Origin of the sequence: Pontibacter saemangeumensis (assembly GCF_039541895.1) — a bacterium.
GTDB classification, from domain to species: domain Bacteria; phylum Bacteroidota; class Bacteroidia; order Cytophagales; family Hymenobacteraceae; genus Pontibacter; species Pontibacter saemangeumensis.
Genome location: NZ_BAABHC010000014.1, coordinates 460,278 through 516,802, shown reverse-complemented (window position 1 = coordinate 516,802; position 56,525 = coordinate 460,278). Strand labels below are relative to the sequence as shown.

Sequence of the window (56,525 nt, the reverse complement as noted above, 5' to 3'; positions counted from 1 at the left end):
GGCAGAGGGGCACGAAGTGGTGGCCATGGCACCCGAGGATGCGTACTCGGGGCGGCTCGTAGCGGCAGGGTGCAGGTTTGTAGCGGTGCGGATGGAGCAGGGGACCAACCCGTTCGAGGACCTGCAGCTCACCTGGCGCCTCTATCAGAAATATAAACAGGTGAAGCCGGACGTGGTGCTGCATTACACCATCAAGCCGAACATCTATGGGGCCGTGGCCGCCCACTGGGCCGGCATTCCCGCCATCAACAACGTGTCCGGCCTGGGCACCGTGTTCATCACCAGCGACTATATATCCAGGATCGCCCTGCGCCTGTATAAATTTGCTTTCCGGTACCCGGCGAAGGTGTTTTTCCAGAACCAGGACGACCGCAGGCTTTTCCTGCGCAACAACCTCGTGCGCACGGGCATCACGGAGGTGCTGCCGGGCTCCGGCATAAACCTGCAGGAGTTTGTGCCGGCAGCGGCGTACAAGCGGCACGAGCCGTTCGTGTTCCTGATGGTGGCGCGCGTGCTCTATGACAAAGGCGTGGCGGAGTTTGTGAAGGCCAGCAAACAGGTACAGGAGAAATGCCCCGGGGTAAAGTGCCAGTTGCTGGGGCAGGTGGACGAGCGGAGCCGATCCGGAGTGAAGCGGCGGCAACTGGAGGAGTGGCTGGCAACCGGTGTGATCGAGTATCTGGGCACCACCGATGAGGTGGCCGCCGTGGTGCGCAACGCCGACTGCGTGGTGCTGCCCTCTTACCGCGAAGGCACGCCCCGCACGCTGCTGGAGGCGGCGGCCATGGCCAAGCCCCTGATCGCGACCAACGTGCCGGGCTGCCGCGAGGTGGTGCAGCAAGGCGTTAACGGCTACCTTTGCCGCGTACGCAGCGCGGAGGATCTGGCGAATAAAATGACGCAGATGCTGCAGTTGCCGGACGAGGAGTTGGAGCGCATGGGGAAGGCCAGCCGTCAGTTGGCAGTCACTCGCTTCGACGACCGCATCGTAATCCGGAAGTACCTGCAGGCCATAAAGGAAGTAACCGGTTTGTAGGGAATTTGAAGACCGGGTTTTGAGTTACTGGACAGGAAAAAAACCTTGCTATTCAAAGCTCAGTCATTCAGAATGAAGAAGGCTTTCAACAAAGGCAAAGTTTTGCTAAGGGTATATATAAACAGCTTTTAAAGAATAAGTGAAATAAAATGGAACATAGAATTTTCCACATCGAGGGCCTGATAGAGTTTTTGCCGCGCGTTTTCAGGGATGAGCGGGGCTATTTTTTAGAAACCTTCAGCCTGAAGTGGTTCGAGCCGTTTGGCATGCAGCCAAACTTTGTGCAGGACAACCAGTCGGTGTCGAAGGAGGGCGTGCTGCGCGGGCTGCATTTCCAGAAGCCGCCGCACGCACAGGGCAAACTGGTGCGGGTAACCTCGGGCAAGGCATTGGACGTGGCCGTAGACCTGCGCAAAAACTCCCCGACCTTCGGGCAGCATGTATCCTGTGTGCTGGACGCCGAGAAGCACAACCTGTTTTATATACCCGAAGGCTTTGCCCACGGTTTTGTAGCCCTGGAGGACAACACGACCTTCCTCTACAAATGCACCGACTTTTACAACCAGCCTTCCGAAGGGGGCATTCTCTGGAACGACCCCGCGCTGGGCATCGACTGGGGCATCGCCGCGCCGCTGGTGTCGCCGAAAGATGAGGTGCTGCCGCTGCTGCGGAATTTTGTCTCTCCCTTTTAGGGGCAGGACGCATATATAAATCAGAGGCATATTAAAAAAACGCAGGGCCTGAGCATATATGCTCAGGCCCTGCGTTTTGAGGTTCTATGGGCAAAAGTATAATCCGCCTTTGCTGTGGCTTTAGACCGGCAAAAAAGTTGTTGGTGAGAACACCAACACCGGCTGCAACACCAACAACGGCTGCGAAACGGCAGCGAGGAGAAAACGCTAAAGATTGAAGCCGAAGAGCCTCGTTTATATATACCTGGGTAGGTCCTTCGGCTTCTGTTTTATGCTCATTCTCTTCGCAGCCTTTGTGACAAAGCCTCTGAGGCTACAGCACCTCCACGAGCGTTTCCAGGCCCATGCCGCGGGAGCCTTTCACGAGGACATAACTGTCGGTAACCGGGTGCTCCTGCAGCCATTGCTGTAGCTCCGCCTTTGTTTCGAAGTGCAGGAAGCTGCCTTTCGCCGCTGCGGCATAGCGCATGTCTTTGCCGCAGAGCAGCACTGTGTCGAACGGTTGCGCAGCTACCGCCTCCCCCAGCGCCCGGTGCTCGGCCTCGCTCTCAGCACCCATCTCAAACATATCCCCCAGAATCACGACTTTGCGCGGCGCTTTCATCGTGCCGAAGTTGCGCACGGCGGCGGCCATCGAAGTGGGGTTGGCGTTGTAGGCGTCCAGGATGATGGTGTTGGTGCCTTTCTGCAGTACCTGCGAGCGGTTGTTGACGGGGCTGTAGCCGGCGATGGCCTCATTGGCCTGCTGCAACGGCACGCCGAAATACTTGCCGATGCAGGCCGCCGCCGCCATGTTCTCGTAGTTGTAGCTGCCCACCAGCTGCGTCTGCACCACGTTGCCTTCCTCGTCTTTATATACCACGTAGGGCGATGCCTCCAGCAGTTCGCTGTGGTAGTAGTCGCCGGGGGCGGGGTATGTGATCTTGTCTTCGATGCGTCGGCTCATGCGCACCAGGTGCTCGTTCCCAGTGTTCAGGAATACGGTGCCGCCGGACTGAAGCAGGTGCACATACAGCTCGCTCTTGCCGCGCGCCACTCCCTCCAGGCTTCCGAAACCCTCAAGGTGCGCCTTGCCAATGTTGGTGATCAGGCCATGCGTGGGCAGGGCGATGCTGCAGAGCAATTCAATCTCACCTATATGGTTGGCGCCCATCTCAATGATGGCCATCTCATGTTCGGGTTTGATGCGCAGCAGCGTGAGCGGCACCCCGATGTGGTTGTTCAGGTTGCCCTGCGTGTAGAGCGTGTTAAACTTCCGGCTTAGCACCGCATGCACCAGCTCCTTGGAGGTGGTTTTGCCGTTAGAGCCCGTAATGCCGATCACCGGAATGCTCAACTGGCGGCGGTGGTGGCGTGCCAGCTCCTGCAGCGTCTGCAGGGTGTCCTCCACCACAAAAACGTTTTCCGCCGCCAGGGCAGGGTCATCCACCACGGCATATTTCGCTCCTTTCTCCAGGGCGGGCAGAGCGAACTTCGCTCCTTTGAAACTGGGGCCGTTCAGGGCGAAGAACAGGCTCTGGTCCTGCGCCGCCCGGGAGTCGGTGCTCACATGGCGGCACTCCAGGTACTTTTGATATATAAAGGCAATGCTGTTCTGCATGAAATCCGTATTTTTAGCGTTATTAATGCGTTCCGGGCTGCTGTCCCGTTCGTGGTAGCAACAGTCTTCCGCTGTGGCAATATACATTCAAAACCTTAAAAGCGATAGCACCCGCCAGCGCCGCTGCCGAAATAAAGCAGCGGGCAGACAGACGCCAACCGCCTCCTCCCCATGAAGAAGTACCTGATTCTTATATGCTTTACGCTTTGCTCTATGGCACTGGCCATAGCCCAGGAGCAGGAGCCGCTGCAGTTCCGCTTCCGGCACGATGTGCCTGTGGCTGTGTCGGGCAGGCAGCTCGCCACTCCCTGGAGCGGCGGCCTCAACACCCCGCAGTTCTCCACCATCGACCTGAACCGGGACGGGCAGGAGGATCTTTTTATTTTCGACAGGCAGCTGCGGAAGGCGTACACGTGGCTGGCCGTGCAAAAGAACGGGCAGTGGCATTGGCAGTACGCGCCTGCCTACGAGGTGTTTTTCCCGGCTGAGCTGGAGAACTGGGTGCTGCTGCGCGACTATAACTGCGATGGCCTGAAGGACATCTTTACCAGCAGTCCGCTTGGCCTGAAGGTCTATAAGCAGGAGACGGATATGGCGGGCCAGCTGAAATTCTCGCTGGCCGAAGAAGCGCTTTTCTACAAGGACAACAGGATAAACATGCAGATGCAGAGCGCTGACATCCCCGCTATTGCCGACGCAGACGGCGACGGTGACCTGGATATCCTGATTTCGGAGTTTTCCAGGGGGCTTACGCTGGAGCTTTACCGTAACCAGCAGGCAGAGCTGGGCCTGGCGTGCGGCACCCTGCGGTTCGAGCAGCAGACGAACTGGTGGGGCGGCATCACCGAGTGCGACGGCTGCGACAACTTTGTGTTCGGGGCCTTCTGCCGTGTGGCGGCGCCGCAGCACACAGGCCACGACGGCTCTGCGCTGTTGCTGTTGGATACGGACGCTGACGGCGACAAGGACCTGGTGATGAGCGGTGTACAGTGTGAGAACCTGGTGCTGATGGAAAACGAGGGCACTTCCGAAAACGCCGAGATGCGGGGCTTCTCGCCCGCTTTCCCGGCGGCGCAACCGGCCTCCTTTCCCATTTTCCCGGCGGCTTACTATGAGGACGTCACCTTCGATGGCATGCCAGATATGCTGGTGGCCCCGCAGGCAAGCCATCGCCTGACGGCTATTGACCTGGAGCATTCCACATGGCTGTACTGGAACGCGGGGGCAGTTGATCAGCCTGATTTCCAGTTTGTGCAGAACGATTTCCTGCAGGGGCAGACGGTGGATGTGGGCGAGGGGGCCTTTCCTGCTTTTGGCGACCTGGACGGCGACGGCGACCTTGACATGCTGATCGGCAATGCCGCCGCTGCCCGGGGCGGAACCCACAGTGCCGCGCTCCATCTGTATCGCAACACCGGCACTGCCTCGGCACCCGCCTTCGAGCTGGTGACAAATGATTACCTGGGCCTGCAGCAGAAACTGCTTTTCAACATGAAACCCGCTTTTGCCGATCTGAACGGAGACGGTGCCTCTGATTTGGTGCTCAGCTATAAAACGGCACAGGCTAACACCAGCCGCATCAGTTATATCCCGAACAAAGCCGCCAAAGGCCAGGCTGCGCAATATGATTTTGAGGAAGCGCGGTTGGTGCAGGCTATCCCGGAGAATGCCTCGCCTGCTTTTGTGGATGCAGACGCAGACGGCAGACTGGACCTGCTGCTGGGCAGGAGCGACGGAAGCCTCGTGTTTTTCCGTAATACAGGAAGCCAGGCCGCGCCTGCCTACACAGAAGAAAGCACCCCTCTCGACAGCCTTGGGCAGGATTTTACCCGCCGCTTCCTGCATCCAGCCACCGCAGACCTGGACGGCGACGGCGCCCCTGATTTGCTCACGACTGACGAGAGCGGCACGTTGCGCGTGTACCGTAACCTTACGGCCACCTTACAGGGTAACAATGATTTAACCGCTGAAACCGAGTTGCTGGAGAACGAGCTGCTGGAGGGGCTTCAGGCGACACGCTTCGGCAAGGGCCTGAGCATTACTGCGGCACCGCTGGGCGGAGAGAACACGCTGTACCTCCTCATCGGCACGCAGGGCGGCGGGTTATATATGCTGGAACAGGTAAGTGGCAACAGCGAAGCGCCGACCACGCCCGATGCTGGCCTGGCCCTGGAGGTGTACCCCAACCCCGCTGACAGAAGCGCCGCAGAGGGCGTGCAGGTAAAAGCCTCGGAGCCGGTTGCCTTGCAGGTATATGATGCCATCGGCAGACGGGTGTACCGCACCCCCGGCGGCTACAGCCGCAGCCATGCAGTGCCGCTACAGCACCTGCGGGCGGGCATGTATATCATCCGGGCCACTTCCGAAAGCGGGAAGCATGTCTCGTCAAAATTCGTGGTGAGGTGATGGAGGCATTTCTTTACCTGGACCTGACGGCTGCCGTTGCTTACCGGAAGGCGCTGCCGGAGCAGGTGCAGCAACAGCATCCGGCGGTGGCAGTGCTTGACATCGACGCAACCTCGGGTGAGTTGGTGCTGCACTACGCCCTGCGCCTGCTCCGCGAAAGCGAGAAGGCCGTGGTATATATAAAAGCCGATGCTGCCGTTACAGGCATCGGTGCCATACTGCCGCTTCTGGAGGAGCTTTTTCAAAGCCCGGGAAACAGCTTGATTTTACTGGAAGGCGAACACCCGCGCCTCCTGCGCATGCTGCAGGCGCGCCCGCAGGTACAGTTTGCACAAATAGAAGAGGAAAACGCGCTGGGAGAGGTGAGGCAGTTCCTATATAAAGAGGCTTAGCCATTGCAGCCCCCATTCCTGAATCAGGAGCCGCAGTTTAACCTGATATAAACAACTTCCGCTCTCACATTAAAACAGCTGAAACCCATCTGCATCTCTATGTGCCGGGAAAGCCTCCCTAAAATCAGACAGTTCGCGCTTGCTAAGTGTGAGGGTATGGATGCCTTCCGCCTGGCTGGTGTCAAGGAGGTGGTAGCCTTTGGGGTGGATGATTGCGGAGTCGCCGGAGTAAGGATGGTTGTTGCCGTCGGTGCCGACGCGGTTCACGCCAACCACATAACTTATATTCTCGATGGCGCGCGCCTGCAGCAGGGTGCGCCAGGCCAGGCTGCGGGCCTGCGGCCAGTTTGCTACATAGAGTAGCAGGTCGTACCTGCTGGCTACATTGCGGCTCCACACCGGGAAACGCAGGTCGTAGCACACCAGGGGGCATATGTTCCAGCTTTTCAGCTCCACCAGCAAGTGCTCTTTGCCAGCGGTGTAGGTGTGGTGCTCTTTCGCCATCCGGAAAAGGTGGCGCTTGTCGTATATGGCATAGCTGCCATCGGGGCGCACCCAATACAAGCGGTTAAAATACTGTTGCTGCTCCTTCACCATCACGCTGCCGGTTATCACCGCCTGGTGCTGCTGCGCTTCCCGCCGCATCCAGTCCAGCGTCGGTCCTGCTGCTTCCTCTGCCAGTGCGGCGGCCTCCATGCTAAAGCCGGTTGTGAACATCTCGGGCAGCACGACTAGGTCTGTCTGCGGCGCGGCGGCCGCCAGCTTCTCCGAAAACACGGCGCAGTTGGCTTCCCTGTCCTGCCAGTGCAGCGGTGTCTGAACGATGGTGACGCGTAAGTCCATTTTTGATTGTTGTTCGTTTTCGTTGATGGTTTCCTGAGATGAGCCCAGGCTAAATTGTCTGTACAGCTTATTCAGCAGAGATGCGTCTGCTGTGCCGCAGGCATGGTTATATATAATTCATAACCGAACCAGCTTTTCAGCAGCAGCCTGCAAGGTTTCCTCTCCTTTGGCAAAGCAGAAACGCAGGTACTTGTGGTCGGTCTTGTCGTGGTAGAAAGCAGACACGGGTATAGCGGCGACGCCCGTTTCCTTCGTCATGCGTTTTGCGAAGTCCAGATCATACTCGTCCGAGATATTATTGTACTTCGCCAGTTGAAAATACGTGCCTGCCGAGGGAATCAATTCAAACCTGGAGCCTTTCATCTGCTCCAGGAAGAAGTCGCGCTTGGCCTGGTAAAAATCCGGCAGCTGCAGGTAATGCGCCTCCTCTTCCAGGAAGTCGGCGAGGGCCATCTGGAGGGGCGTGGGCGTGCTGAAGGTGATGAACTGGTGCATCTTGCGCAGCTCGGCGGTAAGCGGGGCCGGCGCCACGGCATAGCCGATTTTCCAGCCGGTGGTATGGTATGTCTTTCCGAACGAGGAGATCACGATGCTGCGTTTGCGGAGTTGCGGGTGCTGCAGGGCGCTGTAGTGCTGCTGCCCGTCGAACACCATGTGCTCATATACCTCGTCGCTGATCACCAGGGTGTCGGTACCCTCCAGCAGGTTCGCCAGCATGTCCATATCCTGCTTCGTCATCACGGCGCCAGTCGGGTTGTGGGGCGTGTTGATGAGAATAAGGCGCGTGCGGGTAGAGATGCGGCGTTTCACCAGGTCCCAGTCCACACTAAAATCCGGCAGCGCCAACGGCACATACACCGGCACACCGCCGCACAACCGGATAACGGGCGCGTAGGAATCGTAGCAGGGCTCCAGCAGCAACACCTCATCCCCGGTTTTCACCACCGCGGTGATGGCAGCGTTCAGGGCCTCTGTTGCCCCGGACGTTACCGTCACCTCCGTATCCGCATCGGGCAGGTAGCCATACAGCTTTTCTGTTTTAAGGCTGATGTTCTCACGCAGCTTCGGCACACCGGCCATGGGCGCATACTGGTTAAAGCCCTGGAGCATATAGGCATGCACCAGCTCGATCAGGGGCGCAGGGCAGTTGAAGTCCGGGAAACCCTGGGACAGGTTAATCGCCTTGTGCGCGTTGGCCAAAGCCGACATTACCGTGAAAATGCTCGTGCCTATATCCGGCAGCTTGCTGGAGGGGTAGTTGATCATGAGGTGAATGGCTTGTTCAAAGCATACTAATTTGCAACGGGAATCTCTGTATTAGGTTTTTGACACCAGCTGCTGCACCAGGTGCTGCAGCGTCGGCACTGCATCCGCCTCGAACCACGGGTTGCGCCGGAGCCAGAACTGGTTACGGGGTGAGGGGTGCGGCAGGGGCATATACTGTGGTAGGTAGGCATGCCAGCTGGCGACTGTTTCGGTGAGCGTGGGCCTGGCAGCGCTCCCCAGAAAGTGGTCCTGCGCGTACTTCCCGACAAGCAGCGTGAGCTGTATATCCGGCAGCAGGCCCAGGAGTTGCCGGTGCCAGTGCTGGGCGCACTCCGGGCGCGGGGGCAGGTCGCCGCTTTTGCCTTTGCCCGGGTAGCAGAAGCCCATCGGCACGATGGCAATCTGCGAGGCATCGTAAAACGCGCCTGGCTCCAGTCCGAGCCACTGCCGCAGCCGCTTGCCGCTCTGGTCGTCCCAGGGAATGCCGCTGGCGTGCACTTTGGTGCCGGGCGCCTGCCCCACAATCAGCAGCCTGGCGGTGGCTCCGGCGTGCAGCACAGGGCGCGGGCCCAGCGGCAGGTGCTCTTCGCAGAGGCGGCAGGCCCTGACCTGCTGCAGTAAATCTTCTAAAACCGACATGGTGCGGCAAAGATACAAAGTATAGCGGTAACAGGACAGCGCCAGCGCTTTTCAGAAACTTCAGTGCTGAAATTTAGTAAAGAAGGGGGATGCTTCCGCATGTTGATATACCCCGGCTGCTGCAGGCGCTGTTGTGCATTCTCCTGCTTTGCCTGCCGCCCTCGCCGGCACAGGCACAGGAGCCGGCTATCTATAAAAATGCGGTCACCGCTAAACTGTTTGGGGTATCGGTGCACCTGAGGGAGAGCCCTTACCCGGAGATGTTCCCTAACCGCCTAGATGATAAAGGGTACATCACGTTTAACTATGGGGCCATTGTGGGGTATGACCGGTTCGTGGTGCGTGACGTGATCAGCGTGCGAGTAGAGCAGGGCCTGTATGCCGATTGTGCCGCCAAACTGGCGGGCTTTACCCATATAGGCTGGCGGGGCCTTATCTTTCGCAAGGGCAGGCATTCGCTTAACGGCGGCATTGGCCCCACGCTAGTGTACCGGCGCGACTGGAACGAGAATGACGCATACGTGGACGACGGATACTTTAAGCGCCACGGTGAATGGCAGTACAAGTTTTACTGGTACGCCGGCGAACTGGAGTATAACTACAGGCTGAAGGGAAGAACAGACCTGTCGGTGAACCTGGTGCCGGGAATTCCGGAGCTTGTCTCGTTCGGCATCGGGCTGCGGAAACGGTTCTAAGGAGCCTCCCAAAACAGCGAAAGCCGGAATTACCCGGCTTCTGTTGTATGATAGGAGAGACTGTACGCTATCGTTGGTTTCTGTTGTCCCTGTCCCTCTCCTCCCAATACCTTTCATGGTCAGGCAGGCCCCGCCTGCGGCGGCGCATGTCGTCCGGGTCCGGTATGGTTTCATTGTGCTGCCAGCGGTTTTCTGCCCGTTGGTTGTTTCTGTCGAAGTTCACGTCGCGCTGGCGCCACGAGATGTCGCTTTGCTGCTGCTCGTGGCGCGGATGCTGTTGCCGGCGCTCGTTCGGGAGCCACTCCTCCCGTTGCTGCTGAAAGTGCCCCTGCTGCTCAAAACGGTCGGAACCACGGGGTGGCCATTCGTTTTGGTGCAGGTTTAATGGAGGGGACGGCTCGCCCCAGCGGCTCTTAAAATCGTTGAAGTTCTGGTCACGCCTAAACTCCTCCGGATGCTGCTCCCGTCGGTGGCGCGGGTCCCGGTGGTGGGGGTGGCGTGGATCGTTTTCGTCGTGCTGCATAGTCAATATCTTTAGTGTGAATAAATTACGCTTTTGGCCTTTATAAAGGTGTACGGGGTGGTAATGAGTATGTTTGCCCGGGGGCTAAACCGAATTTACAAAAAAACAAAGCCAGCTACAAGAGCTGGCTTTGCCATTTGGTTGATAGAGCGGGGCTGTCGCCGGATTTGTCCGGTCAGTGCCTGCTTTAGCGGCGATAGCGGCCTGAGCGGTCGCGGTCGTTGTCGTCATGCCCTTTGTCGGACTCATCTGCCCAGCGGGGGCCGCCCTCGTACCCTCTGTCGAAGTTGCGGTCACGGTACGCATTGGAGCCGTAGCGCCTGTGTGTGTCGAGTCGGTCTTCGTTGGACTGGTAGCGGTTGCGGGGCTGGTAGTCCTTTTCGTCCGAGTGCCATATGTCATTCCAGGTATCCTTCACACGGTCCACAATGCCACGGTCGTCGTGTTGGCGGTTGTTGCGGCGATCGTTGTCATCGTCCGGGGTATACCGGTTTTCACGATACCAGTTGTGCGAGCCGCTGCCGTAGCGGAAGTCCGTGTCTTTGTAGCGGCTTTCGCCCCCCGGGCTGTCCCGCCAGGGGTCGCTATGATGCCTGCTCACATCGTCGTGGCTGCTCTCCAGCGGGCCGCCAGGGGTTTGGGGCCTGCGCATGCTGTGTCTTTCATCCTGCTGGTAATGGCCGCTGCCGTGGTTGCCGTGGTCTATAAAAGAGCGCTCGTTTCGGTACGTGCTGTCAGAGCGGCTGCCGTAGTGGTCGCTGAGGTGCGCGTTCCGCCCCTGGTTGTACGAGCTGTGGCTGCTGCCTCCCCTGCGGTAATCGCTTTCGTTGCGGTTAGGCCGCTCACGGTCCTGCGCGCCGCGGGGATTGGGGCCTGTATGGAAGAAGTTGCCTTCGTCCCACTTGCGGTCGTTGTCGCCGCGGTAGCCGTAGCGCTGGCCGCTGCTTTGGTGCTGTTGCCTGTCCTTGTTATATAACTCCCGGCCTATCTCGTGGTTTTCACCTTCGCTGCCGTTAGGGTTCATTGGTTTGTTTGCCATAGTTTTATCTCCTGTTAAAATATTCCTGATATAAAAGCCCTTTTAAAAGGCGGGCTCCTATATAGTTACGGTATTGCTGTGGCGATAGTTAGGAAGGGGGCGGCACGGCATAAAAAAGCGGCACCCTTCCTGGAGGGGTGCCGCTGCGAAAACGCCCTGAACGGGCGGCGTTAAAAGTACGTCTGTATGATTTCGCGCACGTCAGACTCCGTCAGGGGTTTGGAGTAGTGCCTGCGCACGTCCGGGAACTGCTTCAGCTTCTCAAGGTCGTAGAAGCTGGCCGAGGAGGTAAGCATGAGCATCACGGTGCCTTCTCTCTCCCTTTCCGCCACTTTCTGGTATTCCTCCAGAAACTCAAAGCCATCCATGCCGGACATTTTGATATCTACGAAGATCAGGTCGGGGCGCGGGTAATCAGGTGTGCCGGTAAAAGCCTTGTGCAGATACTTGATGGCCTCCTCACCGTCTGTCACCACACGAATGTCCGAGGCAATCTCCATGCGCGACAGCAGACGGTGATTCAGGTAATTCGTCGTCTCATCGTCGTCGATCAGGAGCACCGTATTTAGTTTTTTCATGGTTTCATCGTTTGCGTGCAGGTAAAACTAACTCTTTTTCGGCTTAAAGTACAGGTAAAAGGTAGTGCCTTCGTCCAGCGTGCTTTCAATGTTTATATAGCCGCCGTGGTTTGTCAGGAGCCTGTTTACGATATATAGCCCGAGGCCGGACCCGTTTACGTGGTTATGAAAACGTTTAAACATCTGGAACAGTTTGTTCTGGTGTTTGTTCAGGTCGATGCCCAGGCCATTGTCTTTTACCTCCAGCTCAATGTAGTCGCCTTTCAGCCGTGTACGGAGGCTGATCTCGGGCACCCGGTTAGCGGAGCGGTATTTAAGGGCGTTGCTGATGAGGTTGAAGAAAATGCTTTTCAGGCTGGCCTTGGTGAAGGGCAGCGCAGGCACCAGCGAAAAGTCCGTTACGATCCGGGCCTCCGTCTCCTGCAGCAGATCCTGCAGGCTGAGCTGCACATCCTCCGTCAGGGGCTTCAGGTCAACCATCTCCAGCTTGTGAGCCCGCACCCGCTGCACCTTCACCACGTCTGACAGGTCCTGGATGGTGTTGTGGATCTGCTGCAGCGACCTGTCGAACATTTCCATCATCTTCGGCGCCTCCGGATCCCGGAACACGGCGATGCGCATCAGCTCGGCAAATATTCCGGCCATGTTGACAATGGGTAGCTTCAGATCGTGGGAGGCGGCATACACAAAGCTGTCCAGGTCGTGGTTGATGCGCTCCAACTCCAGGTTTTTCTCTACCAGTTCTTCTTCGGCCCTCTTATGGTCTTCGATGTCGGTGCAGGTGCCGAACCACTTGATGATGGCGCCCTCGGCATCGCGCATAGGCAGCGCGCGCGCCAGGTGCCAGCGGTAGTTGTCGGTATAGATGTTGCGCAGCAGCACCTCCATATAGTAGGGCTCTCCGGCGGTGATGCTGTTGCGCCATGACTCGACAAAGGCCTGGCGCTGGTCCGGGTGGATAGCGGGCAGCCAGCCCATATCCTCGGTCTGTTGCACAGACATGCCACTGTAGTCGTACCAGCGCTGGTTTATATAGTCGGTGGCGCCGTTTGGCAGGGCGCTCCAGACGATCTGCGGGATAGACCCGGCCAGGAACTGGAATTTCTGGTTACTCTCCCGCAGCGCCAGCAGCATCTGCTTCTGGTCCTCAATGTCTGTTTGCGTGCCGATCCACCTTGAAATTTTCCCGACCTCATCATATATCGGTACAGCGCGCAGCAGAAACCAGCGGTAGGTTCCGTCTGCCGCTGATCTCCAGCGGCATTCCGACACGAAAGTGCTGCCGGAATCGATGGCCTTCTCCCACGTACTGAGCGTCTCTGCAGTGTCGTCAGGGTGCAGCAGGCGCAGGATATCCTCGCGGTGCAGCCCCTCGATCGGTATGCCGGTGTAGTCGTGCCAGCGTTGGTTGCCGTAGTCCAGGGTGCCGTCGGGCAGGGCGGTCCAGGTCATGAGGGGGAGCGACTCCAGCAGCGCCCGCGACCAGGCCAGGCTTGCCTGCAGCTGCTGTTCGTGCTGCCAGCGGGCCGTTATGTCGAGCATGGCGCCGACCATCCGCACGGGCGCTCCCGCATCGTCGCGCAGCACGTTGCCTTTGTCCTGCACGATCTTGTAGGACCCATCGGCGCATTGGAAGCGGTATTCGTCCTCCCAGTCTGATGCCCCGCTGTCGATGGCCTGGTGTATAGAGGCCCTGACGCGCTGGGCGTCCTCCGGGTGTATATGCTGTGTCCAGGACGCGATGGTCAGGTTTGCGCTGTTCGGGAAGCCGAAAAGCGCCTCATAGCCATCATTCCACCAGATGGTGTCGTTGCGCAGGTTCCAGTCCCAGATCACATCGCTGGTGGCCATGGCAATGCGCTGGAAGCGCTCGGTACTCTCCTTTCGCTCCTGCTCAGCCAGGACCTGCCCAGTCACATCGCGCACCTCGTGAATGATGTAAAGGATCTCCCCGTCTTCTCCGAAAACCGGGGAGCTGCTCAAGCGCCAGTAGCGCGTTTCGTAGTTACCGCGCTCGCTGATGACATCGTAGCGCTGCGCGGGCAGCAGGTGCGGTTCCCGGTGCGTGAGCACATGCCGCAGCGAGGCCTCTACCGTTGCCATGGACATCGTCTCCTGCGCATCGGGGTTTTCCGGAAACGCGTCGAAAACATAATGGCCTATCAGCTTTTCGCGGGAGGAGTGGGTCGCCTGCAGGTACGCGTCGCTGACGGACAGCACATGCAACGCAGGCGACAAGATGATATATAGACCCGGCAATACCTGGAAAAGGTGCTTAAAGTCGAGTTCGATAGGCCTTGCAGGCGCATTTTCCATAAAAAAGGTTTACCGGGCGGAGGTGTATCCGCATGGTGCTGAAAGTAAATATACCAGCATTGCGTTGGGGGATTACTGTAACCGGGCTAATTTGTGGCAGGGGCTGCGGTTTGCCGCCGTGCGGGCCTGGCAGCGATGCGCTACCGGTGCTGCAGCGCCTGGGCAAGCGCCTCTGCCTTTCTTTTCGCCTCCACCAACTCCGTCACCTCCACGGCGGATATCAGGATGCCCTCTACTTCGCCGTTGTTCAGCAGTGGCTGGTACTTAAAGTTGAAGTACGCTTCCTGCGGCTTTCCGTTCCGGAAACGGTCAACTTCTGCTTTAAATTCACTGATCTGCACGCTGTCGCCCTTCTGGTACACCTGGTCCAGGAGGTCCGGGAAGCCGAGGTGCTGCAGCTCGGGCCATATCTCGCGGGCGGTGCGGCCCAGGTAGTGCCGGTTGCCGTAAACTTCATACACGCCCGGCGTTATATAGCGGCAAACATGGTTGGGTCCGCTGAGGAGGCACAGGTGCGCCGGCGAGAGGCGCAGGATATTCTCCATCTGCGTGTCCTTTTGCTGCAAGGCCTGCAGCGCCTGCTTTTGCTCCTCTATGTCGGTGAGCGTGCCCATCCACATCGTTGCCCTGCCGTCGGGGCCGTGCATGGGCAGGCCGCGCTCCAGAAACCAGCGGTAACTGCCGTCGTGAGCGTGGCGGATGCGGTACTCCATCTCAAACATCTGCCCCGACTGAATGGCCTGGTGCCACACCGTCAGCACCTCGGCTGAGTCCTCGGGGTGCACCACACTGATCCAGCCATCGGTCTGGCCCTGCCGCATGCCGGTGTAGCTGTACCAGTTGTCGTTGAAGTACAGAGACCCGCCCTGGGCATCGGCTGTCCAGGCCATGTGCGGCAACACTTCCAGCAGGTGTCGGAACCGGCTGTTGCTTTCCTGCAGTTTCTGCTCTGCCAGCTTGCTGCGCGTCACATCAATGATAGAACCCACGGTGCGGATGGGGCGCTGCTCCTCATCATAGATGATATACCCCTGGTCCAGCACGTGGGCATAGGAGCCGTTGGCCTTCAGAAACCGGTATTCACCTGCCCATGTTTTCTCTCCTGATTCCTTGGCTTTCGCGATGCTGGCCCTCATGGCGGGGAAGTCTTCCGGGTGCACACGACTGTCCCAGGAATCACTGCCTGTGCCCATCTCCTCGGAGGTGTAGCCCAGCACTTCTTCCAGGCCGGTTCCCCAGTACAGGCGGTCCTGTGCCATGTCGTATTCCCAGGCAACCGCATGCGTGGCGCTGGTCAGCATGCTCAGCTGGGCCTGGTTGTAGCGGGCGTTCTGCTCCTGCCGTACCTGGCCTGTGATGTCATGGGTTTGCTGCAGGATATATGTAATTTCGCCTTCGCCCGAGAGCACAGGTGTGTGGGTCGTGCTCCAGTAGCGAGGCTCAAAACCGCCGCCCTTCTCCGGGGCGAGCGGGAGGTCGTAGCGCAGCACTGGCATGGTGTGCGGCTCTTTATGCCGGAGCACGTGGTTTAGGGATTGCTCCAGGTTCTGCTTTGCGCTTGCATGGGAGACATTGGCGCTGTCGGGGAAAGTGGCCAACACGTTTTTGTTCACAATGGCATCACGCGCTAACAGCAAGGCCTGCAGGTAAGCGTCTGTGGCATCTAGTATGGTCAGGTCAGGTGCCATTACCAGGTAAAGCCCGGGCAACGCACGGAAAACAGCATCGAAGCAGACAGCGGAGGATGTGGGCTTACTATGAGACATAAGAATGTAGGTACATCACTTATAGGTGATATTGCGAATCTGCGTAAGCAGTAATATAGTAAAAAAAGCCTGACAGCACCATTCTAAAAAGGCCCTTCTTGCTATTTTACGGAAAAAAGCCTGCTTTGCGCGGGTTTAAGTGCCTGACCTGCTCCCGTCTGACCTAAATGCTTTGTGTAGAAACAGCTTCCTTCACCCCAAAGCCCTCAAATACCTCCTTCGCCTCTTTCAGGTTCCGGATATCCTCCACAATCACGATGAGCTTGTGCTTGGCCTCTTTCAGACGCGAACGGCGCGGGTGCTGCTGCACATACTTCAGAATGTTGCCAAAGATATCGGACTGGAAATAGGCGTCGTTGTTGTCGGAGGGCAGGTAGCCTTTCATCACCTCTTTTTTGATGGTGAGCTTCTCAAAGCCGAGCTGCTGGGCCTGCCAGCGCAGCTTCACGATCTCCACCAACTGCTGCACCTGCTCCGGCAGCGGCCCGAAGCGGTCTACGATGCTGGCGCGCAGCTTCTCCAGTTCTTCCATGCTTTTCACGCTGTCGAGCTTGCTGTAGAGGCTCAGGCGTTCGGAGATGTTGCTCACATACCAGTCCGGGATCAGCACCTCCATATCCGTCTCAATGTTACATTCCCGCACCGGCTCTATAAACTGCTCCAGGTTGTCGCCCAGGAACAGTTCGCGGAACTCGGTTTCCTTCAGCTCCTTGATGGCATCGTCGAGCACCTGGTGGTACATCTCAAAGCCAAGGTCGGTGATAAAACCGGTTTGCTCGCCGCCCAGCAGGTTGCCTGCTCCGCGTATATCCAGGTCGCGCATGGCAATCTTGAAGCCCTCGCCCAGGTCAGAGAACTCCTCCAGCGTGCTCAGGCGCTTGCGGGCATCCGAAGGCAGTCCGGCCACAGGCGGCGTGAGTAAATAGCAGTAGGCTTTTTTATTCGAGCGCCCCACGCGGCCCCGCATCTGGTGCAGGTCCGAGAGGCCGAACATATGGGCCCGGTTGATGATGATGGTGTTGGCATTCTCGATATCCAGCCCCGACTCAATGATGTTGGTGCTCACCAGCACGTCGTACTCGCCGTTCACGAACTTCATCATGCGCTTCTCCAGCTTCTCCGGCTCCATCTGCCCGTGGGCGTAGGTGACTTTGCAGTCGGGCACGTGGCGCAGGATCATGGCAGCCATCTCCTCTATATCCTTGATGCGGTTGTGCACGAAGAACACCTGCCCGCCGCGTTTCATCTCATATACAATCGCATCGCGGATGAGCGTTTCGTCGAACACGTGCAGCTCTGTTTTCACGGGCTGGCGGTTCGGCGGCGGCGTGGCGATCACGCTCAGGTCGCGGGCGCCCATCAGCGAGAAGTGCAGCGTGCGCGGAATTGGCGTGGCCGTGAGCGTAAGCGTATCCACGTTTATTTTCATTTCGCGCAGCTTCTCTTTGGTCTTCACCCCAAACTTCTGCTCCTCGTCGATGATCATCAGGCCGAGGTCTTTGAACTTCACGTCCTTGCTCACGATGCGGTGCGTGCCGATCAGGATATCGATCTTGCCTTCTGCCAGGCGCTTGAGCGTGTCTTTGGTGTCCTTGCTGGTCTTGAAGCGGTTGACATAATCCACCGTCACCGGGAACTGCTCCAGCCGGTCGCGGAAGGTGCGGAAGTGCTGCATGGCCAGAATGGTGGTGGGCACGAGCACGGCCACCTGCTTGCCATCGCAGGCGGCTTTGAAGGCGGCCCGGATGGCGATCTCGGTTTTGCCGAAGCCCACGTCGCCGCACACGAGGCGGTCCATCGGGTGCGGCTGCTCCATATCGGCTTTCACGTCCTCGGTGGCTTTGCCCTGGTCCGGGGTGTCCTCATATATGAACGACGACTCCAGCTCCGCCTGCAGAAAGCCGTCACGGGTATAGGAATAGCCCGGCGCGGCCTTGCGCTTGGCGTAGAGGCTGATGAGCTCGTGGGCAATGTCCTTGACCTTGCTCTTAACTTTTTTCTTCTTGTTCTCCCACTCCGGCGAGCCCAGCTTGCTCATGCTCGGCGGGCCGCCCTCCTTGCCGCTGTACTTGCTGATCTTATGCAGCGCGTGGATGCTCACATACAGCAAATCATCGTCGCGGTACACCAGGCGAATCGCTTCCTGCAAACGTCCGCCCACTTCTACTTTCTCCAGCCCGGCAAAGCGGCCGATGCCGTAGTCGATGTGGGTCACGTAGTCGCCGGGCTGCAGCGAGCGCAGCTCCTTCAGTGTCATGGCCTTGGATTTAGAGTGCCCCTCTTTGGCCTTGTGCTGGTAAAAGCGGTCGAACAGCTGGTGGTCGGTGTAGCAGGTGATTTTCAGGGTCTGGTCGATGAAGCCTTCGCGCAGTGAGATGGGCAGGTGCTGGAAGCGCACGTCGTGGTCCAGCTCATCGAAAATCATGGTGAGGCGGTTGATCTGGCGCGGCGAATCGGTGGCGATCAGGTTCACGAAGCCGTCGCCCTGCTGCTCGTGCAGGTCCTTTACCAGCCGCTTGAAATCCTTGTTGAACGAGGGCTGCGGCTTGGCCTGCAGTTGTATGGTTTCGGCTGCTTTAAAATAGAAGCGCTTTCCGATTTCCACCACGTTAAAATTATCCAGCAGCTTTTTGAACTGCTTCTGCGTCTGGAACAGCTGCTCCGGGTCCGACACCACCTTGGTGCCGCCGCTGCCCGCCAGCATCTTCTCGAAGTTGTGCGATGCCTTGTCGAAATACTCCTCTATCACGTCCAGGGTCAGGCGCACATCCTTAAACCAGAGCGTGGTGTTGGCAGGGATGAAGTCGAGGAATGCCTCGCGCGTTTCCTGCAGCAGCTTCGTCTGCACGTTGGGGATAATCGAAATCGCTTTCTTCGTCTCCACCGACAGCTGCGTGTCCGGGTCGAAGGTGCGGATGCTTTCGATCTCGTCGCCGAAAAGCTCGATGCGGTAGGGCAGGTCGTTGGCGTAGGAGTACACGTCCACGATGCCGCCGCGCACGGCGTACTGGCCCGCCTCATATACAAACTCGGTGCGCTCAAAGCCATATTCGGCCAGCATCTCGCTCAGGAAAACCGTGTCCAGTTTCTCGCCCACCTTGGCGCCCAGCGTGTTCTCGACCAGCGATTTTTTGTTGATCACCTTCTCCGTCAGCGCCTCCGGGTACGTCACGATCAGCTCGCCTTTGCCTGTTTTCTGGTTGAGGCGGTTGAGCACTTCGGCCCGCATGAGTATGTTGGCGTTCTCTGTGTCGTCGAAGCTGTAGGGGCGCTTGTAGGAGGTCGGGAAAAGCATGACCTCCTTTGTCTCGCCGAGCAGGTTTTTAAGGTCGGTGTAGAAATAGGCCGCCTCCTCTTTGTCGTGCAGCACGAAGAGTTGGTGCTGCGGCTGCAGGGTATATATGGCCGAGGCCAGCACGGCGTCCAGGCTGCCGGTGAGGCCTTTGAGTTGCAGGCGGTACGCCTTGTTGGCCTTCAGCCGCTCGGCGATGGTTTGCACCACACTGTCGAGGCGGTACAGCTCTAAGAAATCTTTAACTTTCATTCAATTCTATAACAAAACAGCAAAGGCAGAACACCAGGCTTTTCGAATAAGCCGTGTTCTGCTGTTTCTTCTTCTACAAAGATACTACAACTTAATGTTTTATCAGAACTGGGAGGAGGGGGAGAAGGTTGCGGGGGAGGAGCAGGAGTTGCTATCTGTTATATTATATTTGTACATACTCCCTTTATAGATTGTTGTAGAATTAAGAACATGGAAATGAATGCATATGTAATAGCCGGGATTGTACTTATTGCTTTAGGCACATTGGTAATGACTTTCGGCTCTAATAAAAGTAGTGCAGAATCTCAAAAAGAGATTCTTGATAAGTTTGAAGAGACTCAACAGAAAATAGAAAAAGCGAAAGGCTCAACAGACTCCGATAAGGGTAAAGAAGAAATAGAACAAATTGAAAATGAGTTTAATGAATGGGCTAGCGAGTTTATAAATAATAGAGAAAGAAGGAAGCTTGAATTAGAAAAGAAAGATTTAGATATCAAAGGAAACAGAGTTGCTTTAAGCGCTAAGTGGAAACCTCAGTTTGAAACTTTTTTCTCCAGTATAAGAAAAATTATAGATGTCTATAATAAGCAAGCAGGCACAACTATCACATATGATATCGTTAAGCTGCCAGAGAATATATTTGATCCTTCAGTTGAAGATTATGAGGCGAAAATTAAATTTAGGTCAGATGTAATATGGCTTATAAATGTAGCTCCCGCATCTGCTCTTGCTGATAAACATATGCCTAATATAAAAATTTCGATACTTGATAAAGAATCTATAGCTTTTGAGAACAATTCCTCCATACTTAACACTAAAGATGCGTTTAGCATAATTGTTAAAGATGATAGTACCTCAAAACAGAACCCAATCATATTGATAGTTAAATATAAAAATGACAGATATAATATGAAGAATATACCTGAAGATTATGAAGTTAAAGATGGTGTTTTTAAAGAATTGGCCAAAGATTTAGTAGGGAATCAGTTGTTGCAACTATAGATTCCCCCTGCAGCGAGTTTAGCGCCAGCGTAACTTGTGGCTTACGATGATGCCAGTTTGTAACTGGCGTTCCTCAAACTCCCGTTTCGCCAGTTACAAACTGGCTTCCATTTCAACCGCCAGTTACCGTTGCGCTCAAACTGGCGGGATGGGTAAACCCAAATTATAGGTTAAGAGCAGCATTATCAGGTAAAGTTATAACCTCCTGCTCAATATTCGGCTGTGTCTGAAATGCTTAGATTTCAGGAGGCAAAATCTCTTACTGCTTCGTAAGTGACGTTAAACCTGGATAAGATTTTTGAAGACGGATCGTCTCTGTCTCTAAGTATGGCAAGTAAAAGGTGTACAGTGCCGATGTCTTTGCTATCATCGAATTTGGCTTCCAGATAAGTTGTTTTCATCACCTGCTCTGCCTGTGTGGTGAGCGGCATACCGCCGTTCATATTTTGGCGCTGCGTATAGGCACTACGTGTGGCGTCCTCTAAAGCATGCTTTAGCTCATTTACCGAAACTCCCAGGTTTTTGAACAGGGAGACGGCACTCCCTTTTCCTTCCCAGATCATGCTCAGTAGCAAGTGTTCGGTGCCGATATGGTCATGACCATATCGTAATGCTTCCTCGCGGCTGAGCGAAATGACTTCTTTCACTCTTTTAGAAAATTTGGCCTCCATATATGATTTGCTAGTTGTGATACATTACATCAAGATAAGATAATTTTACTTGGATACAATAATCTTATTCGTAGAATAGCTTCTGCATTCCCAAGCTACAGGTTTAGCGCCAGCGCAACTTGTGGCTGTCTATGCCAGTTTGTAACTGGCGTGCCTCAAGTTCCCGTTTCGCCAGTTATAAACTGGCGGCCATATATTCCACCAGTTACCGCTTCGCTCAAACTGGCGGTATGGTTAGTTGATGGGCGCGATTCGGACCATGCCTTTGCCGCCTGCATAATCGATGGCGCTGCTATAGATATACTCCTGTGGCTCCCGTACAAACCCAGCCTCTACCGGGTTATGGTGGATATAATCCAGCTTTTGCTCCATCAGGAAGTTGGAGTTTAGCTCGATCGGCTGGTTGTGCTGCTGCCAGAACTGGTAGGTGGTGTTATTGTTGTTCCGCTTCCCGGCCCGTTCAAACATCCACAGCATCCATTCTTTGCGGCTTTCCTGTGGGTTATTGGCAATGGCTTTGAGTATGGTTTTAGCCGTGTGCTTTTTCAGGTCGCGGATGATGTCAGATTGCTTTCCTGTTTGTGATCCGATGATCAGGTGCACGTGGTTGGACATGATGCACCAGGCATATACCTCCAGCCCTTTGTTAAAGATGCAGTAGTTCAGGCTATCCACTACAATGGCCTTGTAAGCTGGCCTGGTAAAAACATCGATCCAGTTCACAGTGGCGAATGAGATAAAGTGAAGCTGACTGTCGTGGCTGATTTTGTAGTTCCGGCTCATGGTATAGAACCTATACCCGAACCTTCAACGCAAGTTGCAAACTTGCTTCATAGACAGCCACAAGTTACGCTGGTGCTAAACCTGCGGCATCGCTTCAGGATCTATATATAACAACAAACGCCCGGTGCAGGCAGCACCGGGCGTTTATATATGATTTGGGTATATAGCCTTAGTCCCAGTAAGCGGGCTGTGTTTGCTCCTGGCCGTCTGCAGAGAAGACGAGCTTCTTGTCCGCGCCGCTGTTGTCCAGCTCCACCTGGTAGAATTCGGTGTTGCCCTGCAGCAGTTTCTCGACATCGTCCAAGCGCATGTCGCTGTAGTTCTGACTGATGGCGGCTTTAACTGCCTCCGGGAGCGCAGCCTCCGGGATATCGTGCTTGTACTTCAGCATCTCCCCGTTCGCGCTGAAAAGAGCTTCATGGTCCACGGTGTCCACATCGAAGTCTGCTTCATAGTCAGCGCCGACTTTTTCCCATTCCAGGCCCACTGTATTCGGAAAATTGGCGGCAAGGGTCGTTTTCACGGTTTCCGGTACACTGTCAGGTTTTACGTCGTTGTCTTTGTCATCGTCGCAGGAGAACTGAAGCAAGCCCAGCAGCAACATAAGGTTGACTGAAAATTTCATGGTAAGTGTGTTAGATTAAACAAATAATTTCCACAAGCTTACAGCGTGAATCTGTTCGTAATCTGGAGACAATCTGTGCATAATCTGAAGCGAGGCCGGTATATAAACCCGCTGCCATGATGTGCCCCCTTTGCCGCTATGTTATGGCTGGCGGTGCTGCGGAGAAGCAGGAATGGAGGGTCATATATGAGAAGCACGTGCTACAGGTCGGCGCCGGCGGGCGAAAACGCGGCGGTTCCCCTTGCACCGGTATATTGTAAAGCCTATATTTAAAGCCGTATCCACACCGTATCTGATATCCCTCACCTGATGAGAAGAACAATCCGCACCACCCTATATACCTGCTTTGCGGCGGCCGTGCTGCTGGCGGGCTGCACCCAGCCGGAGGCCCCGCTGACGGAAAACGAAAAGGCAGACTTTACGCAGGTAATCCCTGCGCTGCAGGCCATCACCGCCGACTGGAACAGGGGCGACCTGGATGCGTTTGTGACCATATATGACAGCTCGGCCACCTTCATGTTGCCAGGCGGGCCTGTTGGCGTAGGCGAGATGAAGAGTTACTACCAAGAGGCTTTCACCGCAGACGGCACGCCCTCCTCTACCTTACAGTTCGACAGCCTGGAAATGCGGCCGCTGGGAACCCGCCATGCGCTGGTGACAGGGCGCTACATTCTGACGGCAAAGGACTCTTCCCGGCAGAGCGGCCGCTATTCGCTGGTTCTGGCGCACGCAGAAGACGGGTGGAAAATCGTGCATGACCACTCCAATTAGCCACAGAAACCTTATGAGCTGAGACAGGTCTTTACCGAAACTGCCATATATACAAGGTGTTTTTGCCGTTCCGGGCTTGTATCGAAAATGGCAGAGGAGCGCCTTCGCGCAGTGCCTTACTCCCGGGCATCGAACGGGATAAAGCGCCCGTTCTGCAGCATAAAGAGCGTGGTGCGGTTCTCCTCGATCACAGAGATACCGTCGGTTGGCAGCGGCACCCGCTTCTGGCTGCGGTTGTCCGTCACCACCGAATCCTGGGGGGCAAGCTTTAGCTGGTAGGTGCTGTACCACTCCTCCTTCAGTTGCTGGGCCGGATAAGTGGCGACCTTCGTTTCACGCGGCTGCCCAGTGTAGTCCAGAAACGCCAGGATGTGAATGGAATCGTTTTGCAGCACCTGCACGGCATAGTCCGGGGCGCTGTTGCCGTTAAAGTTGCCGCTCAGGTAGAGCGGGTTATTCACCCGAAAGCGCTTGTTTGCCATCGCCTGGTCGGTGAGGGTGGCGACGCGGGCCTGCGGCTGCCTTTTATCCAGCAGATCCAGCAAGGTGTCGGGGATCGGGTACAGGATTTTGCCCTCGTCGGTAGCCCGTGCCACGCTGTCTATGGCCGCCTTGGTGCCGGAGTCTACCTGCTCGTCTATCAGTTCGTCATCGGCGGCGCGGTTGTAGTTGCCGTCGGCGGAGTCGGAGCCGCAGGAGGCAAGGACCAGCAGGGCGGCGAATAGCAGACAATATGTTTTCATATCTTTCAGGTTTAGGTAAGCAGGCAGTTTACCTTTGCATACCAGTCACCTTCACGGAAGGTTGTCTGTGAAAGGGAAAGGCAGCGTGTTAATAGTTCCCAGGCATATATGGCAGGCCCGGTTACGGAGAAGAAAATTCCGGCTCAGGTTGAAAAATCATTCAAACAAAGCGCCGTTCGCACCACCTCGACTATCACACAGTTAAACTAAACCGCCACACCACCTTTATGCGCCACGATAGCCATACTTACAAAACAGGAAAATATTTCTCCGCGGCAGGCAGAGCGATCAGCTGGGTCGGGCTGGCAATCGGGTTGATGGCGGTGCTGAACGGGGCAAGTGTCGGGTGGGTGATGGTGCCGGTGGCGATAGCGGTGCAGCTGACCTATCATATGGTGGAGTTCGACCTGCAGCGCCAGACCTACCGGGAAGGCGTGCAGTTGCTGGGTATGAAATTCGGGAAGAGGCTGCCTCTGCCGGGCTTCGATTTTTTGTTTCTGAAAAATAACAATTACAGCCAGCTGGCAGAGTCCAGGGCGACGATGACCCAGTTCCGTTCGGAGATGTTTGACGGGTATATAAAACTGGCGGACGGCACAAAGCTGCACCTGCTGCAGACGAAAAGCAAGGCGCCTGCCCTGCAGCAACTGGCGGCAATAGCACAGGAGTTAAATACCGAACTGCGGGACCTGACGGAGATGAAGCAATAACGTACGCTTCAAAAAGCAAAGTCTCCAACCCCATATATAAATTCGCCCTCTATATACCGCAGCCTTTCCTGCCATTGCCGGAGATAATAGTATATCTTTAGTTCAGGTTAAGTTTATATATAACGCAAAAGAAAACACCCATGTTTCGGCACGTAGAAAGAGGCAGAACGTATAGGCACAATATCAAGCTGGCCGGTTTGCTGTCGTTTATTGCGGGCATGGTGAACATCTGCGGCGTGCTGTCGGTGGGCACCCTGACCACCAATGTGACCGGCCACTTTGCCTTTTTCGCGGAGCAGTTGCAACATAGTGCCTATAACCAGGCGCTCACGTTCCTGCTCTATATCCTCGCTTTCTTCCTAGGCTCATTTCTATCGAGTTTCACAACAGAGCTGTCGCTGAGCAGGGGCTACAAAGGAGCGCATATAGGGCCCATGGCAAGCGAAATTGCGATACTGCTGGCCCTTGGCCTGGCGGCAGACGATATGTTATTGGCGGGGGTAAGCGGCATGGTGATTGCCCTGCTGCTGCTGTTCGCGATGGGTTTGCAGAATGCGCTGGTGACGCGGGTGTCCAAATCAGTTGTCCGGACAACGCACCTGACGGGGCTGTTCACGGATCTGGGCATGGAGCTGTCGCAGTTGCTCTTTTACAAGAAGAAGGAGCAGCAGGAGAAGCTGATGCGCAGTGTGAACCTGAAGCTTGTCATCATTTTCTCTTTCTTTGCGGGCTGCATTGTTGGCGGTTTTCTTTACAATACCCTAACTTTAGGCACACTGGCGGCAGCGGCGGGGCTACTTGCCGTGGCCCTGGCCTACGACACGCTAAAATTCAGGTATTACCGCCTGCGCAGGGGGCGGCGCCTTCGGGCGTAAAGCAAATTCTATAAACCAGCTATGAGGCACATCAAACTTCTCACTACTGATTTTCTGGCGATAGAGTACAACCTCGTCGATGATTTTCTGGTGGGCAACTGGGCAGGCCCGTTAACAAAGGAAGACATCGTGGACGGGTATGAGCAGATCAGCCTCTTTCTGAAAAAGCAATTCTGCCACAAGCTGCTCGACAACCATTTGGAAGTGCAGGGCATGTGGGTGGAGCAAGCCGCCTGGATGGCCCGCGACTGGCACCCAAGGGCGGAAGCAATCGGCCTCCAGTACCATGCCTGCGTGTACTCCAGAGACATCTATAGCCGCCTCTCAGCGGACCAGGCCATCCGGATGGTGGAAAAGGGGATCGTGAAAGGCTTCGACACGGAGTCTGCCGCCGAAGGGTGGCTCAAGGCCTGGTAAGCAACTGCAGGCTTCCACGCACATATAAGAAATCGCCCGAAGCCGTAACTCCGGGCGATTTATATATAAAGCGTTGCTCGTTAGTCCCAATAGGCAGGCACGGTTACTTCCTGGCCATCTGCTGAGAAAACAAGGCGGCGGTCGGTGCCATTCTCTTCCACTTCCAGTTGGTAAAAGGTCTTCCCTTCTTTTTCTAACTGCTCCGTGTCATCCACGGGCATGCCTTTGTATTTCTGGTCGAGGGCGCTCTTGATGGGCTGTGGCAGGTCGTTCAGCGGCACGTCGCTTTTAGCCACCAGTACCTCCCCCGAAGGGTTCAGCAGCACGGTGTGCTCTGTGCGTTCTACACGAAACTCCGCCTCATAATTGTCGCCTTCTTTTTCCCATTCAGCATTTGTAGCGCCCGCATACTTCTGAGCCAGGGCACTCGTTACGGCCTGTGGCACTTCTTTCTCTTTTATATCCTGTGCGTGGGCGCCTAAAATGACGCTACCTGAAAAAAGAAAGGCAAATAAGATCGTCTTCATCATCTGTAAAATTTAAGTACTACGATTGATTAACAGGTGTAAAAGTAGATCCCGAATCTGAAGGAAATCTGGTAGTTGGGCGCAGGGCGGTGTTAAAAGTGACAGGAGATTTGCAATGGCTGTTAAATTTTAAGAAATAGCAGCCTGCACGCGCCTGCTGAGGCGGGTTATAATATTTTGGTGCTTTAACGATACGCCTTACAAGGGATAGCTATATGAAAAAGGTCGGCTTTTATGTTTCCAACCTGGTGCAGCGGGTGCTGAACTACGGCAAGTTCAGGAACGAATTTCTGGGGCGGTTGCCGCAGCGATTTCACGGTGCGGCCAAACTCCTTTTCTACTTCACCTTCACGGCAGAGGAAAAGAAGCTGGCAAGCGAGATTGAAAGTTTCCGCTCCAAAATCCCGGCGCTGAGCACTGCCAAGGAAGTCTACAGCTATACCTCGCCGCACTCCAATACTTTTAAGACCGACGAAAAAGGCAAAGCCCTGCCCGGCGAATATATAGGCAGCTCTGTAGAAGGCCATATGAAAACGGGCTCTTCCAAGTTTAACGGCATCCTGTTGCGCCGCATCGTGGCCGGAGCCGGCGTGAAAAGAATCCTGGAACTGGGCACCAACACCGGTTTCTCCGGTTGCTATTTTTTGTCAGTGCCCGGTACAGAGCTGGTCACCATCGAAGGCTCGGACACGCTGTGCGAGATCGCCAAAATCAACATGGACCGCTTCTCGGACAAGCACCGCATCATGAACATGCTTTTTGATGAGGCCATCGATGTGCTGCTGGCGGAGAAAGCCTCCTTCGACTGTGTGTTTATCGACGGGCAGCACGAGCAGAAGGCCACCCTGCACTACACGCAGCGCGTATTGCCTATGCTGAAGCCCGGCGCACTTATCGTGCACGACGATATTTACTGGTCGGATGACATGCACGCGGGGTGGCAAAAGATGGTGCAGGACCCGCAGTTCTCCGAAACAGTCGATCTGTTCTACAAGGGGATCTGTGTGGTAGGCAACGGCACGGCCCCCAAAGCGCACTATGATATGGGTGAGTACCTGCCAAGGCCGGAGATATTCCGCAAGAACTGGTAGGGCCTGAAAACAGCCTGCAGTTTCAAACGCCCGCAGGAGCCGCGCACGTGGCGAGGGCATCGGGTGCTATATATAAAACTGCTCATTCTGAGGGGCTGTTGTTCAGCCTGAACCCTATGCCGAACAGGAAATGCAGGGCTGCGCTTGTGACGTTGGCATGGCCATCCACCACGGGCACCTGCACCCAGGAGGCGGTGGCCCGGCCTTCGCCGAGCACAAACCACCTGTCCGCAAAATAATAGCGTTTGGCCACGGCGGCCTCCACCGTAGGCCCGGATATATAGTAGCCTTTCCGCAGGATCCCTTTGTTCTCGGGGTAAGTCATGTTCCGGATCGTGGACTCCGGGTGCGTGATAACCAGGCCGCCGCCCACAGACCACGCGAAGCCCCTGGCTTGCCAGAGGCGGTTGAGGGTGAGCAGGTTAAATCCATCGGTGATGGAGAAGCGCTGCACCTCCGGGGGAAGGTTCTCAAGGATAAGTTTGTGGTGCGTGAACTTCAGCCCCCAGCCGCTGTTCCCGGCCCAGGCGCTTACCCGCACATCGTAGTAAACCGGCGGTTCGAAAGGCTCGGTGCGGTAGCGGGCATCCAGGCTTATATCCTCATGCTTGCTTTGGTGCAGGTGCAAAGGCGTCCGGAAATTATGCACGGCCCCGCCTGCTACCCCAATCTCCCACGTCCTGCCTTGCCCAAAACTAACAAGCGGCAGCAGCGCCAGCAGCAGCGCGCCAGCCTTGTATGCTAACCTTTTCATCTGGATTTTCTCCTCTCCTTATCCCCGTGTTTTTTGTCGGTAAGCGCCTCAGCAGTAATAGTTATAACGTAAATGAGGAAGTTTTTATCGGGCAGGGTTTCGTCTGCCGGCAGGCCGCATACAGGACCAGCCGGCGGGGGGTGCCTGCCGCCGCGGCTTAGGAATCGTCGGTCAGAATTCTTAACTTCGGAAAAATGAGGAGCCTGCATCTGGCTCTCTGTTGTCCTTCACCGTCTAGTGCTTTTATGGAAATCCTTTTTGAAAACCTGCCAAACCCCTTCGCTTATTTTTTCCCCTTGTTTGTCGTGCTCATCCTGGCAGAGCTTTATATCAGCTACCGCGAAGACAAAGAACTGTACGAGGCAAAAGACACCGTGGCCAGTACCTGGGTGGGCATCGGGGCCGCCATCCTGAACAGCCTGACCAAAGTGTACCAGATCGGCTTTTTCTTCCTGATCTATAAACTGTTTGAGCCGCTCCGTGTGGAGTTCCTGGGCTACGAAAGCCTCGGGTGGGCCTGGTGGGTGTGGGTGCTGTGCCTGGTCGGCGACGACTTTAACTTTTACTGGCACCACCGGTTCTGCCACACCGTCCGCCTGTTCTGGGCGGCGCACGTGGTGCACCACTCCTCCGACAAGTTTAACCTCGGCACGGCCTTCCGCAACGGCTGGACTATTTTCCTTTACAAGCCGATTTACTGGATATGGCTTCCTGCGTTGGGCTTCAACCCGGTGATGCTGGCCCTGTGCATGTCCTTTAACTCCATCTATCAGTTCTTTCTGCACTCCACGCTGGTGCCGGATATAAAGGGGTTCAACAAAGTCTTTAACACGCCGTGGGTGCACCAGGTGCACCACGCCTGCAACGTAGAGTACCTGGACCGCAACCACGGGGGCATTTTCATTATCTGGGACAGGCTGTTCGGCACGTACCAGAACAGGGAGCACCACATTGCCCCGAAGTTCGGGGTGCTGCACCCGCCGCATTCCCACAACCCGATCAAGCTTAACTTTCATGAGTTCAGCGATATATGGAAAGACGTGAAGCGGGCGAAGACGTGGGAGCACAAGTTCAAGTACGTCTTTTACCCACCGGGCTGGAGCCCCGACGGCAGCACCAAAACCGCCAGGCAGATGCAGCAGGAACTGGAGAGGCAGCAGGCGGCAGTGCCAGCCACAGCGGCGCCAAACCGAAGAGAAGAGGCCATGGCCTAAGCCGGTACAACTGCGGCAGCGCTTTCGCCTGCTGCGTGTTTCAGCGCGGGTTTGCTTTACGGCATAAAAACAGAAAAGGCCAGCGGGAGCGCTGGCCTTTTCTGTTTTTATGCCGTCTGCTGCCGTTTGAGGGTTGGCCTGCGCTGTCAGCTTGCGTGGCTGAAATCTTTTTCAGCAGGCAAAACTTATTTTCCGGTACAGCTTGTTCTACCTTGTGGCTGCTATAGCAAGGCGGCCTTGTTGATTCGTTATACTGTATATAAATGGAAAACAGTCAGTTCTGGGGATTTTATGCGTTGCTGGCCGTCCGCTACATGGTGATTGCGGGGCTGGCCTTCCTGGTGTTTTATATGCTCTTCGCCTCCCGCTTCTCCGGGCGCAAGATCCAGGTGCTCTTCCCGAAGCGGAAGGACTATGTGCGGGAGGTGGGCTACTCGTTTCTTACCTTCTTCACGTTTGCGCTGGTGGGCGTGGTGCTGGCCTCGCCTGCCGTGCTGCCGCACACCCGCATCTACCACCGCATAGCCGACTACGGCTGGGGCTACCTGGCGCTGAGCGTGGTGCTGGCCCTGCTGATCCACGACACGTATTTTTACTGGACGCACCGCCTGATGCACCACCCGCGCCTGTTCAGGCTGTTTCACCTCACGCACCACCGCTCCGTTAACCCCTCGCCGTGGGCGGCGTTTGCGTTCAGTCCGCCGGAGGCCGTGGTGGAAGCCAGCGTCATCCTGGTGATCGCGTTCCTCATTCCCATCCACTCGCTCGGCATCCTGCTCTTCCTGCTGTTCATGACGGTGTACAACGTATATGGCCACCTCGGTTACGAGGTTTACCCTGCCTGGCTGGTGCGCAGCCGCGTGGGCCGGTGGCTGAACACCTCCACCAACCACAACATGCACCACCGGTACTTCAGGGGCAACTACGGGCTGTACTTCCGGTTCTGGGACGAGTTGCTGCACACCACGCACCCAGAGTACGGTGAGACGCTTGACAGGCTGGTCAGGCAGCCGGAGCAAAGGCCTGCTACGCAGCAGCAGTATAAGCAGAAGGGCTGATGCCTCACACTGTCATCCTGAAAACAATCTTGTGGGCCAGCCGCGCGACCTTGAGCTTCATTGTTGTTATACGCTTTGAAGAGACGGCAGAGGGCTGCCTATAGCTACTGGGTTCGCTACGGCATAAACTCAGGGCTTCGCCAGCATTGCATTGCGAATGCTCCTAATCGCAACTCATCCCTCCGGCCCGGAGACCTCGTTTCCCTGCCCCGCCGCCTCCCTGAAACGGCAGCAGCTTATATCCTGTACCAACTAATGCCAAATCATCTCTACATCCTTCTCTAGTAAAAATATTACTGCCCATTATTTCAAAACAACGAAGCTATATATGGGAGTAGGTTCAGGCAACCTGTTATAAACTGCCCGCTTCTTTATATATGATGTAGTATATATAAATTTTTTATTTGTTCAGCGGCCAGTTTGCTGTATAGCGAGCGGTGCTAAGGGCTTGGCGGTGCCTGTTGGGCGGGTAGCGCCTATATACTGTTAAAAAAGAAAGCCTCTCCAATGTTGATGGAGAGGCTTTTTCGCTGTAGGGGAAGGAATCGAACCTCCACGGAGTAGTTAGGCAAATATCTTTGTACTAGTGTTAGGTCAAAAGTTGCTTTATCCCAGAACCTCCACCCCCGAGATCGGAGGGCTTGTCTGCCAGTTTCAACACCCTACATTGTGTTTGATGATTCAAATATAGAAGGTCTTTTTTTAAATTGCAAATATTTTAATAAAAATAATTTTTCTATGCGATTATAATAACCAATACGCCATTGTGTTTGACAGGTTGTAAAATCGCAGCAATTATTTAGTATTCCTTAATCGGCAGTTTAACCCGGCCTCTGCTGTGTTGGTTCTTTTTTAAAAGGGTTTCCAGCGCTATCTATATGATTTTCAGGGATACAGCCGGGGCATATGCGGGCTTTGGCTGCAGCCGCGGACTTTTATGCGTAAGGGATATAGAACCCGAACCCAAACCAGCTTCCTGTATGGCCACTATCCAAGAAATAAAAATAGACCTGGAGGAGAAATCGATGCGCTCGCTCCTGGACGCCCGCACCAGCAAAGACAGTAAAATTGTGGCGGAGGGCGATTCCTGGTTTTCCTATCCCGTTGTGAAAGACGTCATCGACCATCTCCGGCAGATGGGCTACGCCATCAAGCGGCACAGCAAGCCCGGCGACACGCTGGAGAATATGGTGTTCGGCACCGACTACGCGATTGCCACACAGGTGCAGCGGGCCAACAACTACGGCCCCGTGAGCCTGCGGGAGACACTGCGCTCCGTCCGGAACCTGAAGCCGAAGTTCGTGCTCTTTAGCGCAGGCGGCAACGACGTGGTGGGTTCGGAGCTGGTGCAGTACCTGAACCACAAAAGGTCGGGGCTGCCGCTTTTCAGGGAAGCCTTTTTCAGGGACAGCGTGAATGGGTACATCCGAAGCGCCATCGTCAGTTTCCTGGAGCAGGTGTGGCAGGTAGACCCGGAGATTCATATCCTCATGCACGGCTACGACTACGCCATCCCCAACGGCACGCAGTACGAGCTGGCGGGCATCCGGTTCTCCGGCCCCTGGGTGCTGCCGGCCTTTGCCCGCAAAGCCATTACCGCCCGCAGCGAGCAGAATAAGATTATCCGGCAGCTCGTGGACATATACAATGAACTGCTCATCAGCCTGGGGCACGTTTACCCGAACTTCCACCACATCGACTTGCGCGGGCGCTTCCCAAACGAGGCACAGTGGCACAACGAGATCCACCTCCGGAAGGAAGGGTTTGAGCAGGTGGCCAAGCTGTACCACCAGAAGATGGTGGAGATACTGCTGTATAACCCGGTGGTGTAAGCTGCGCATGTAGGTATCGTGTTGCCCAGCGAAAGCGCTCAAAGTGCCACATAGTGCCGCTTTTGCTATATAGGGATAATGTTAATATTTAGCGCCTTTCTGTTGCTTACGGCCCGCTGCTTTAGTACCTTAACTCTGTGCAACTGCTCTCTGCAGCAGGTGTACCAGGGTACGCGTACATTAAACCAAAGAAGCCGATATGAAGCCCCACATTACGCGTGATTTGCTCTACAGCATTGCCCGGCACAGCAACTGGCGGCCAGGCGGCATCGAGGCTATGCTCCGGAGCTCCGGCATTTACGCCGGCCCCCGCAACTGGGCCTCTCTGCTGCGGCTGCTCCTGCTGGGGGCCGGCGTCAGTTTTATAGTGGCGGGCGTTGTCTTCTTCTTCGCCTACAACTGGGACGCGATGCACAAGTTCCTGAAGCTCGGCCTGCTGCAGGCGCTCATTGTCATCGTCACGGCCTATGTCCTGCTCTCGAAGCGCAGTGAGACCACCAGGAATCTGCTGCTCACGGGCAATGCCATGCTGGTGGGGGTGCTGTTTGCGGTGTTCGGGCAGGTATACCAGACCGGGGCCAACGCCTACGACTTTTTCCTGGGCTGGACGTGCTGCGTGGCGCTGTGGGTGGCGGTGGCGAAGTACCCGCCGCTGTGGCTCCTTTTTATGGCGCTCGTCAATACCACGCTTTTCCTATATGTGCAGCAGGTGGCCACGCACTGGCCCTTTGCCGTGCTGCTGGACCTGCTCTTTGTCCTGAACGGCACTGCCGTGCTGGTGTGGGAGTTGGTGGCGCATAAGACAAAAAACCGCACGCGCAGCAGGTGGCTGCAGCGGGTGCTGGGGCTGGCGGCTGTCACCGCGATCACCATCAGCCTGGTGGTAGGCATCTATGCGAATATGGAGGAGGACTGGGGACTTTGCGTGCTGCTGGCGGCCCTTGGCTACGGGGCCGGCATCTGGCACGGGCAGCGCGTCCGCGACCTGTTCTACCTGTCGGTTATCCCTTTCAGCGGTATTGTGGTGGTGGCCTCGCTCATTGTCCGGATGGCAGATAAAACCCCGGAGCTGCTCCTGCTGCTCGCCAGCCTCTTCGTGATAGGCAGCACCACGCTGCTGGTCCGCAACATTATCCGCATAAACCATAAATGGCATGGAAAATACTGAGCAACAAGCCCTGGACCTGCTGCTGCGCCAGATCAGGGAGCAGGAAGGGGAGGGTTTTGTATATGACCGGGCGGAGATTAATGCGGAATTAGAGCAGAGCACGCCGCTGCTCGCCAACCTGCCTGTTAAGCTGCTGACGATCCTGGGCGGCATACTCGCCAGCCTTTTTCTGCTGGGTTTCCTGTTTGCCACCGGCCTCTACGACTCGCCTACAGGGATGCTCGTTGCGGGGCTGCTGCTGCTGGCAGGGTCGGTGGCGGTGATCCGCATCAGGAAAGACACGCTGGCAGAGACTTCCTGCGTGTCTTTTCACATCATCGGCTACCTGCTTTTCGGCATCGGCTTCTCCGGGTTGTTCCAAAGCGAGGATGCTTTGTACAGCTTGCTGGCGCTTATGGCGCTGGGGGTGCTGTTTGCCGCCGCCAACAGCATCCTCACCTTCCTGGCGGTGCTTGTTTTCAGCGGTAGCCTGGCCGCCATCATCCTCAACCACCAGGCGCTAAACCTGATGCACGGCTACATCGGCGCGGTGGCGGGCCTGCTGACCTATCTAAGCCTGCGGGAGGCGACGCTCATCAGCTTGGGGAGCTGGTTTAGCCGCGTCTACGGGCCCGTGCGGATGGGGCTGGTGGTGACGCTTGTTGCGGCGCTGGCGCTGCTGATGCACCAACCGCCGCTGCCCGCTGGCGGCATCACGCACTACTGGCTGTCGGGTGTTCTGCTGATCGCGGCGGTGCTGTTCGTGCTATCGAAGGTGATGCGGCAGGCGGGGCTGGCAAACCGGAAACAGCAGTTGCTGGTATATGCCTGCTGCGGCCTGGTGCTGGCCCCTACGGTGCTGTCGCCAGCAGTGCCGGGGGCGCTGCTGGTGTTGCTGACCAGCTTCTACATCGGGCACAAAACAAGCTTTGCTGCCGGGGTGCTGTCGCTGGTATATTTTGTGATCCTGTACTACTACGACCTGCAACTCACGCTGCTCCAGAAGTCGGGAGTGCTCGTGCTCACCGGCGCGCTTTTTATAGGGGGCTACCTGCTCCTGCAGAAACACCTGAAAAACGATGCGAACTAAAAAAGGCCTTGTCATCCTGCTGAACCTGGTACTGCTGCTGGGCTTCTTCAACTGGTCGGTGCTGGAGAAGGAGAAGACGCTGGCCAGCGGCAGGCTGGTGTTGCTGGAACTGGCCCCGGTAGACCCGCGCTCGCTGCTGCAGGGCGATTACATGCGCCTGAACTATGCTATCAGCCAGGTGCCGGAGCCCGACAAACTGGCGGCAAGGGGCTATGTGGTGGTGCGGGTGGACGCCAACAGGGTGGCGCACCTGGTGCGGTACCAGCAAGGGAAGACGCCGCTGGCGGCCGGGGAGCAACTGATCAGGTACAACAAGGCGGACTGGGCGGTGCACATCGGGGCCGAGTCCTACTTCTTTGAGGAAGGGCAGGGCGAGCTGTTTGCCGGGGCGGCGTTTGGCGGCCTGAAGGTAGACGAGCAGGGCAACAGCATACTGGTCGGCCTATACACAGACGAGCGAAAGCTCATAAAACGAAAGGGTAGCGCCAGGTAAAGGCTCGCGCACAGCGTGTGCAAAACACAACGTATCTTATTTCCGATAAAAATAATGCAGCCTCGGGTTAGCTAAATTATATAGCATCCGTATACTAAGGGCTGAAACAAGTAGCTGTGGCAAATGGGCCATACGCATCAAGTCCTTTCTTACGTTAATCTTTAAAACAACCAAAGCTATATACTTATGAAGCACACACGTTTTTTGAATTCGCTGGCCTTATTGTTTGTCTGCCTGCTGGTAACCACCGTTTCCTGGGCACAGAATGAGAACGCAGCAAAACCAAGCCCACCTGCCGAGGCAACGGGCAAGGTAGGGGATGCAACCGTTACAATTAATTACAGCAGCCCTGCCGTGAAAGGGCGCGAGATATGGGGAGGCCTGGTGCCCTATGGCAAAGTGTGGCGCGCCGGGGCCAATGAGGCTACTACTGTAACCGTGGATAAGGACGTGATGGTAGAAGGCAAGGCCCTGCCAGCCGGTACTTACAGCTTTTACACCATCCCGGGTGAAGACGAGTGGACGGTGATCTTCAACAAAACTGCCAAGCAGTGGGGCACGCAGTACGACGAGAAGCAGGATGCGCTGCGCGTGATGGCTAAGCCACAGAAATCGGCTTCCATGAACGAGCGCCTCGCCTATGAGGTGACAGACAACGGCATCGTGCTGCGCTGGGAAAACATGGAACTGCCTGTTGCCATGGCTCCTGCGAAGTAACAGTTATATATAAACAGCACAAAAAAACTGCCCTGCAAGCCTTAGAGTTTGCAGGGCAGTTTTTTTGTGCCCGCCTTTTTCCCGAACGCCTATAATATCACGGCTTATATCAGCGTCACCTTCATACCTTTCAGGGTGAGTCAAAGTACATGATTGGATCGTCTGCCAGCCCTCTAAAGAATCATCCTTTGACTCTCCGCATTCGTATTGCTTCATCGCTTGCTGCTTCCTTTATCCTCTGAGTCTATATCTGACTTTAAAGACGCCTGGGTAAACGGGTTAAATAGCATCGATAAAATCCGCTTGCAACATAGCAGCCAGCAGCGGATGCAAGAGAAGCTCTTGGAGGGGTGGTCCGAGTCTATTTGCACACCGAGTAGTATCACTCAATCGATATGAGTGTAAGTGCAAAAAAAAGCTCCTCTATGGTGGATAGAGGAGCTTTATCTGCTGTAGGGGAAGGAGTCGAACCTTCACGGAGTAGTTAGGCAGGAGCTGCTTTGTACTAAGGCCTCCACCCCCGAGATAGGAGGGCTTGTCTGCCAGTTTCAACACCCTACATTGTGTTTGATGTTTCAAATGTAGGGCAAGATTTTATGCTTTCAAAATTTGGCAACAAAAAAAGTAAAAAAATATATTATCGATAACGACATTGGTTTCTTTGAGTGTTTTTGTTATGCAACATGCCGTTCTGTTGTAAACTTAATTTACGAATATATAAAAGAGGTATATAGGCGTACATGCTCCTGATACTCAGGGAAGAACATCCGTGACACAGCAAACTCACCAGCCCTCCCGTCTCTTTAGCGCCGTGATATGCGCCAGGTGGTGCTCGCCGTGCCAGGCGTACAGCCCGATGTGCTCCCGGATGCGCTGCTCCCCGCTTTCTGGGTGAATCAGTTTCCGCTCCAGTTGCTCCGGCGGCAGGCTCTTGAGCAACAGCACCCAGCGCTGGTGCAAGGCAGCCAGCAAGGCGATCGAGATTTCCGGCGCGCCCTGCAGGCTGTCCGGCAGCATGGCCCATATGTCCTCATGGTATACCCTGATTTTCGGCAGGTCTTCCGTCAGGGCGAGTTTCTGGCGGATGTAGCCGTTCATGTGGCTGTCGGGGAGGTGATGGATAACCTGTCGGACGGTCCAGCCGCCATCGCGGTAAGGCGTGTCGAGTTGCTCGGGCGTCATCTTCTCCACTGCCTCCTGCAGGCGGGCGGGGAGCCCGGCGATGGAAAGGATGTGTTGCTCCACCTGCTCATCGGTTAGCGGCAGGGCAAGGCTGAACTTACCGATCGGGTAACGCAGCTCGTCTAAATCTTCGGTTAGTAGCATGGCTATATCTGGTTAAGAGACAACCGAGTTACATAAAATTTAGAAGCGGCGCAACCCTTCCGGCGCCTATATGTGCAGCCCCAAAGGAGCAGGGGCAGAAGCGATGCCGGAGGCAAACCAAGCCACAGACTGCCCTCGTATGCAGTAAGATGAAAAAGATAGTAACAACACTTATTGTAGCTGGCCTCCTGCTCGTCGGGCTGCGGGCCGACGCACAGATAAAGCCCACAGAGGCGGGCCTGGAGAAGTACAAATGGAAGAAGCGCCCGCTGCTGCTTTTCGCGCCGTCAGAAGACTCCCCCGCATATATCCGCCAGAAAGAGATGGTGAAGGCCGACGCGCAGGCGATCGAGGAGCGGGATATGGTGGTGATCGAGCTGGTGGGGCCGGACAAAGTATATATAGGCGGCACGCTGCAGCGGCGACAAAGGGGAGAGGCGCTGCGGAAGCGTTTCCGGGTGTCGCCGGATTCTTTTGCGGTGCTGCTGATAGGCAAGGATGGCACAGAGAAAAGCAGGAACACCGCGCCCGTTGCCCTGGAAGAGATATTCGGCAGGATCGACCAGATGCCGATGCGCCGGCAGGAGATGCGCGGAAACGACAACTGATCAGGCGAAAGCAAACTCAATACAAACAGCCCGCTTGCCGGGCTTGCCCCACTTATAGAGGCTCTGACCGGCAATGCCTTTCACACAGCGCCTTCGCCATATACAGCTGTGTATATAGCAAGGCGGATAAAGGGGTGATTATGGCTCCTGCGGTTCCTTCCGGTGCTGCAGGAACCAGTCATATATGGCGGGGTTGTTGTAGGTTTCGGTCCAGGAGTCGTGCCTGAGGTCGGGGTAGATGGTGAGCTTTACGTGGCCGCCTGCCTCTTTCACGGCTGTGGCCATGCGCTGCGTTTCCTCAACAGGCACAATGTCGTCCTGCTCCCCATGAAAAGCCCAGATTGGCATATGGGCGAGGTGGAGCGCCTGCGTGTGTTCACCGCCGCCGCATATGGGCAGTATGGCGGCAAAAAGCTCCGGGTTGGCCGCCGCCCAGTTCCAGGTGCCGTAGCCGCCCATGCTGATGCCTGTCAGGTAAATGCGGTTTCTGTCTGCCCGCACCTTCTGCAACACCTCCCCCAGCCATTCGTTCAGCAGCGGGACCTGCCAGTAAGACTGGTGCGGGCACTGCGGGTAAGCCACCACAAACGGGAAGTCGTCTTTGCCCTGCAGGTATTTCGGCAGCCCCTGTCGCTTCACCGTTTCCAGGTCGTCGCCCCGCTCGCCTGCGCCGTGCAGAAACAAGAGCAGCGGCCATTCCTTCTGTGGCTGCGCCTGGTAGGCCTTCGGGTAGTATATATGGTACTTGTAGCTCATCGGGATGCCGTTTCATTGTGCTTATCCTATATACGGTTGACGCTGTTTGTCGCGTTCGCGCAAGCGTGCATCTTTCCGCTAACGATGCCTCCGCGGGTCCGAAGCGGGGGATTTCTGCGGTGGCAGTTGCAGCCATGTCTGCCGGGGAGGCTGTGGCTGATTCGTGCGCAGCACAGCTCAAGACCAGGACTTCTGCTGATATATAGCGTTTATATATAACAGCTCTGGTCTGTGAGCAGCAGCTTCTCTACCGCGAAACCCCTTTGCAACGCCGCCTGCACCAGCCGCTTATATATGGCCTCGTCCAGTTTGGGGGTGCGGGAGAGAACCCAGAGGCTCTCACGGTCGGGGGAGCCGACGAGCACGTGCCGGTAGTCCGGGGCCAGCTCCAGCACCCAGTAATCGCCCCGGAAGGGCCAGAAAAACTGCACCTTCAGCTTGCTGTTGTGGCTGCCCTCCACCGGGAAGGCCTTGCCTTTCGCTGTCTTTTCCTTGCCTCCCGGACCGCCTTTGCGGCAGTAGTTATATACCTCCACATGCCCTTTGGGATGTTTCGTATACTCCGCAAACACGCAGTGGCAGCCTTTCTCAAAACGCTGCGGCAAGCGCGCGATCTCGTACCAGCGGCCCTGGTAATGGTCCAGGTCCACTTCCGGCACTGTGTCGAGCGGGGGATAGGTGGCGCTGTATTTACGGACGGCGGCGGTAGCGGCGACCAGAGCCCCGGCGCTCAGCCAGATTTTTGTTTTCTTTTTCATCGTGTTGTGGGTTAGCTCAGTTGCTTGGTCATGAGGTAATGCTGTATGGTGCCAAACAACACGTACGATTCCTTTACTACCTCATACCCGTTGCGGCGGTAAAAGTTAACGGCGTTCTCGCGGGCGTGCAGCATCAGGCTGATGGCACCCAGGGCTTTGGCGCGCGCCTCCATATACTCCATCAGCCGGAATCCCAGTTGCTGGCCCTGCTTGTCTTTCCGGATGCCCATGAAGCGCAGTTGCCCCTCCTGCGGCGTGTTCAGGTGCAGACGGCAGACGCCCACGGCTTCGCCGTCATCGTCTACCAGCATGGCGTGTATGGCCGTGGCATCGTCTGCTGCGCGCTCACTTCCCTCGGGCTCCCCCCAGGGCTGCCGCAGCGTTTCGTAGCGCAGGCGGTAGTACTTCTCGAATTCTTCGGGTGTGGCGGGCTCTATCACTTCCATTTGTTAGTTGTTGATTGCTACTTGTTTATTGTCAAAAGAATTAGATGCTTGGGTGTTGATGGGCAAAGTTAAATTATATGTTCTATAGAACTCAGTTGTGCTATATGCCTACTCAAATTCCTATACCTCCTAAACCCACCCCAGCCCTTTCGAGGGGTTGGGCCATGCTTCAACAGCTTAAGTAAATTTCAGTTTGGGCTATAGAGTTGAAAAAAACCTGTGCCCTATATAAATACGTGTACTGGCTTACAAGCAGCAGCAGAGTTGGTTTGATTGTGAAATGTTTGATGCAGCCGGAGATCTGCTGCACCTGTGCCTGGCATGGCTTTTCAACCATTTAACAATGAAGCCATTCAACAATCAGCAATCAACAACTAACAACCAAACCATATAGCAGGAAGCCACGCGCCTTTTATCTTGCAACGGGTAGCTAAAAAAAAATAACTTTGTTGGCTTTATAGCGTGTAAATCTAAATTCAGAAACTAATTAACACTAAAACTATGGCATCTTTCGACATCGTGAGCAAGGTAGATCCGCAGTCCATGGACAACGCCGTGAATACCGCCCGCAAGGAGATCATGAACCGCTATGACTTCCGCGACACCAAAGGCAGCCTCGAGTACGACAAAAAGAGCAACGAGGTGCACATCGCCATGGAGAACGACATGCGCCTGCAGCACGCCGAAGACGTGCTGCTCAGCAAAATGGTGAAACAGGGAATGGACGGCACCGCGCTCGATTTCTCCAAGGAGGCGTACCAGTCGGGGGCCATGGTGAAAAAGGACATCAAGGTGAAAGCCGGCATCGACAAAGAGACCTCCAAGAAGATCATGAAGCTGATCAAGGACAGCAAAGCCAAGGTGTCGGCCGCCATCATGGACGAGCAGATCCGGGTGACGGGCAAGAAAATCGACGACCTGCAGGAGGTGATCGCGGTGATGCGCGGCAACAGCGAGACGATTGGCATGCCGCTGCAGTTCATCAACATGAAGTCGTAGTCCACCCGATTGCTGATCGTTAGATTCCTATCGTAACCAGTATATATAACCGATGGAATGCCAGGGCATCGCTGTGTGGCACATATCCCGGGCTTATAGCCGCGCGGCATTTTACCATCAGGCCGTTTAACAGGCGGCAACTAACAACTAACACGTACCTATATGGAAATTTTCGCTAATCCTGATACCTGGATAAGCCTGCTGACGCTGACCTTTATGGAGGTGGTGCTCGGCATTGATAACATCGTATTTATCTCAATCATTGTCGGGAGGCTGCCGCACGACCAGCAGGCCAAGGGGCGTACCATTGGCCTGTCCCTGGCCCTGGTTTTCCGCGTGATCCTGCTGATGTTCATCTCCTGGATCGTGGGGGCCAGCGCGCCTCTGTTCAACATCAACCTGCCTTTCACGAACGAGGATTTTGCCGTCTCCTGGCGCGACATCATCCTGTTTGCCGGCGGGTTGTTCCTTCTGGCTAAGAGCACCACCGAGATCCACAACAAGCTGGAGGGCGAGGAAGAGGAACTCACCGGGGCACAGAAAACCTACGCTACCATGTCGAAGGTGCTGGTGCAGATCATCCTCATCGATATCGTGTTCTCCTTCGACTCCATCCTGACGGCGGTCGGGCTGGCGCAGGAGGTGATCATCATGATCATCGCCGTGATCCTGGCCATGGGTATTATGCTGATCTTCGCCAAGTACGTGAGCGACTTCGTGAACAAGCACCCGACGGTGAAGATGCTGGCCCTGTCGTTCCTGCTCCTGATCGGCTTTATGCTGGTGGTGGAGTCGCTGCACCAGCACATCCCGAAAGGCTATATCTACTTTGCCATGTTCTTCTCGCTGATGGTGGAGATGCTGAACATGCGGCTGCGCAAAAAGACGGAGCCCGTGCACCTGCGCCAGAACGAGGTGCTGGACCCCGAGGAAGAGCGGGTTGTGTAGCGTTTTCAGAAGCGTTCTATATATAAGCGGCACCGCCTACAGCAGGCGGTGCCGCTTTACTTTTCATCAGGCGCCGGAGCTGAAAGAAAGCAGCACTGCTTAATGCGAATTAATTTTTATATTAGAAAGTATTTATATACCCCGCTAAACCATTTCCCATATGCAGTACCGCCATTATGCCGTCGCCGCTTTCCTGCTGCTGGCGCTCACCGGTTTTGCCTTGCTTAGCATTTACCTGCTGCAGCCGCCCCGCCCGGTGCCTGCTACTGCACCTGCAACGGAGTTTTCGGCGGAAAGGGCCATGCGGCACGTGCGCGAGCTGGCGCAGGAGCCGCACGCCATGGGCACCCAAGCACACGCGGAGGCGAGGGCGTACCTGCTCCGGGAGATGCGGCAACTCGGGCTCAAGCCGCAGGTGCAGGAGGCAACAGCCGTAAACGAGGCTGGCAAAGCGGCATATGTGGGGTACGTATACAACCTGCTCGGCCGGCTGGAGGGCACAGGCGCCGGCAACAGCGCCATCCTGCTGATGGCGCACTACGACTCGCAGCCCAACGCACGCGGCGCCGGAGACGATGCGGCAGGCGTAGCCGCCATACTGGAAACGGTGCGCGCCCTGCAGCAGGCGGAGCCGCTGGAGCATGACTTGATCGTGCTGCTGACGGACGGGGAGGAGTACGGTCTCTACGGTGCCAAGGCCTTTCTGAAGCACCCGTGGGCGCAGGAGGTGGCGCTGGTGCTGAATGTGGAAGCCCGTGGCAATGATGGCCCCAGCATGACGTTTGAGGTGAGCCCGGAGAACGGGTGGGTGGTGAAGCAGTACATCGCGGCGGCGCCTTATCCGTTTGTGAGTTCCCTGGCGTACGAGATCTATAGCCGCATGCCCAACAACACCGATTTCACCGTTTTCAAAGAGGCGGGTTACACCGGCCTGAACTCGGCTTTTATCGGTGGCTTTGTGCACTACCACAAGGCCACCGATGCGCCCGAAAACCTGAGCCGGCGCAGCTTGCAGCACCACGGCAGCAACCTGCTGGCCCTGACGCGGCATTTCGGCCATATATCCCTTTCCGCCACCAAGGCGCCTGATGCTGTGTTCTTTAATTTCATCGATGGCTGGGTAATCAGGTATAATGCAAACCTCAACCTGCTCTGGGTGGCGCTGACCACGCTGCTGCTGGTGGTGACGGTGCGGGTTGGTTTGCGGAAGAAGGCAGTCTCGGTGGGGCAGGTGGCGGGTGGCTTCTTGCTGTACCTGTTGCTGCTAGTTGTCACAGTGGCCCTGTTTTTCCCGATCAACAGCCTGGTGCTTCGCTTGCTGCCGCTCTCGCATCCCTTCAACGGCCTGTATAGCGCCGATTATTTTTTTATCGCCTACGTCTTGCTGGCACTGGGGCTGTTCCTGTTGCTGAGTTGGCTGGCCTTGCGCTGGCTGCGCCTGTTCTCGCTGGTGGTGGGCGTGCTGGTGTTTCAGTTTGTGCTGGTGGTGGTGCTTTACGTGCTGGTGCCCAACGCCGCGTACCTGCTTCTTTTTCCGTTGCTATTCTCGCTGGCGGGTGTGCTGGGCATTTTCCTGACGGGGCTGTATGAGGGGCCGAAGGTAAGCTTTCGGTTTGCGCTGATCCTGCTGCTGGCGGCTGTGCCCGCTGTTTTTTTGATGATGCCGATTGTGCAGGTGGTGTTTGTGGCGTTTGCGCTGCAGTTGCCCATGGCAATGGTGGCGCTTTTTGTGCTGCTGCTGGGCCTGCTGCTGCCCCTGCTCCACATCATCGAACGCAGCTTCAGCTGGCGCGACGCTCCGCTGCTGCCACTCGTGCTGCTGCTGGCGGGAGGACTGGAGGTGGCACGCGCCATAAATTACGAAAAGCCGTCCCCTGAACGCCCCCTGCACAGCCACGTCAGCTACTTCCTGAACGCTGACACGGGCAAGGCTTACTGGGCTTCCGCCTTCCAGGCCACCGACGACTGGAACAGGCAGTTCTTCCATGCGCCCACCACTGGCCCCTTGACAGAGATATACCCCCATGCCGGCATCCAGTACCTGAAAAGCAGGGCAGAGGTGTTGCCGCTGCCAGCCCCGGCAGCGGCTGTGGTGCAGGACTCGGTGGCAGGGGAGGAACGGCTCTTGCGCCTGCGCCTTTCCTCCCCGCGGCAGGCCGCGCACCTCGAGCTGGTGCTGCAGCCGCAGGCGCCGGATGCCTTGCTGGGTGCAGCACTGGCTGGGGAGCCGTTGCAACTGCAGCCGCTGGAGACGGATGAGGGGCCGGTGTATTTCGCGCGCCTGCACGGGTTGCCGATCAGCAAGGAGGTGGAACTGGAGCTGCGCCTGAAAGCCGGTACGGCGCTTACGCTTCACCTCTATGACCAGCGCATCGGGCTGCCGCAGGAACTTGTGAAACAGCCAAAGCCGGCCCATGTTATCGCCGAGCAGGGGCGGGAGAGTAACCTGACAGTGGTGCGAAAATCCTATGTATTCTGACGATGCGCCGCACCACGGGCAAGCAGGACTGTATTTTTAACCGAAATGCTGCTAGTCCCCAACCAAACCCGCCGCGTGCGTAGTATAGTTTAAGACAACATCACCTGAACCCCTTTATATGTTTGCTGATAAACCACGCCACATCGCTGTCGCCCTTTTGTTTCTGCTGCTGCAGGCCTGCAGCGGATCATCCTCGGAGGGGGAGACAACGACCATTGCCGTTACCCAGAACCTGCAGGATGATCCCGCCTTCTGGGACTATGCCGCGAGCAGTAACCTTCTGCAAACAGAGATCAGCCAGCTGGCGATGAAGAAAGGGACCGATGAAAACGTAAAGCGCCTAGGCAGGCAGTCAGCTGAGTTCCACAGGAAGGCGCTCGAGCGGTTGAAGGTGCTGGTAGCCAAGCACGCGTGGATACAGTTGCCCGACAGCCTCGGCGATGCCGATAAAGGCCTGGTGCAGGAGTTTATGCTGCTCGAGGGGGAGGAGTTTGACGCCCGTTACCGCAGCTTCATCATTAGCACGCACCTGGCTCAGCTGGACAGGTACGAAGAGGCGCTCAGCAAAGCCGATAACCAGGCAACCCGTGACTGGCTGATGGGCATGCGGACGCATCTAAAGAAAGAAATAGACCTGCTGGCGCACCCTGATTCGGTGGTAGTGGCCGAGCAGTGAACGACGTACTGAATGCACCTATATAGGCATCAGCGCAAAGGACGGCGTATGATTGATTTAAGCTCTTCTTGAAAGCAGGAGTAGAGGTAGGGAGGATGGCGTTAGCCGCAAAAGTATAGCGCCTGGATCAGGCAACAAGGATGGTTAAGGTAGTCCTAGCCACAGCGCCGGGAGCGTCTACTGAGCAGGGCTTTGTTATATGCAGCCCGGAATGATGGGCGGGTTTACTTCCAGAGATCGGCGGCCTTGCGCGCCATCCGGAAGAAGAGTTCTTTGTCTAAGCCGGCTACCTGGCGGGCCTCTCCTTCGGAGTAACCGTTTTCGACGGCATTCATATAGTCGTAGTACAGTTGGGCAAGCTCCAGCGAGTCGTCTTCAAAGCAATCCACCAGTTCTTCGTGTATGATCTTCTCCGGCTCGAACACCATTGAAGGGTAAAGCTTGTCGAGCTGGTAGATCAGGTACTTCTGCTGCGTTTTATTGGGCTTGCCACCGAACAGCTGCTCTATCGGCAGGTCCTCGTCCTCTTCGTCGTACTCCTCAAAATCGTCTTCCACGGCCAGGGGCTCATATACGATGATGTCATGGCCGGTGAGTTCAAGGTACTCGTCAAACTGCTCTTTTATCGGGATGAGCGTCGGTACGTCGTAAGGCTGGTTAAGCACGTTGGCGATGTGCAGGGCAATCTCTTTCCCCTTGTCGCCTGCCGCAATCAGGATCTGGTTAAACTGGCTGAAGTCGCAGCCCAGGTACACAAACTTATACTCATCGTCGAGCACAGTAAAACACCAGAGCGTAATAAACTCCGTGTCATCGATTACCACCGTATCGATGTATAGCTCGTTTATCTGTATGTAGCGCGGCGAGTATTCCTGAGCATCCATGGGGCCGTCCTGGTTATGGCAGTTTAAGATAAATTTAACCTGTTGGTGGCAGTGCAGGTACTTTTTTTGCGTATACGGGTTTTTCTTTTGTTTGGCAAACAATATATATAAACTTTTATATCAGTAGCAGCAGTGGGAATAACTGTTTTGCTGAGTAATAGAAGGTTTGTTGCCCGATTCGTCTTATTATTTACGGTGTTCCTGCAATTTAGTGCTTTGATTATGAATCTTTTGCATCATTTCCTTTCCTGGTATAACGATGAGGGTAGCAGGAATTATATAAAGGGCGAAAATTTGTGAAAGTATAAATTTTAAGGGTGGAAATCTATGCATTACAACCAACGGATTGCAGTAGGCGCGCATAAGTTTCGTTTGCAGGTATCTTGGATACCTTGCGAAGAGGCGATAAGGGCCTACGGGGCAATGAGGTGATTTTTCCAAACGGGTGCGGCAGGCCGCAGAAAAAAGCAGAGGGTGGAGGAGTTAAGCTTAGTGCATATGCTAAGCGGCCCCGGCGTTACAAACCCAGCACGTAGTATACGGGAACCGCGCCAATCTTGAATTTTCCTAATCGTCGTGGCGGCGCAGGTAGTATATAATGCCGCCAAGCAGCGTAACACCAATACGGATGGCCCAACTGCCTGTTTCTCCAAACTGGCTCAGCCAGTTCAGCACGACAAGATTAGCCCCGGTAAATTCCAGAAAAAGCGACACGATACCTGCCAGTAGCAGGAGCAGCCCGAAGAATTTCATAGATACAGTTTTTCGTTGAGCAAAAGCCACACGCATTCTGCCGCAGCATATAGGCAGACTTTATATAGTTTCTGATAAATATAATGGTTTGTATATAAAAACCTATGCCTATCCGGAGATTAGCAAAAATGCGGGCATATTTATATATAACCGCCTGATCGCAAAGCAGGACAGGCTTAGCTCCAGATGCGCTCGATGAACCGCTGCGCGTTTTGGTACGACAGCCTTGCCAGCTGCTCCTGCGGCAGCTCCTCCTGTAGCCGCTGCAGGATATAGTGATAGCTGGTGCCTGCCTGCTCGTGCGCCTTGTGGTAAAACGGGAAACGGCTGGAGTCAGGGAAGTCAGCAAAGTAGAAATAATCTGCCCCAAAGCAGAGGGCCTCCTGCGCGCCCTGGCTGAGGCCGTAACGGATGTGGTGCAGCAGTGCCTCAGGATCGTCGGTGTGCACAAAAGCCCGCACAAAATTTACCCCGATCAGCCCCCTGCGGTGGATGATCTCCTGGGTCAGCTCATCGGGCAGGTTGCGGTTGTGCTCCCACACCGGCCTGAAGTTGGAGTGGCTGGCGATAACGGGGATATCGAGCCGCTCCCGGTCTATATGGGTGAGGATGCCGTGTGCAAGAGCATCGCTGGTGTGGGAAAGGTCCACGGCGATGCGGCGGCCGTGCAGGTAGTCGAGCAGCATCTTCCCGTCGCGGGTGATGCCCAGGTGGCTCATGTTGCCCCCGCCAAAGCGGTTGGGGGTGTGGTGCGTGAAACTTATATAGAGCACGCGGCCACAGGCGGTGATGATTTTCTCCAGTTTCTTAAACCCGTCTTCCAGCGGCTCGTCTGCCTCACAGAAGCCGGCGGCGTTCTCGATGGCCGCCACCATGCCCACCCCGTTTTCGCTCTGCAGTGCCTGGTGCAGGCCGTCTAGATCGGTTACGGCTGTCAGGCAGTTGTTCTCATCCTCGGCCAGCTGCTGAAACATGTCGCGCTGCAGGGCAGCATAGTTACTGCTGCCCGGTGCCGACGCACAGTAGAGGGCCATAACCTGCAGCTTCACGTTGCCCTCCGTCAAGGCCGGCAGGCTGCAGCCAATCTCCTCCGTTTTTTCGGGGGCCGAGCCCGGAACGTCCGTCAGGTAAACCAGCAGGTCGCAGTGCATGTCTATGATGGGGAGGCGGTTCGGTTTGCTTGGGTGCATGTGGTGTGGTGTTGGTTGCTGTTAGATACGGGAGAGGGCAAAGGGCTGTTAGTTTTGTTGCGAACAAGTTGTGCTTCCCGTGCACCTCTAAAAGGGATGAAAAGGAAACACTTTGCTACCCCTGCGGGACCTACTATCCATGAGTTCTATAGCAGGCTGTGGTGCTCTCGGCCTGAGAGCACCACAGCCTGCTATAGAACATGAAAGTTGTGAAGCCGGAGGGGTGGACAATTGTTAGAAGCTTAGGCAGAACAATTCCCCTGTCCACGTTGAAGTAGTAAGTGCTCCTGATTATATACTTTGCCTGCCTTTCCTGTTTTTAGGAGAGAGTCTGGGTGAGGTCTTTACTCAAACCCCTCGTCCATATCGCCGCCGCCCTGCTCCTGGTTATTCCCGTTACGGCGACGGCGTTCGTTCTGATTGTCGTCGCTGTTGATGCGGTAGGTGAAGCCCAGGTATATGATGCGGGACTGGCGCCTGTTCTCGCTCTGGGTCCTGAACTCGGGGCCGAAGCTCAGGAAATTGAACTGTCGGGTGTTAAAGATGTCAGATACGCGCAGCGACACAGTGCCTTTCTTGTTCAGCACGTCCTTCTTCATCCCTAGGTCCGTGCTGAACATCTGCTCCCTGCGGCCCTGTATGTCGGCGGTCGGGGCGCGGTAGAAGGCGGAGAGCTGGATGTCGAGGTCTTTCCAGACGGTCATGTTGGAGTTGACTTTCGCGTCCCAGCTCAACTGGCTGCTGCTCAGCTCCGTGTCGCCCTGTGTGGTATTCAACTGCGTCCGGAAGCCGGAGGCGTTGGCGTTAACCTGCCACCACTTCGCAATCGGGTAATTTACACCGAGCTCCACGCCATAGGAAACGTTGCTCGACAGGTTCAGAAACGTGGTTTGCGTACCGGGCACCTCCACCCCGTCCACGACTACTGTGGTGATGGTGCGAAACCAATCTATCTCATCAGTGGTGTGGCGGAAGAAGACGCTTGAGTTAAAAGAGATATCACCCCAGTACCGCAGGAACCCCAGCTCGAGCGAGTTAATGAACTCCGGCCGTAGCTCAGGATTCCCGAACCGGGTGTTGTACTGATCAGATCTGTCAACAAAGGGGTTGAGGAAACGGCTCCTCGGCCTGTTGATGCGGCGGCTGTAGCTGAACTGCAGCTTGTGGTTGTCGTCGAAGTCGTTGGTGATGAAGAGGCTCGGGAACAGGCTGAAATAGTCGTTGTGGAAAACCTCGTCTGCGGTGCGCTGGTCCGCCTTGGTATACGTCTGCTCGGCCCGCAGCCCCAGCTGCACGCTCACAGACTTGAATTTGTTGCTGTAGTTGCCATATACCGAGTACACCTGCTCATCATATACAAAACGGTTGCTTTGCAGCGGGTTGTACACCAGTGCGCCGGTGGCATTGTCCAGGTCAAAGAAACGGGAGTCCTCGTCCAGCTGCTCGTAGGAGGTGCGGAAGCCGGTTTCGAGGCGGCTGTCCTCTGAGATCGGGTGCACGTAGTCGGCCTTTGTGATGAGGCGGGTATTGCTGTCATCCACAAATGTCTGCTGCACGTCGGGCAGCGCCTCCGATGGGCCGTTGTTCTCCTGCGTCTGCCGGAATATGCTCTCCTCCTCATCCACGTTGGTGGTGTATACCGCGTCCGCCGTCAGTTCCTGCCCTTTGCGGCCGAAGGTCTGGCGGTAGCCCAACGTCAGGTCCATGGCCTGCTCGTCTTCGGTCTCCTCGGTCAGGCGGCGGCTCATGCTGTGCAGCATGCGGTTCTCGTCTTCAAAGCGGTACAGGATGTTGTTGGAGTCCTCGTCGCGGCCGACACGGTACAGGGCAGAGGCTGACAGGGTGTGCTTCGGGGTGAGGTAATAGTCGGCGCCGAGGCGGAAATTGTTCGACAGGTCCAGGCTGTTGCGGTCTCCCTCCTGCAGGCGGTAACTGGTGCTGTCGATGCGGTTGGTCAGGCTGTCGAGGTAGTAGTTCTCGGTAAAGCTGTCGCTGCTGCCGGGCCGGGTGCGCTGCCTGAAATCGTACCCACCGTTCAGCGACCACTTGTTGTAGCGGTAGTTCAGGTTCAGGGAGCCGTTGTAGTTGTCGTAGGTGCCGGCCGTTACAGAGGCGGAGCCGTTAAAGCCGGGCTTTTTCTCTTTCTTAAGCACCAGGTTGATGATGCCGGAGGTGCCTTCAGGGTTGTATTTTGACGACGGGTTGGTGATCAGCTCAATGCTCTCGATAAGGTTGGCCGGAATCTGGTCCAGGGGGATGCTGGAAAGGGAGGAGCGCTTGCCGTCAATCAGGATCGTGACGTTGGAGCTGCCGCGCATGGCCACGTTGCCGTCTATGTCCACTGTCACCGACGGCAGGTTCTGCATCACCTCTGCCACCGACCCGCTTTGCGCGTTTATATCCTGGCTCACGTTCACAACCCGCTTATCCAGTGCGTACTCTACCAGCGCCTGCTCCGCCGTCACCTCCACCTCGCTCAGTTGGGTGGCGCCGGTGCGCAGCGCGACACTGCCTAGCGCCACCTGGGGCTGCGCCTGCGTCACCCGGATATCCGGCACGTAGCGGGTCGCGTAGCCCACCATCGACACCCGCAGCACATACCGGCCGGCCGGTATGCGGTCCAGCATAAATGCGCCGTCCATACCGGAGGTAGCGCCCGTCGTGAGGCTGGAGTCGGGGAGGGACAGCAGCACGACATTGGCAAACCCTACGGGCTTTTTCGTTTCGCCTTGCACCAGGGTGCCGCTGACGCGGCCCAGTGTACCGTCCGAAGGGTTTTGCGCCTGCAGGGCCAGTGGCAAGAGGAGGAGTAAAAAGAAGATGGGTTGTTGATATGTTTTCATAGTTTGTGGTGCTCGTTAGTGTATAATCGGGACGTTTGGCTTCACCGTGGCAGGCGGCCTGGGGAATAGGCTGGCAAAGCGTATGTGGCTGTGCCCAACGGTGATGTAATTTTTCCTTGGGCATATAGCCTTTGGGAGATTCCGCTTATATGACAAAGTAGCAGGGCGAAGGTTTAATCACAAGGGGCACTTTTTTGTACGGAGCCGCCGCAGCAGCGATAAAGCGGCAGGCATAACGGAGTACCCAGCGGGTGTTTATATAGATTATAAAAGAAAAAGCGCCAGCCAGGCCAGCGCTTATATAGGTTGATTGACAGGAAAGAAGCAAGGCAGGCTACACTTGCTGCGCCATTGTTTTGCTCAGGAAATCCCATACCACCACGCCAGTCGCCACCGAAATGTTCAGGGAGTGCTTGGTGCCGAACTGCGGAATCTCCAGCACCACCTCCGCGAGGGTCACCACCTCCTGCTCCACCCCCATCACCTCGTTTCCCAGCACAAACGCGTACTTTTTCCCCGCTTCCGGCTGAAAACTATTCAGCAGGGTGCTGTTCTCGGCCTGCTCCACGGCGCAGATGATATATCCGTTGGCCTGCAGCTGCTTCACCAGTTCCAGCGTATCGGGCACATGCTCCCACGCCACCGACTCGGTGGCTCCCAGCGCCGTCTTCTCGATGTCGCGGTGCGGGGGCGTGCCGGTGATGCCGCAGAGGTACACTTTCTCCACCATAAACGCATCGGCCGTCCGGAACACAGAGCCCACATTATTCAGGCTGCGCACATTGTCGAGCACCAAGACTAACGGTATTTTTTTCTTATTTTTGAAGTCCTCCACCGAGTCACGGTTCAGGTCCTCCATCGAGAGCTTTCGCATTTATACAGCGTTTATATATAAGAATGGGGTTACAGGGCTTTAGAGAAGACAGGTTAAACATACCTAACGAAGCTTTGCCCGTGTAAAGGTCCGGCGGAGAGGGCAGAAATCAAACCGAATTTTGCTAAGGAGTTGTTTTGAGCTGATTGGTTTGATCCGTGATAAGATTAAGTGGGTGGTTGTTGCTGTTGCGGATAAGCGGATCGGATTTATATATCCAAAACAGCAGGTGTGCCTCAATCACCTTTAAGGGGAAAGGAGGTATATCAGTCTCACCCCATGTTTTAATTTAGCAATTATTATGGCTCTCGCATCTGCGAAGGCATCAAAGTATAGAACGTATGAAAGCAGATAATGGCACCGTCACCCCCCTTATGAAGCAATACAATGCTATCAAGGTGAAGCACCCGGGGGCGCTGCTGCTGTTCAGGGTAGGCGATTTTTACGAGACTTTTGGGGAGGATGCCGTCAAAGCCAGCCGAATCCTCGACATTGTGCTGACCAAGCGCGGCGCGGGCTCCTCCTCGGAGGTGGCCCTGGCCGGGTTCCCGCATCACTCCCTCGACACGTACCTGCCCAAACTGGTGCGGGCCGGGGAGCGCGTGGCCATCTGCGACCAGCTGGAAGACCCGAAATCGGTGAAAGGCATCGTGAAGCGTGGCGTGACGGAACTTGTGACGCCGGGTGTTTCCTTCAACGATCAGGTGCTGGAGCGGCGCAGCAACAATTATTTAGCTGCTCTGCACTTCGGAAAGACGGAAACCGGCGTGTCTTTCCTGGATATATCCACGGGCGAGTTCATCACGGCGCAGGGCGACAAGAGCTATATAGGCAAGCTGCTGCAGAGCCTGGCCCCGGCCGAGGTGCTGTTCTGCAAGCGCGAAAAAGAAACCTTCATGGAGCGCTACGGCCCCGATTTCCGGTATTATGCGCTGGAGCCCTGGGTGTTTAACTACGACACGGCCTATGAATCGCTGACCCGGCAGTTCAGCACCGCCACGCTTAAAGGCTTTGGCATCGAGGGCATCGCGGAGGGCATCATCTCGGCGGGTGCCATCCTGCATTACCTCTCCGAAACGCAGCACCACGAGATCAGCCACATCGCCACCATCTCGCGCCTCGAAGAGGATAAATACGTGTGGCTCGACCGCTTTACGGTGCGCAACCTCGAGCTGCTGTTCCCGCAGCACCCGGAGGGCGTGCCGCTGATTCAGGTGCTGGACCAGACCGTGACGCCGATGGGTGCCCGCCTGCTCAAGAAGTGGGTGGTGCTGCCGCTGAAGGACGTGGCGCAGATCCGCCGCCGCCTGGACACCGTGGAAGACCTGACAAAGCACAGCGAACTGCTGGCAGAGCTCACGCTGCACCTCAAACAGATAAACGACCTGGAGCGGCTGATCTCGAAAGTGGCGGTGCGCCGCGTGAACCCACGCGAATTGGTGCAACTGGCAAAGGCTTTGGAAGCCATTTTGCCCATCCAAAAAGCCCTGGCCTTAAGCGATATACCCGCCCTGCAGCGCCTGGCGGCGCAGCTGGCCCCCTGCGATGGATTGCGGGAAGAGATCCGGAACGTGCTGAAGCCGGAGCCGCCGATGCTCACCAACCAGGGCAATATGATCAACGAGGGGGTGAACGCGGAGCTGGATGAGTTGCGTGCTATTGCTTTCTCGGGCAAGGACTACCTGGCGCAGTTGCAGCAGCGCGAGGTGAAGAACACGGGCATCAGCTCTCTCAAAATCGCCTATAACAAAGTGTTCGGCTATTACCTGGAGGTGAGCAACGCCCACAAAGACAAAGTGCCCGCCTCCTGGATACGCAAGCAGACGCTGGTGAACGCGGAGCGGTATATAACCGAGGAACTGAAAACCTACGAGGAGAAAATCCTTAACGCCGAGGAGCGCATTTTCACCATCGAGTTTGGCCTGTTCAACGACCTGGTGCTGCACGCCCTCGATTACGTGGCGCAGGTGCAGCAGAACGCCCGGGTCATCGGCATCATCGACTGCCTCAGCTCCTTTGCCGGCATTGCCCTGAGCAGCAACTATGTGAAGCCCGACGTGAGCGAAAGCCATGTGCTGGAGATAAAAGAAGGGCGTCACCCGGTCATCGAAAAGCAGCTGCCGCTGGGCGAGGCGTATGTGCCGAACGATATTTTCCTGGACAACGAGGAGCAGCAGATCATCATCATCACCGGCCCCAACATGGCGGGTAAAAGTGCGCTGCTCCGGCAGACGGCCCTCATCGTGCTGATGGCGCAGATCGGCTCCTTTGTGCCGGCAGCCGCTGCCAGCCTCGGCATCATCGACAAGATCTTTACCCGCGTGGGCGCCTCTGATAATCTGTCCAAAGGCGAGTCGACATTTATGGTGGAGATGACGGAGACGGCCAGCATCCTGAACAACCTCTCGGACCGCAGCCTGGTGCTGATGGACGAGATTGGCCGCGGCACCAGCACCTACGACGGTATTTCCATTGCCTGGGCCATTGTGGAGCACCTGCACAACCACCCGAAGTTTAAGGCCAAGACGCTTTTCGCCACCCACTACCACGAACTCAACCAACTGGCCGAGGACCTGCCCCGCGTGAAGAACTTTAACGTGTCGGTGAAGGAGACAGGCGGCAAGATCCTGTTCATGCGCAAGTTGGTGGAGGGCGGCAGCGAGCACAGTTTCGGGATACACGTGGCGCAGATGGCGGGCATGCCCAACAACGTGGTGCTGCGCGCCGACGAGATCATGCACCACCTTGAGAAGGAGAAAGTGTCGGAGCAGGCGCCGCAGCAGAAGATGAAGGACGTGCCGAAGAGCAACTACCAGCTCAGCATGTTCGAGCTGCACGACCCGCAACTGGTGCGCCTGAAGGAACTGATGGAGCACCTGGACATCAACACCATTACGCCGGTAGAGGCGCTCCTGAAGCTGAACGAGCTGAAATTGCTCCTGCAGGAGAAGCCGGTGAGCCGCTGATATCTATAACTGCCAGCGTGACCACCGTTGTTTATATATGGAATAGTGCAAGGTTTCAAAATTGGTGGTACGGATAGGCGGCTGGCGTTGCGCAGGAGCGGGAGCGTTTCCGTCGTGCGCAATTGCTACAGGCAGCTTCCTTGAAAAGTTTTTGCCTGAAAGTCAGGGATAAAGCAGTGAGGTGACGATTTTTTTATGGGGGGCTATTGACAAGTAAGATTTTGTCTATATCTTTGCAACACTAAATCACTACGGCGGTTTAGGGATTAACAAATGCGGGAGTAGCTCAGTTGGTAGAGCGCGACCTTGCCAAGGTCGAGGCCGCGGGTTCGAATCCCGTCTCCCGCTCAGCACATAAAAAGCAAAGACGTTGTAGACCACAACGTCTTTGCTTTTTAAAGTCTACACTTCAGGGCCAGCCCCTGGAGGTTGCCGGGATGGTGGAATTGGTAGACACGCAAGACTTAAAATCTTGTGGACGCAAGTCCGTGCGGGTTCGATTCCCGCTCCTGGTACAGCACTTCCTATATAGGGGAAACATAATCAACTGAAAAACCCGCTCTAAACACTGTTTAAGCGGGTTTTTGCTTTTATAGCCCTTCTCTAATATACTGCTTCTTTTCCCTTGTTTAGCTGACTTTTGTTACTGGTTTGTTACTCGTTTGGTACTCGCTTTATTTCTTTTTATTATATTGGATAACAAAGGAATACAAAAGCTAACCATGTGAAAAAGAAAGCCCAAAAAGAGCCTGTCCGACTCAGGGAGAAGAAACTGAGCAACGGCAACCTGAGCCTGTACCTGGATTACTATGATGCAGGGGAAAGGCAGTATGAGTTCCTGAAGCTCTACCTGATAGACAAACCCAAGACCGCATTAGAGAAGCAATCGAATCAGGCCACACTGGAGCTTGCCCTCAGGATTAAGGCCAAACGGACAGAGGCGGTACTGACAGATTCTTTTGACCTTAAATCAAAGAACAAGGGAACGGCTAATTTTGTGAGCTACTATCAGGCTTACATTACTACCTACACCAAGAAAGACCACAGGGTGCTTTCTGCCAGTTTCAATAAGTTTAAGGATTACCTGCAGGAGGCACACGGCAAAGAGCGCCTGGCCTTCAAAGACCTTACACCAAACCTTGTATTAGGCTTCAAAGATTACTTAGAGGCAAAGCAGGTAGGAGAAGGGCCACAAACCTATTTCAGCCGCTTTAAAAAAGTGGTGAAGCATGGCATCAGAGAAAGCCTGTTCCCGCAGCACCCGCTGCCTGAGAACGTGAAGTTTAAAGGCGGGGGCATGAACAAAGGGCTGCTGAGCCTGGAAGAAGTGAGCCTGCTGGCTAAAACCCATTGTGGCAGCGGCACCATCAAACGCGCCTTTCTCTTTGCCTGCAACACGGGTCTGAGGTTTGGGGATATAAAAGCCCTGAAGTGGCAGGATATAAGCGGTGTGGAGCTGGCCATCAAGCAAAGCAAGACACAGGAGGTGCACCGCCTCAGGCTGAACCAGAACGCCCTGAAGCTGGTAGGTGATCGGGGCAAGGGAGATGAGTTAGTGTTTTCCCTGCCTTCCTTCAACGGCTCAGCCAAAACGATAAAGAACTGGGTAGCCCGGGCCGCTATCGACAAGCGCATCACCTGGCACAGCGCCCGCCATTCCTTTGCTACCAACATCCTGCTGTTAGGTTATGACATTAAAACGCTCTCACAGCTCTTAGGGCACACTTCCATACAACATACTCAGAAGTACCTCAGCATTGCAGACGAGCGCAAAGCACAAGCTGTAAACGCCTTGCCTGACCTTAATTTCTAAATTATGAAGGAATACAAACACACCTATCAGGATTGGGTAGATGGAAATATTGAGCCTTTCAATTTTTTCAGGTTATTGCTTTCTAAAGAAATGAGCGGTGAGGATTTAGGTAGAATTGGCGCCGAACAGAATAAAGCCTTTTTACATTATGTAGATACAACCTTTGAGGCCTTAAAACACCTCTTCCTTGATGAGTATAATAACAGCCTATTAAAAGAGGAATTATTAGACGATAAAATTAGCGGTTTTAAACTTATGCTGGATACTATAAGGTCTGAACATGAACTTATAGTTACAAAAGCTTTAAATCCTGGAGATGAAGGTAGATATGAGTTGACAAAATCAGAAGTA

The 56,525-nt window shown here is 55.6% G+C and carries 52 protein-coding genes and 2 tRNA genes (2 of these 54 cut by a window edge); 28 read left to right on the top strand and 26 right to left on the bottom strand.

Annotation, left to right across the window (positions count from 1 at the left end; genetic code table 11):
• Both ABD920_RS12895 and rfbC read left to right on the top strand, forming a co-directional pair.
• Positions 1-1,036, top strand: the 3' portion of a protein-coding gene (locus ABD920_RS12895) for a glycosyltransferase family 4 protein (RefSeq protein WP_345159565.1). 74 nt of this gene lie to the left of the window's left edge; the window shows 1,036 of its 1,110 coding nt (coding positions 75-1,110); its start codon lies off the left edge, out of view; the stop codon is at positions 1,034-1,036.
• A gap of 149 nt (positions 1,037-1,185) precedes the next feature.
• Positions 1,186-1,728 (top strand): dTDP-4-dehydrorhamnose 3,5-epimerase, encoded by a 543-nt coding sequence (gene rfbC, locus ABD920_RS12890; protein WP_345159563.1) that lies wholly within the window; start codon positions 1,186-1,188, stop codon positions 1,726-1,728.
• A gap of 313 nt (positions 1,729-2,041) precedes the next feature.
• Here rfbC and ABD920_RS12885 read toward each other — a convergent pair whose 3' ends face one another.
• Positions 2,042-3,328: a UDP-N-acetylmuramoyl-tripeptide--D-alanyl-D-alanine ligase gene (locus ABD920_RS12885; RefSeq protein WP_345159561.1), complete on the bottom strand. Its 1,287-nt coding sequence runs from the start codon at positions 3,326-3,328 to the stop codon at positions 2,042-2,044.
• 213 nt (positions 3,329-3,541) lie between these two features.
• Between ABD920_RS12885 and ABD920_RS12880 the strand changes: the two genes are divergently transcribed.
• Together ABD920_RS12880 and ABD920_RS12875 are read left to right on the top strand one after the other, a co-directional pair.
• Positions 3,542-5,734, top strand: a complete 2,193-nt coding sequence (locus tag ABD920_RS12880; protein ID WP_345159559.1) for a T9SS type A sorting domain-containing protein — start codon at positions 3,542-3,544, stop codon at positions 5,732-5,734.
• Positions 5,734-6,126 carry a hypothetical protein gene (locus tag ABD920_RS12875; RefSeq protein WP_345159557.1) on the top strand — a complete coding sequence of 131 codons (393 nt, stop codon included), beginning with the start codon at positions 5,734-5,736 and terminating at the stop codon, positions 6,124-6,126. The genes ABD920_RS12880 and ABD920_RS12875 overlap by 1 nt, the downstream gene beginning before the upstream one ends.
• Before the next feature lie 69 nt (positions 6,127-6,195).
• Here the strand turns inward: ABD920_RS12875 and ABD920_RS12870 are convergent, their stop codons facing one another.
• From ABD920_RS12870 to ABD920_RS12860, 3 genes are all read right to left on the bottom strand, one after another.
• A complete protein-coding gene (locus ABD920_RS12870) occupies positions 6,196-6,969 on the bottom strand; it encodes an amidohydrolase (RefSeq protein WP_345159555.1) in 774 nt (257 codons plus the stop codon).
• A gap of 117 nt (positions 6,970-7,086) precedes the next feature.
• Complete coding sequence (locus tag ABD920_RS12865) at positions 7,087-8,235, bottom strand: methionine aminotransferase (protein WP_345159554.1); 1,149 nt, start codon at positions 8,233-8,235, stop codon at positions 7,087-7,089.
• Between the two features lie 51 nt (positions 8,236-8,286).
• Complete coding sequence (locus ABD920_RS12860; protein WP_345159552.1) at positions 8,287-8,874, bottom strand: uracil-DNA glycosylase family protein; 588 nt, start codon at positions 8,872-8,874, stop codon at positions 8,287-8,289.
• An 89-nt stretch (positions 8,875-8,963) separates the two neighbouring features.
• On the opposite strand from ABD920_RS12860, the gene ABD920_RS12855 reads away from it, so the two are divergent.
• On the top strand, positions 8,964-9,569 hold the full coding sequence (locus ABD920_RS12855) for a hypothetical protein (protein WP_345159551.1): 606 nt from the start codon (positions 8,964-8,966) through the stop codon (positions 9,567-9,569).
• Between the two features lie 67 nt (positions 9,570-9,636).
• Here the strand turns inward: ABD920_RS12855 and ABD920_RS12850 are convergent, their stop codons facing one another.
• The 6 genes from ABD920_RS12850 to mfd all read right to left on the bottom strand — a co-directional run bounded on the left by ABD920_RS12850 (position 9,637) and on the right by mfd (position 19,335).
• Complete coding sequence (locus ABD920_RS12850; protein WP_345159550.1) at positions 9,637-10,092, bottom strand: hypothetical protein; 456 nt, start codon at positions 10,090-10,092, stop codon at positions 9,637-9,639.
• Positions 10,093-10,279: 187 nt separating this feature from the next.
• Positions 10,280-11,131, bottom strand: a complete 852-nt coding sequence (locus ABD920_RS12845) for a hypothetical protein (protein ID WP_345159548.1) — start codon at positions 11,129-11,131, stop codon at positions 10,280-10,282.
• Between the two features lie 170 nt (positions 11,132-11,301).
• Positions 11,302-11,709 carry a response regulator gene (locus ABD920_RS12840; RefSeq protein ID WP_345159547.1) on the bottom strand — a complete coding sequence of 136 codons (408 nt, stop codon included), beginning with the start codon at positions 11,707-11,709 and terminating at the stop codon, positions 11,302-11,304.
• A gap of 27 nt (positions 11,710-11,736) precedes the next feature.
• Positions 11,737-14,025, bottom strand: a complete 2,289-nt coding sequence (locus ABD920_RS12835) for a PAS domain-containing sensor histidine kinase (protein WP_345159545.1) — start codon at positions 14,023-14,025, stop codon at positions 11,737-11,739.
• A gap of 140 nt (positions 14,026-14,165) precedes the next feature.
• Positions 14,166-15,791: a PAS domain-containing protein gene (locus ABD920_RS12830; RefSeq protein WP_345159544.1), complete on the bottom strand. Its 1,626-nt coding sequence runs from the start codon at positions 15,789-15,791 to the stop codon at positions 14,166-14,168.
• Positions 15,792-15,954: 163 nt separating this feature from the next.
• Positions 15,955-19,335, bottom strand: a complete 3,381-nt coding sequence (mfd, locus tag ABD920_RS12825; protein WP_345159543.1) for a transcription-repair coupling factor — start codon at positions 19,333-19,335, stop codon at positions 15,955-15,957.
• A gap of 210 nt (positions 19,336-19,545) precedes the next feature.
• Between mfd and ABD920_RS12820 the strand changes: the two genes are divergently transcribed.
• Positions 19,546-20,337, top strand: a complete 792-nt coding sequence (locus tag ABD920_RS12820; protein ID WP_345159542.1) for a hypothetical protein — start codon at positions 19,546-19,548, stop codon at positions 20,335-20,337.
• A 242-nt stretch (positions 20,338-20,579) separates the two neighbouring features.
• Here ABD920_RS12820 and ABD920_RS12815 read toward each other — a convergent pair whose 3' ends face one another.
• The 3 genes from ABD920_RS12815 to ABD920_RS12805 form a co-directional block, all read right to left on the bottom strand.
• On the bottom strand, positions 20,580-21,008 hold the full coding sequence (locus ABD920_RS12815; RefSeq protein WP_345159541.1) for a Clp protease N-terminal domain-containing protein: 429 nt from the start codon (positions 21,006-21,008) through the stop codon (positions 20,580-20,582).
• 234 nt (positions 21,009-21,242) lie between these two features.
• Positions 21,243-21,791 (bottom strand): REP-associated tyrosine transposase, encoded by a 549-nt coding sequence (locus tag ABD920_RS12810; RefSeq protein WP_345159540.1) that lies wholly within the window; start codon positions 21,789-21,791, stop codon positions 21,243-21,245.
• 169 nt (positions 21,792-21,960) lie between these two features.
• Positions 21,961-22,416, bottom strand: a complete 456-nt coding sequence (locus ABD920_RS12805; protein ID WP_345159538.1) for a PepSY-like domain-containing protein — start codon at positions 22,414-22,416, stop codon at positions 21,961-21,963.
• 309 nt (positions 22,417-22,725) lie between these two features.
• On the opposite strand from ABD920_RS12805, the gene ABD920_RS12800 reads away from it, so the two are divergent.
• A complete protein-coding gene (locus ABD920_RS12800; RefSeq protein ID WP_345159536.1) occupies positions 22,726-23,187 on the top strand; it encodes a DUF4440 domain-containing protein in 462 nt (153 codons plus the stop codon).
• A gap of 116 nt (positions 23,188-23,303) precedes the next feature.
• Here ABD920_RS12800 and ABD920_RS12795 read toward each other — a convergent pair whose 3' ends face one another.
• Positions 23,304-23,930: a hypothetical protein gene (locus ABD920_RS12795; RefSeq protein WP_345159535.1), complete on the bottom strand. Its 627-nt coding sequence runs from the start codon at positions 23,928-23,930 to the stop codon at positions 23,304-23,306.
• A gap of 227 nt (positions 23,931-24,157) precedes the next feature.
• On the opposite strand from ABD920_RS12795, the gene ABD920_RS12790 reads away from it, so the two are divergent.
• The 3 genes from ABD920_RS12790 (at position 24,158) to ABD920_RS12780 (ending at position 25,932) form a co-directional block, all read left to right on the top strand.
• Entirely contained in the window at positions 24,158-24,640 is a 483-nt protein-coding gene (locus ABD920_RS12790) for a hypothetical protein (protein ID WP_345159534.1), read from the top strand.
• A 140-nt stretch (positions 24,641-24,780) separates the two neighbouring features.
• Positions 24,781-25,515, top strand: a complete 735-nt coding sequence (locus ABD920_RS12785) for a YoaK family protein (RefSeq protein ID WP_345159533.1) — start codon at positions 24,781-24,783, stop codon at positions 25,513-25,515.
• A 21-nt stretch (positions 25,516-25,536) separates the two neighbouring features.
• Positions 25,537-25,932, top strand: coding sequence for a hypothetical protein (locus ABD920_RS12780; protein ID WP_345159531.1), 396 nt, complete (start codon positions 25,537-25,539; stop codon positions 25,930-25,932).
• 80 nt (positions 25,933-26,012) lie between these two features.
• Here the strand turns inward: ABD920_RS12780 and ABD920_RS12775 are convergent, their stop codons facing one another.
• Positions 26,013-26,462, bottom strand: a complete 450-nt coding sequence (locus tag ABD920_RS12775) for a PepSY-like domain-containing protein (RefSeq protein ID WP_345159530.1) — start codon at positions 26,460-26,462, stop codon at positions 26,013-26,015.
• A 212-nt stretch (positions 26,463-26,674) separates the two neighbouring features.
• On the opposite strand from ABD920_RS12775, the gene ABD920_RS12770 reads away from it, so the two are divergent.
• Positions 26,675-27,550 (top strand): O-methyltransferase, encoded by an 876-nt coding sequence (locus ABD920_RS12770; protein ID WP_345159528.1) that lies wholly within the window; start codon positions 26,675-26,677, stop codon positions 27,548-27,550.
• A gap of 82 nt (positions 27,551-27,632) precedes the next feature.
• Here the strand turns inward: ABD920_RS12770 and ABD920_RS12765 are convergent, their stop codons facing one another.
• A complete protein-coding gene (locus ABD920_RS12765) occupies positions 27,633-28,304 on the bottom strand; it encodes a hypothetical protein (RefSeq protein WP_345159526.1) in 672 nt (223 codons plus the stop codon).
• Between the two features lie 245 nt (positions 28,305-28,549).
• Here ABD920_RS12765 and ABD920_RS12760 point away from each other — a divergent pair, with 245 nt between their 5' ends.
• The 7 genes from ABD920_RS12760 to ABD920_RS12730 all read left to right on the top strand — a co-directional run bounded on the left by ABD920_RS12760 (position 28,550) and on the right by ABD920_RS12730 (position 35,855).
• Complete coding sequence (locus ABD920_RS12760) at positions 28,550-29,518, top strand: sterol desaturase family protein (protein WP_345159525.1); 969 nt, start codon at positions 28,550-28,552, stop codon at positions 29,516-29,518.
• A 263-nt stretch (positions 29,519-29,781) separates the two neighbouring features.
• The gene (locus ABD920_RS12755; RefSeq protein ID WP_345159524.1) at positions 29,782-30,576 is read left to right on the top strand and encodes a sterol desaturase family protein; all 795 of its coding nucleotides are present in this window, start codon (positions 29,782-29,784) and stop codon (positions 30,574-30,576) included.
• Between the two features lie 980 nt (positions 30,577-31,556).
• Complete coding sequence (locus ABD920_RS12750) at positions 31,557-32,408, top strand: SGNH/GDSL hydrolase family protein (RefSeq protein ID WP_345159523.1); 852 nt, start codon at positions 31,557-31,559, stop codon at positions 32,406-32,408.
• 199 nt (positions 32,409-32,607) lie between these two features.
• Positions 32,608-33,576, top strand: coding sequence for a DUF2157 domain-containing protein (locus tag ABD920_RS12745; protein WP_345159522.1), 969 nt, complete (start codon positions 32,608-32,610; stop codon positions 33,574-33,576).
• Positions 33,563-34,645 (top strand): DUF4401 domain-containing protein, encoded by a 1,083-nt coding sequence (locus tag ABD920_RS12740; protein WP_345159520.1) that lies wholly within the window; start codon positions 33,563-33,565, stop codon positions 34,643-34,645. The genes ABD920_RS12745 and ABD920_RS12740 overlap by 14 nt, the downstream gene beginning before the upstream one ends.
• Entirely contained in the window at positions 34,635-35,138 is a 504-nt protein-coding gene (locus ABD920_RS12735; protein WP_345159519.1) for a GDYXXLXY domain-containing protein, read from the top strand. Before ABD920_RS12740 ends, ABD920_RS12735 begins: the two co-directional genes overlap by 11 nt.
• 186 nt (positions 35,139-35,324) lie before the next feature.
• Positions 35,325-35,855 (top strand): DUF2911 domain-containing protein, encoded by a 531-nt coding sequence (locus tag ABD920_RS12730; RefSeq protein WP_345159518.1) that lies wholly within the window; start codon positions 35,325-35,327, stop codon positions 35,853-35,855.
• A gap of 3 nt (positions 35,856-35,858) precedes the next feature.
• Here ABD920_RS12730 and ABD920_RS12725 read toward each other — a convergent pair whose 3' ends face one another.
• Positions 35,859-36,071: a hypothetical protein gene (locus ABD920_RS12725; RefSeq protein ID WP_345159516.1), complete on the bottom strand. Its 213-nt coding sequence runs from the start codon at positions 36,069-36,071 to the stop codon at positions 35,859-35,861.
• Positions 36,072-36,638: 567 nt separating this feature from the next.
• Positions 36,639-37,181 (bottom strand): YfiT family bacillithiol transferase, encoded by a 543-nt coding sequence (locus ABD920_RS12720; RefSeq protein WP_345159514.1) that lies wholly within the window; start codon positions 37,179-37,181, stop codon positions 36,639-36,641.
• A gap of 149 nt (positions 37,182-37,330) precedes the next feature.
• Here ABD920_RS12720 and ABD920_RS12715 point away from each other — a divergent pair, with 149 nt between their 5' ends.
• A complete protein-coding gene (locus ABD920_RS12715) occupies positions 37,331-37,789 on the top strand; it encodes a DUF4174 domain-containing protein (RefSeq protein WP_345159512.1) in 459 nt (152 codons plus the stop codon).
• A gap of 138 nt (positions 37,790-37,927) precedes the next feature.
• Here the strand turns inward: ABD920_RS12715 and ABD920_RS12710 are convergent, their stop codons facing one another.
• The 3 genes from ABD920_RS12710 to ABD920_RS12700 all read right to left on the bottom strand — a co-directional run bounded on the left by ABD920_RS12710 (position 37,928) and on the right by ABD920_RS12700 (position 39,749).
• Entirely contained in the window at positions 37,928-38,545 is a 618-nt protein-coding gene (locus ABD920_RS12710; RefSeq protein ID WP_345159511.1) for a carboxylesterase family protein, read from the bottom strand.
• Positions 38,546-38,754: 209 nt separating this feature from the next.
• The gene (locus ABD920_RS12705; RefSeq protein WP_345159510.1) at positions 38,755-39,303 is read right to left on the bottom strand and encodes a lipocalin family protein; all 549 of its coding nucleotides are present in this window, start codon (positions 39,301-39,303) and stop codon (positions 38,755-38,757) included.
• Positions 39,304-39,314: 11 nt separating this feature from the next.
• A complete protein-coding gene (locus ABD920_RS12700; RefSeq protein WP_345159509.1) occupies positions 39,315-39,749 on the bottom strand; it encodes a GNAT family N-acetyltransferase in 435 nt (144 codons plus the stop codon).
• Between the two features lie 501 nt (positions 39,750-40,250).
• Between ABD920_RS12700 and ABD920_RS12695 the strand changes: the two genes are divergently transcribed.
• The 4 genes from ABD920_RS12695 to ABD920_RS12680 all read left to right on the top strand — a co-directional run bounded on the left by ABD920_RS12695 (position 40,251) and on the right by ABD920_RS12680 (position 44,851).
• Entirely contained in the window at positions 40,251-40,748 is a 498-nt protein-coding gene (locus ABD920_RS12695; protein ID WP_345159507.1) for a YajQ family cyclic di-GMP-binding protein, read from the top strand.
• 162 nt (positions 40,749-40,910) lie between these two features.
• Entirely contained in the window at positions 40,911-41,696 is a 786-nt protein-coding gene (locus ABD920_RS12690) for a TerC family protein (RefSeq protein WP_345159505.1), read from the top strand.
• A gap of 160 nt (positions 41,697-41,856) precedes the next feature.
• Positions 41,857-44,175 (top strand): M20/M25/M40 family metallo-hydrolase, encoded by a 2,319-nt coding sequence (locus tag ABD920_RS12685; protein WP_345159504.1) that lies wholly within the window; start codon positions 41,857-41,859, stop codon positions 44,173-44,175.
• A gap of 118 nt (positions 44,176-44,293) precedes the next feature.
• Positions 44,294-44,851, top strand: a complete 558-nt coding sequence (locus ABD920_RS12680) for a DUF4142 domain-containing protein (RefSeq protein WP_345159503.1) — start codon at positions 44,294-44,296, stop codon at positions 44,849-44,851.
• A gap of 224 nt (positions 44,852-45,075) precedes the next feature.
• Here ABD920_RS12680 and ABD920_RS12675 read toward each other — a convergent pair whose 3' ends face one another.
• The 5 genes from ABD920_RS12675 to ABD920_RS12655 all read right to left on the bottom strand — a co-directional run bounded on the left by ABD920_RS12675 (position 45,076) and on the right by ABD920_RS12655 (position 51,395).
• Positions 45,076-45,735, bottom strand: coding sequence for a hypothetical protein (locus ABD920_RS12675; protein ID WP_345159501.1), 660 nt, complete (start codon positions 45,733-45,735; stop codon positions 45,076-45,078).
• A 567-nt stretch (positions 45,736-46,302) separates the two neighbouring features.
• Entirely contained in the window at positions 46,303-46,488 is a 186-nt protein-coding gene (locus ABD920_RS12670; protein ID WP_345159500.1) for a hypothetical protein, read from the bottom strand.
• 176 nt (positions 46,489-46,664) lie between these two features.
• A complete protein-coding gene (locus tag ABD920_RS12665; protein WP_345159498.1) occupies positions 46,665-47,678 on the bottom strand; it encodes a dipeptidase in 1,014 nt (337 codons plus the stop codon).
• Between the two features lie 344 nt (positions 47,679-48,022).
• Complete coding sequence (locus ABD920_RS12660; protein ID WP_345159496.1) at positions 48,023-50,521, bottom strand: TonB-dependent receptor; 2,499 nt, start codon at positions 50,519-50,521, stop codon at positions 48,023-48,025.
• Between the two features lie 334 nt (positions 50,522-50,855).
• Positions 50,856-51,395 (bottom strand): RNA methyltransferase, encoded by a 540-nt coding sequence (locus tag ABD920_RS12655; protein WP_345159494.1) that lies wholly within the window; start codon positions 51,393-51,395, stop codon positions 50,856-50,858.
• A gap of 341 nt (positions 51,396-51,736) precedes the next feature.
• On the opposite strand from ABD920_RS12655, the gene mutS reads away from it, so the two are divergent.
• The 5 genes from mutS to ABD920_RS12630 all read left to right on the top strand — a co-directional run.
• Positions 51,737-54,361 (top strand): DNA mismatch repair protein MutS, encoded by a 2,625-nt coding sequence (mutS, locus tag ABD920_RS12650; protein WP_345159492.1) that lies wholly within the window; start codon positions 51,737-51,739, stop codon positions 54,359-54,361.
• Between the two features lie 275 nt (positions 54,362-54,636).
• Positions 54,637-54,709, top strand: a tRNA-Gly gene (locus tag ABD920_RS12645).
• A gap of 83 nt (positions 54,710-54,792) precedes the next feature.
• Positions 54,793-54,876, top strand: a tRNA-Leu gene (locus tag ABD920_RS12640).
• A gap of 209 nt (positions 54,877-55,085) precedes the next feature.
• Positions 55,086-56,174 carry a site-specific integrase gene (locus tag ABD920_RS12635; RefSeq protein ID WP_345159490.1) on the top strand — a complete coding sequence of 363 codons (1,089 nt, stop codon included), beginning with the start codon at positions 55,086-55,088 and terminating at the stop codon, positions 56,172-56,174.
• 3 nt (positions 56,175-56,177) lie between these two features.
• Positions 56,178-56,525: the beginning of a hypothetical protein gene (locus ABD920_RS12630; protein ID WP_345159488.1), read on the top strand. Its footprint extends 645 nt past the window's final position; the window shows 348 of its 993 coding nt (coding positions 1-348); its start codon is at positions 56,178-56,180; its stop codon lies off the right edge, out of view.

Coding starts and splice junctions, on each gene's coding strand:
- rfbC (WP_345159563.1), top strand. CDS start 1,186: ATGGAACATAGAATTTTCCACATCGAGGGCCTGATAGAGTTTTTGCCG.
- ABD920_RS12885 (WP_345159561.1), bottom strand. CDS start 3,328: ATGCAGAACAGCATTGCCTTTATATATCAAAAGTACCTGGAGTGCCGC.
- ABD920_RS12880 (WP_345159559.1), top strand. CDS start 3,542: ATGGCACTGGCCATAGCCCAGGAGCAGGAGCCGCTGCAGTTCCGCTTC.
- ABD920_RS12875 (WP_345159557.1), top strand. CDS start 5,734: ATGGAGGCATTTCTTTACCTGGACCTGACGGCTGCCGTTGCTTACCGG.
- ABD920_RS12870 (WP_345159555.1), bottom strand. CDS start 6,969: ATGGACTTACGCGTCACCATCGTTCAGACACCGCTGCACTGGCAGGAC.
- ABD920_RS12865 (WP_345159554.1), bottom strand. CDS start 8,235: ATGATCAACTACCCCTCCAGCAAGCTGCCGGATATAGGCACGAGCATT.
- ABD920_RS12860 (WP_345159552.1), bottom strand. CDS start 8,874: ATGTCGGTTTTAGAAGATTTACTGCAGCAGGTCAGGGCCTGCCGCCTC.
- ABD920_RS12855 (WP_345159551.1), top strand. CDS start 8,964: ATGCTTCCGCATGTTGATATACCCCGGCTGCTGCAGGCGCTGTTGTGC.
- ABD920_RS12850 (WP_345159550.1), bottom strand. CDS start 10,092: ATGCAGCACGACGAAAACGATCCACGCCACCCCCACCACCGGGACCCG.
- ABD920_RS12845 (WP_345159548.1), bottom strand. CDS start 11,131: ATGGCAAACAAACCAATGAACCCTAACGGCAGCGAAGGTGAAAACCAC.
- ABD920_RS12840 (WP_345159547.1), bottom strand. CDS start 11,709: ATGAAAAAACTAAATACGGTGCTCCTGATCGACGACGATGAGACGACG.
- ABD920_RS12835 (WP_345159545.1), bottom strand. CDS start 14,025: ATGGAAAATGCGCCTGCAAGGCCTATCGAACTCGACTTTAAGCACCTT.
- ABD920_RS12830 (WP_345159544.1), bottom strand. CDS start 15,791: ATGTCTCATAGTAAGCCCACATCCTCCGCTGTCTGCTTCGATGCTGTT.
- mfd (WP_345159543.1), bottom strand. CDS start 19,335: ATGAAAGTTAAAGATTTCTTAGAGCTGTACCGCCTCGACAGTGTGGTG.
- ABD920_RS12820 (WP_345159542.1), top strand. CDS start 19,546: ATGGAAATGAATGCATATGTAATAGCCGGGATTGTACTTATTGCTTTA.
- ABD920_RS12815 (WP_345159541.1), bottom strand. CDS start 21,008: ATGGAGGCCAAATTTTCTAAAAGAGTGAAAGAAGTCATTTCGCTCAGC.
- ABD920_RS12810 (WP_345159540.1), bottom strand. CDS start 21,791: ATGAGCCGGAACTACAAAATCAGCCACGACAGTCAGCTTCACTTTATC.
- ABD920_RS12805 (WP_345159538.1), bottom strand. CDS start 22,416: ATGAAATTTTCAGTCAACCTTATGTTGCTGCTGGGCTTGCTTCAGTTC.
- ABD920_RS12800 (WP_345159536.1), top strand. CDS start 22,726: ATGAGAAGAACAATCCGCACCACCCTATATACCTGCTTTGCGGCGGCC.
- ABD920_RS12795 (WP_345159535.1), bottom strand. CDS start 23,930: ATGAAAACATATTGTCTGCTATTCGCCGCCCTGCTGGTCCTTGCCTCC.
- ABD920_RS12790 (WP_345159534.1), top strand. CDS start 24,158: ATGCGCCACGATAGCCATACTTACAAAACAGGAAAATATTTCTCCGCG.
- ABD920_RS12785 (WP_345159533.1), top strand. CDS start 24,781: ATGTTTCGGCACGTAGAAAGAGGCAGAACGTATAGGCACAATATCAAG.
- ABD920_RS12780 (WP_345159531.1), top strand. CDS start 25,537: ATGAGGCACATCAAACTTCTCACTACTGATTTTCTGGCGATAGAGTAC.
- ABD920_RS12775 (WP_345159530.1), bottom strand. CDS start 26,462: ATGATGAAGACGATCTTATTTGCCTTTCTTTTTTCAGGTAGCGTCATT.
- ABD920_RS12770 (WP_345159528.1), top strand. CDS start 26,675: ATGAAAAAGGTCGGCTTTTATGTTTCCAACCTGGTGCAGCGGGTGCTG.
- ABD920_RS12765 (WP_345159526.1), bottom strand. CDS start 28,304: ATGAAAAGGTTAGCATACAAGGCTGGCGCGCTGCTGCTGGCGCTGCTG.
- ABD920_RS12760 (WP_345159525.1), top strand. CDS start 28,550: ATGGAAATCCTTTTTGAAAACCTGCCAAACCCCTTCGCTTATTTTTTC.
- ABD920_RS12755 (WP_345159524.1), top strand. CDS start 29,782: ATGGAAAACAGTCAGTTCTGGGGATTTTATGCGTTGCTGGCCGTCCGC.
- ABD920_RS12750 (WP_345159523.1), top strand. CDS start 31,557: ATGGCCACTATCCAAGAAATAAAAATAGACCTGGAGGAGAAATCGATG.
- ABD920_RS12745 (WP_345159522.1), top strand. CDS start 32,608: ATGAAGCCCCACATTACGCGTGATTTGCTCTACAGCATTGCCCGGCAC.
- ABD920_RS12740 (WP_345159520.1), top strand. CDS start 33,563: ATGGAAAATACTGAGCAACAAGCCCTGGACCTGCTGCTGCGCCAGATC.
- ABD920_RS12735 (WP_345159519.1), top strand. CDS start 34,635: ATGCGAACTAAAAAAGGCCTTGTCATCCTGCTGAACCTGGTACTGCTG.
- ABD920_RS12730 (WP_345159518.1), top strand. CDS start 35,325: ATGAAGCACACACGTTTTTTGAATTCGCTGGCCTTATTGTTTGTCTGC.
- ABD920_RS12725 (WP_345159516.1), bottom strand. CDS start 36,071: ATGAAGCAATACGAATGCGGAGAGTCAAAGGATGATTCTTTAGAGGGC.
- ABD920_RS12720 (WP_345159514.1), bottom strand. CDS start 37,181: ATGCTACTAACCGAAGATTTAGACGAGCTGCGTTACCCGATCGGTAAG.
- ABD920_RS12715 (WP_345159512.1), top strand. CDS start 37,331: ATGAAAAAGATAGTAACAACACTTATTGTAGCTGGCCTCCTGCTCGTC.
- ABD920_RS12710 (WP_345159511.1), bottom strand. CDS start 38,545: ATGAGCTACAAGTACCATATATACTACCCGAAGGCCTACCAGGCGCAG.
- ABD920_RS12705 (WP_345159510.1), bottom strand. CDS start 39,303: ATGAAAAAGAAAACAAAAATCTGGCTGAGCGCCGGGGCTCTGGTCGCC.
- ABD920_RS12700 (WP_345159509.1), bottom strand. CDS start 39,749: ATGGAAGTGATAGAGCCCGCCACACCCGAAGAATTCGAGAAGTACTAC.
- ABD920_RS12695 (WP_345159507.1), top strand. CDS start 40,251: ATGGCATCTTTCGACATCGTGAGCAAGGTAGATCCGCAGTCCATGGAC.
- ABD920_RS12690 (WP_345159505.1), top strand. CDS start 40,911: ATGGAAATTTTCGCTAATCCTGATACCTGGATAAGCCTGCTGACGCTG.
- ABD920_RS12685 (WP_345159504.1), top strand. CDS start 41,857: ATGCAGTACCGCCATTATGCCGTCGCCGCTTTCCTGCTGCTGGCGCTC.
- ABD920_RS12680 (WP_345159503.1), top strand. CDS start 44,294: ATGTTTGCTGATAAACCACGCCACATCGCTGTCGCCCTTTTGTTTCTG.
- ABD920_RS12675 (WP_345159501.1), bottom strand. CDS start 45,735: ATGGATGCTCAGGAATACTCGCCGCGCTACATACAGATAAACGAGCTA.
- ABD920_RS12670 (WP_345159500.1), bottom strand. CDS start 46,488: ATGAAATTCTTCGGGCTGCTCCTGCTACTGGCAGGTATCGTGTCGCTT.
- ABD920_RS12665 (WP_345159498.1), bottom strand. CDS start 47,678: ATGCACCCAAGCAAACCGAACCGCCTCCCCATCATAGACATGCACTGC.
- ABD920_RS12660 (WP_345159496.1), bottom strand. CDS start 50,521: ATGAAAACATATCAACAACCCATCTTCTTTTTACTCCTCCTCTTGCCA.
- ABD920_RS12655 (WP_345159494.1), bottom strand. CDS start 51,395: ATGCGAAAGCTCTCGATGGAGGACCTGAACCGTGACTCGGTGGAGGAC.
- mutS (WP_345159492.1), top strand. CDS start 51,737: ATGAAAGCAGATAATGGCACCGTCACCCCCCTTATGAAGCAATACAAT.